The sequence below is a fragment of the Pseudomonas sp. S1(2024) genome (genome assembly GCF_046557535.1).
Genome location: NZ_JBKGFP010000001.1, coordinates 554,590 through 600,704, shown reverse-complemented (window position 1 = coordinate 600,704; position 46,115 = coordinate 554,590). Strand labels below are relative to the sequence as shown.

The 46,115-nt window shown below is 55.9% G+C and carries 37 protein-coding genes and 2 pseudogenes (1 of these 39 running past the window's edge); 25 read left to right on the top strand and 14 right to left on the bottom strand.

The window, feature by feature from the left end:
* The 9 genes and pseudogenes from ACLCGK_RS03195 to ACLCGK_RS03155 all read left to right on the top strand — a co-directional run.
* A pseudogene (locus ACLCGK_RS03195) lies at positions 1 to 240 on the top strand (hypothetical protein); the annotation flags it as partial.
* A 197-nt stretch (positions 241 to 437) separates the two neighbouring features.
* Positions 438 to 932, top strand: coding sequence for a hypothetical protein (locus tag ACLCGK_RS03190; RefSeq protein WP_082476951.1), 495 nt, complete (start codon positions 438 to 440; stop codon positions 930 to 932).
* Positions 933 to 1,073: 141 nt separating this feature from the next.
* Positions 1,074 to 1,307, top strand: coding sequence for a hypothetical protein (locus tag ACLCGK_RS03185; RefSeq protein WP_056800060.1), 234 nt, complete (start codon positions 1,074 to 1,076; stop codon positions 1,305 to 1,307).
* A complete protein-coding gene (locus ACLCGK_RS03180; RefSeq protein ID WP_056800057.1) occupies positions 1,307 to 1,771 on the top strand; it encodes a hypothetical protein in 465 nt (154 codons plus the stop codon). Before ACLCGK_RS03185 ends, ACLCGK_RS03180 begins: the two co-directional genes overlap by 1 nt.
* Positions 1,772 to 1,783: 12 nt before the next feature.
* Positions 1,784 to 3,418 (top strand): hypothetical protein, encoded by a 1,635-nt coding sequence (locus ACLCGK_RS03175; protein WP_410951273.1) that lies wholly within the window; start codon positions 1,784 to 1,786, stop codon positions 3,416 to 3,418.
* Positions 3,415 to 4,959 (top strand): GspE/PulE family protein, encoded by a 1,545-nt coding sequence (locus tag ACLCGK_RS03170; RefSeq protein WP_410951272.1) that lies wholly within the window; start codon positions 3,415 to 3,417, stop codon positions 4,957 to 4,959. Before ACLCGK_RS03175 ends, ACLCGK_RS03170 begins: the two co-directional genes overlap by 4 nt.
* Complete coding sequence (locus ACLCGK_RS03165; protein ID WP_056800052.1) at positions 4,956 to 6,137, top strand: type II secretion system F family protein; 1,182 nt, start codon at positions 4,956 to 4,958, stop codon at positions 6,135 to 6,137. The genes ACLCGK_RS03170 and ACLCGK_RS03165 overlap by 4 nt, the downstream gene beginning before the upstream one ends.
* 20 nt (positions 6,138 to 6,157) lie before the next feature.
* Positions 6,158 to 6,922: a hypothetical protein gene (locus ACLCGK_RS03160; protein ID WP_410951271.1), complete on the top strand. Its 765-nt coding sequence runs from the start codon at positions 6,158 to 6,160 to the stop codon at positions 6,920 to 6,922.
* Positions 6,922 to 7,308, top strand: coding sequence for a hypothetical protein (locus ACLCGK_RS03155; RefSeq protein WP_056800046.1), 387 nt, complete (start codon positions 6,922 to 6,924; stop codon positions 7,306 to 7,308). The genes ACLCGK_RS03160 and ACLCGK_RS03155 overlap by 1 nt, the downstream gene beginning before the upstream one ends.
* Before the next feature lie 24 nt (positions 7,309 to 7,332).
* On the opposite strand, the gene ACLCGK_RS03150 is transcribed toward ACLCGK_RS03155, so the two are convergent.
* On the bottom strand, positions 7,333 to 9,381 hold the full coding sequence (locus tag ACLCGK_RS03150; protein WP_410951270.1) for a RecQ family ATP-dependent DNA helicase: 2,049 nt from the start codon (positions 9,379 to 9,381) through the stop codon (positions 7,333 to 7,335).
* A gap of 83 nt (positions 9,382 to 9,464) precedes the next feature.
* Between ACLCGK_RS03150 and ACLCGK_RS03145 the strand changes: the two genes are divergently transcribed.
* Complete coding sequence (locus ACLCGK_RS03145) at positions 9,465 to 10,865, top strand: hypothetical protein (protein ID WP_410951269.1); 1,401 nt, start codon at positions 9,465 to 9,467, stop codon at positions 10,863 to 10,865.
* A gap of 54 nt (positions 10,866 to 10,919) precedes the next feature.
* Positions 10,920 to 11,255: a hypothetical protein gene (locus ACLCGK_RS03140; RefSeq protein WP_410951268.1), complete on the top strand. Its 336-nt coding sequence runs from the start codon at positions 10,920 to 10,922 to the stop codon at positions 11,253 to 11,255.
* Here the strand turns inward: ACLCGK_RS03140 and ACLCGK_RS03135 are convergent.
* Together ACLCGK_RS03135 and ACLCGK_RS03130 are read right to left on the bottom strand one after the other, a co-directional pair.
* The gene (locus ACLCGK_RS03135) at positions 11,248 to 11,718 is read right to left on the bottom strand and encodes a restriction endonuclease (RefSeq protein ID WP_410951267.1); all 471 of its coding nucleotides are present in this window, start codon (positions 11,716 to 11,718) and stop codon (positions 11,248 to 11,250) included. The genes ACLCGK_RS03140 and ACLCGK_RS03135 overlap by 8 nt on opposite strands.
* An 18-nt stretch (positions 11,719 to 11,736) precedes the next feature.
* Positions 11,737 to 14,097, bottom strand: coding sequence for an ATP-dependent RecD-like DNA helicase (locus ACLCGK_RS03130; RefSeq protein WP_410951266.1), 2,361 nt, complete (start codon positions 14,095 to 14,097; stop codon positions 11,737 to 11,739).
* An 87-nt stretch (positions 14,098 to 14,184) separates the two neighbouring features.
* Between ACLCGK_RS03130 and ACLCGK_RS03125 the strand changes: the two genes are divergently transcribed.
* The 4 genes and pseudogenes from ACLCGK_RS03125 to ACLCGK_RS03110 all read left to right on the top strand — a co-directional run bounded on the left by ACLCGK_RS03125 (position 14,185) and on the right by ACLCGK_RS03110 (position 20,567).
* A complete protein-coding gene (locus tag ACLCGK_RS03125; RefSeq protein WP_410951265.1) occupies positions 14,185 to 14,787 on the top strand; it encodes a thermonuclease family protein in 603 nt (200 codons plus the stop codon).
* Between the two features lie 142 nt (positions 14,788 to 14,929).
* Positions 14,930 to 17,578: pseudogene (locus ACLCGK_RS03120) on the top strand (ribonucleoside-diphosphate reductase subunit alpha); the annotation flags it as partial.
* A gap of 93 nt (positions 17,579 to 17,671) precedes the next feature.
* The gene (locus tag ACLCGK_RS03115; protein ID WP_410951264.1) at positions 17,672 to 19,759 is read left to right on the top strand and encodes a single-stranded-DNA-specific exonuclease RecJ; all 2,088 of its coding nucleotides are present in this window, start codon (positions 17,672 to 17,674) and stop codon (positions 19,757 to 19,759) included.
* Positions 19,760 to 19,781: 22 nt separating this feature from the next.
* A complete protein-coding gene (locus tag ACLCGK_RS03110; protein WP_410951263.1) occupies positions 19,782 to 20,567 on the top strand; it encodes a guanylate kinase in 786 nt (261 codons plus the stop codon).
* A gap of 28 nt (positions 20,568 to 20,595) precedes the next feature.
* Here ACLCGK_RS03110 and ACLCGK_RS03105 read toward each other — a convergent pair whose 3' ends face one another.
* Positions 20,596 to 22,809, bottom strand: a complete 2,214-nt coding sequence (locus tag ACLCGK_RS03105) for an ankyrin repeat domain-containing protein (RefSeq protein ID WP_410951262.1) — start codon at positions 22,807 to 22,809, stop codon at positions 20,596 to 20,598.
* A 1-nt stretch (position 22,810) separates the two neighbouring features.
* Entirely contained in the window at positions 22,811 to 24,313 is a 1,503-nt protein-coding gene (locus tag ACLCGK_RS03100; protein WP_410951261.1) for a DNA primase, read from the bottom strand.
* A gap of 143 nt (positions 24,314 to 24,456) precedes the next feature.
* Between ACLCGK_RS03100 and ACLCGK_RS03095 the strand changes: the two genes are divergently transcribed.
* The 3 genes from ACLCGK_RS03095 (at position 24,457) to ACLCGK_RS03085 (ending at position 26,721) form a co-directional block, all read left to right on the top strand.
* Positions 24,457 to 25,068 (top strand): 5' nucleotidase, NT5C type, encoded by a 612-nt coding sequence (locus tag ACLCGK_RS03095; RefSeq protein WP_410951260.1) that lies wholly within the window; start codon positions 24,457 to 24,459, stop codon positions 25,066 to 25,068.
* 78 nt (positions 25,069 to 25,146) lie between these two features.
* Positions 25,147 to 26,133 (top strand): DsbC family protein, encoded by a 987-nt coding sequence (locus ACLCGK_RS03090; RefSeq protein WP_410951259.1) that lies wholly within the window; start codon positions 25,147 to 25,149, stop codon positions 26,131 to 26,133.
* 114 nt (positions 26,134 to 26,247) lie between these two features.
* Positions 26,248 to 26,721, top strand: coding sequence for a hypothetical protein (locus tag ACLCGK_RS03085; protein WP_410951258.1), 474 nt, complete (start codon positions 26,248 to 26,250; stop codon positions 26,719 to 26,721).
* 61 nt (positions 26,722 to 26,782) lie between these two features.
* On the opposite strand, the gene dnaQ is transcribed toward ACLCGK_RS03085, so the two are convergent.
* Positions 26,783 to 27,535, bottom strand: a complete 753-nt coding sequence (gene dnaQ / locus ACLCGK_RS03080) for a DNA polymerase III subunit epsilon (RefSeq protein ID WP_410951257.1) — start codon at positions 27,533 to 27,535, stop codon at positions 26,783 to 26,785.
* A 60-nt stretch (positions 27,536 to 27,595) separates the two neighbouring features.
* Positions 27,596 to 29,116 carry a replicative DNA helicase gene (gene dnaB, locus ACLCGK_RS03075; RefSeq protein WP_410951256.1) on the bottom strand — a complete coding sequence of 507 codons (1,521 nt, stop codon included), beginning with the start codon at positions 29,114 to 29,116 and terminating at the stop codon, positions 27,596 to 27,598.
* A 132-nt stretch (positions 29,117 to 29,248) separates the two neighbouring features.
* Between dnaB and dnaE the strand changes: the two genes are divergently transcribed.
* From dnaE to ACLCGK_RS03060, 3 genes are all read left to right on the top strand, one after another.
* A complete protein-coding gene (gene dnaE, locus ACLCGK_RS03070; RefSeq protein WP_410951255.1) occupies positions 29,249 to 32,863 on the top strand; it encodes a DNA polymerase III subunit alpha in 3,615 nt (1,204 codons plus the stop codon).
* Positions 32,863 to 33,468 (top strand): hypothetical protein, encoded by a 606-nt coding sequence (locus ACLCGK_RS03065; protein WP_056799993.1) that lies wholly within the window; start codon positions 32,863 to 32,865, stop codon positions 33,466 to 33,468. The genes dnaE and ACLCGK_RS03065 overlap by 1 nt, the downstream gene beginning before the upstream one ends.
* A 107-nt stretch (positions 33,469 to 33,575) precedes the next feature.
* A complete protein-coding gene (locus ACLCGK_RS03060) occupies positions 33,576 to 34,655 on the top strand; it encodes a hypothetical protein (RefSeq protein ID WP_410951254.1) in 1,080 nt (359 codons plus the stop codon).
* A 32-nt stretch (positions 34,656 to 34,687) separates the two neighbouring features.
* Here ACLCGK_RS03060 and ACLCGK_RS03055 read toward each other — a convergent pair whose 3' ends face one another.
* Positions 34,688 to 35,236: a hypothetical protein gene (locus ACLCGK_RS03055; protein WP_410951253.1), complete on the bottom strand. Its 549-nt coding sequence runs from the start codon at positions 35,234 to 35,236 to the stop codon at positions 34,688 to 34,690.
* Positions 35,237 to 35,417: 181 nt separating this feature from the next.
* Here ACLCGK_RS03055 and dnaG point away from each other — a divergent pair, with 181 nt between their 5' ends.
* The 3 genes from dnaG to ACLCGK_RS03040 all read left to right on the top strand — a co-directional run bounded on the left by dnaG (position 35,418) and on the right by ACLCGK_RS03040 (position 41,155).
* Positions 35,418 to 37,280, top strand: a complete 1,863-nt coding sequence (gene dnaG / locus ACLCGK_RS03050; RefSeq protein WP_410951252.1) for a DNA primase — start codon at positions 35,418 to 35,420, stop codon at positions 37,278 to 37,280.
* 56 nt (positions 37,281 to 37,336) lie between these two features.
* The gene (locus ACLCGK_RS03045; RefSeq protein ID WP_056799985.1) at positions 37,337 to 39,652 is read left to right on the top strand and encodes a DEAD/DEAH box helicase; all 2,316 of its coding nucleotides are present in this window, start codon (positions 37,337 to 37,339) and stop codon (positions 39,650 to 39,652) included.
* Positions 39,653 to 39,949: 297 nt separating this feature from the next.
* Positions 39,950 to 41,155, top strand: a complete 1,206-nt coding sequence (locus ACLCGK_RS03040; protein ID WP_410951251.1) for a hypothetical protein — start codon at positions 39,950 to 39,952, stop codon at positions 41,153 to 41,155.
* 52 nt (positions 41,156 to 41,207) lie between these two features.
* On the opposite strand, the gene ACLCGK_RS03035 is transcribed toward ACLCGK_RS03040, so the two are convergent.
* Positions 41,208 to 41,591 (bottom strand): hypothetical protein, encoded by a 384-nt coding sequence (locus tag ACLCGK_RS03035; RefSeq protein WP_410951250.1) that lies wholly within the window; start codon positions 41,589 to 41,591, stop codon positions 41,208 to 41,210.
* Between the two features lie 20 nt (positions 41,592 to 41,611).
* The gene (locus ACLCGK_RS03030; RefSeq protein WP_410951249.1) at positions 41,612 to 42,421 is read right to left on the bottom strand and encodes a serine/threonine protein phosphatase; all 810 of its coding nucleotides are present in this window, start codon (positions 42,419 to 42,421) and stop codon (positions 41,612 to 41,614) included.
* 122 nt (positions 42,422 to 42,543) lie between these two features.
* On the opposite strand from ACLCGK_RS03030, the gene ACLCGK_RS03025 reads away from it, so the two are divergent.
* Entirely contained in the window at positions 42,544 to 43,350 is an 807-nt protein-coding gene (locus tag ACLCGK_RS03025) for an EAL domain-containing protein (protein WP_056799968.1), read from the top strand.
* A 55-nt stretch (positions 43,351 to 43,405) separates the two neighbouring features.
* Here ACLCGK_RS03025 and ACLCGK_RS03020 read toward each other — a convergent pair whose 3' ends face one another.
* From ACLCGK_RS03020 to ACLCGK_RS03005, 4 genes are all read right to left on the bottom strand, one after another.
* Complete coding sequence (locus tag ACLCGK_RS03020) at positions 43,406 to 43,669, bottom strand: hypothetical protein (RefSeq protein WP_410951248.1); 264 nt, start codon at positions 43,667 to 43,669, stop codon at positions 43,406 to 43,408.
* A gap of 278 nt (positions 43,670 to 43,947) precedes the next feature.
* The gene (locus ACLCGK_RS03015; protein ID WP_410951247.1) at positions 43,948 to 44,253 is read right to left on the bottom strand and encodes a hypothetical protein; all 306 of its coding nucleotides are present in this window, start codon (positions 44,251 to 44,253) and stop codon (positions 43,948 to 43,950) included.
* Positions 44,254 to 44,316: 63 nt separating this feature from the next.
* Positions 44,317 to 44,736 (bottom strand): hypothetical protein, encoded by a 420-nt coding sequence (locus tag ACLCGK_RS03010; protein WP_410951246.1) that lies wholly within the window; start codon positions 44,734 to 44,736, stop codon positions 44,317 to 44,319.
* Positions 44,737 to 44,739: 3 nt separating this feature from the next.
* Positions 44,740 to 46,115, bottom strand: the 3' portion of a protein-coding gene (locus tag ACLCGK_RS03005; protein WP_410951245.1) for a DNA topoisomerase. It continues 1,261 nt past the right edge of the window; only the last 1,376 of its 2,637 coding nucleotides appear in the window; its start codon lies beyond the right edge, outside the window; it ends in the stop codon at positions 44,740 to 44,742.

The following is a 46,115-nucleotide window of genomic DNA, read 5'->3' as shown; positions in this document are numbered from 1 at the left end:
ACCCAGAAGTACCTGTCCAGCGTGCCGACCCCGCCAAAAGGCAACGCCTACCGCATCTCCGACAACCTGTCGGCCACTGTTCCTGAGGCCACTGGCGTGACCGCGAAGGTGATCTACGACACCAGCGACGCCATTCCGGAAGAAGTCTGCACCATCATCGCCGACCAGGCCGCCAACAGCACCGGCACCTTCGGCTGCGTGACCGGCGCCGACGCCAACACCGTCTGGTACCGCCTGTAACACCAAGCAAAGAGGAACCCGCTCAGGCGGGTTTTTCTTCGTCCTGAATATTTCTCAATAATAGGAATTGACGATATAAAAATCCAAAAACCCAATGCAAACAAGTTTGATGTCAATATTTACATAACGCGACTTCGTGTTACTATACGATTGTCGCCGCAAACGACCTAATAACAATAACAATAAAGGGCCTCCCCATGTTTGCACTGATTATCGCCATCATCGCCATCGCACTGACCGTCTACCTCGCCGTATCCACCCTGTTCTACGGCGGTGATGGCCTGTCCAACGGCTCGGCGCGTGCCATCGCTTCGACCTTCATCAACCAGGGTCAGCAGATCAACGGCGCCCACGTGCTGTACAAGAACGACAACGCTGGCGCTTCGCTGAGCGCAGCCGATGAAACCGCCTCGGGCGCCACCGCTGTCAGCACCGAGCTGACCAAGCTGGTCACCCAGAAGTACCTGTCCAGCGTGCCGACCCCGCCAAAAGGCAACGCCTACCGCATCTCCGACAACCTGTCGGCCACTGTTCCTGAGGCCACTGGCGTGACCGCGAAGGTGATCTACGACACCAGCGACGCTATTCCGGAAGAAGTCTGCACCATCATCGCCGACCAGGCCGCCAACAGCACCGGCACCTTCGGCTGCGTGACCGGCGCCGACGCCAACACCGTCTGGTACCGTCTGTAATTCACCCGGCTTTGCAAAGAACCCGCTACGGCGGGTTTTTTGCTTAGGGTTTCCATGGACGGGTGATAAAGGTATTTCGATTTCATGATATATTGACGCATCCAGCCCGTTACCTGGGCATACAACAGAAAGGCATTGCTCATGCACCCAGCACAGCTCATCAAACTCACAAAGCACCCCGTGATCGTCTGGTTTGACCGCATCGCGCCCGTCATCTGCCTGGCCCTTGCCCTTTATTACGGCGTGCAGGGCAGTTACACCTCGGCTGCCATTTGGGGGGCTACGGCAGTGCTGGCACTGGTACTGTCCGTCTGCAACCTCACCAAGATCATGCAGAAGGTACTGACCAAGGTCGTCGCCCGCAGGGGGTTCTGATGGTACACCTGATCGTTGTCATCATGGCTATTGTGCTCATGAGCTACATGCTGGTGAGTGGTATTTCCTACACCAATCCAGAAGTCCATGATGCCCGTGAGAAGGTTGAGCATTGGTCAGTGCAAAATATGGCCCTGTCCGCCGCCTGGAGCAAGTACCGCCTACTGTATGGCCGAAACCCCAGTACCCCTGAACAATTGTCATCTGAACTGGCACTGCCACTCGTGGTGCCTGATGGCTTGACACTCAGCCGGCTGACCTCCGCGTTCAGCGGATGGTGCTTTGCAGGCGAAGTCTCAGGCAGTGGGTTGGCGGCGCTCAAAAGCATTAGTACTCGCTTTCCCACGCAGTACGGACTTTCTGATCAATGTGGGTACGAGGGCGGCATTTCTCCTTCCTGGGCCCCAGCCCTTGATGGGCCTGAACCGGTGCCCGTTGTCCTGACTTTCAAGTTTTCTCGATAAAGGGTTATTACCATGCTCGTGATGTTTATTCTGGGCTTGATCTTGATTGCGATGCTAGCCGTTGCCGCGCAATCGCTTTCCGGGATGTATTCCGTGCTCAATGACCTTGAGGTGGCTCGCCAGGAGCGCCAAGTAGAGATGCTTTGGGAGGCCAGTCTTTCGAGTCTGCTGGTGCAGGCGGGCCCCAACGGCGAGTTTGTTGCACCACTAGGAGCGGCGCTGACCGACGTCAATGGTGTGGTGATTGGCCAGGGTCTCCCAAGCGCCGTAACCGGGCCCAAGGTAAACGCACGGGGCTACAATCCTTTGTATTGCGCACTGGGGCGTGCGGATCTTGACGGAATTGGCGACACCCAGGACATCACCCTTGAACCAGGTCTGAGCTATACCGTGCAGACCGTTACGGTTGGCACGCAAGCCTATGTGACCAGATCTTCAGCCATTTCGGCTATGGAGCGAGGATCTACCAGCATTGCCGCCTTCATCATCTCGCCATTTGAAGCGGTCGATCGGCTTTCCTGCGCTGATATTCGTTATGACCAAGTCACTGGACAGCATACTGTTGCCGGCATCAGAGCCAAAGTCATTCCGATTTTTGGTGCCAATGGCGGTACATTGAGCAGTGCAGAGGCGGTCAATCGTTCGAGCAATCAGTTCATTGACGCCAGCGCCTATGACAGCATCAACGATGCCCTCGCCCCCTACCTCTCGAATCCCCCTGCGCGGCTGACCCTCAATCTTCCAGCCCGAACAGGTGGCTATCAGTTGACCCAAAGCATTGTTTTGGGGACAAAAACCGGGGGTGTACAAAGCCACCTGGTTATTGCAGGCCCTGCTGAAGGCGTCATCATAAATGGCGCGCAGACCCTTGCGGTGAAAAACGCCAGCCTCACGCTGCAAAATGTCACCCTGGATGGCAATCTCCACCTCGACAATGCCAGCGCGGCGTTCTCTGGATCGACCATTACGGGCATCACAGCGATTTCCAGTCGTCTTTCGTTTGTTGATGTCAATGCCGTGGACGGGCCGATCTCCCTTGACGCCAGTGAGGTGTACCAGTCAGGCGCACTTTCGCTCAACTATGGCACTTCAAGCCAAGGCCCGCTTACACTGACCACTTCCCAGTGGAAGACCAGTGCCGGCACCTTGAGCCTGACCTCGGGCAATTCGCTGTACGGCATTTGGATCGACCAGGCCAGTCGGTTTGTTGCAGCGGGATCGGCACTGACCTTTGGTTCGGGTTATTCGCAAGCGATCAGGGTGGCCTCCGACTCGATTTTCACGAGTATTGGTTCGAACTTGGTATTGCAGGGCCAGGCCACAACCTTCCTGGATGTCAAGGGCAGGGCAGACATCCAGTCCGGTACCGCCAGTGCAGCAGGGGCCGTTACCTACGGGGCGGTTTTACGTGACGGCGGTGAACTGATCATGGATAATGGCCAGCAATGGTTTAATGGCGGCACAGCTCCAGCAGTCGGTGTTTCCGACAAAGGCGGACTTGGCGTTGCAGGTTCAGTGGCGCAGATTGGCGGCCAGGTATGCTGGGACGGCTACCTGTTTGAGGATTCAACCGCTGGCCAGGTAACCATCAATGATAATAAGAACTTGAGTGGGAGGACGACGGCCTCCTGGAGCTGCAGCCCATGAGTTTGCTAAAAGCCCGTGCGATCGAGATGACGCCTAAAGAGCGTCTGCTGGAGAAGGTTCTTCTTGAGCGAAATCTCGCCAACGTTCAGAAGATCACTGCCGCCAAGATGCAAAGTGCGGTCACCAATGAATCCATTGGCACCATTCTGGTCAACGATGGGTTTTTGCGTCAAAGCGACCTGACCAGCGCCCTGTTGTCGATCAACCCGGATTCCCTGGTTGATGAAGAGTTGATCTTGCCGCATGTCCCCCTAGATCTGCTGATAAACAACAAGATCATGCTGGCGGCGGAGACCATTGAGTGCATTTACGTAGCGTGCCTTTGCCCCACGCCGCAAGCTAAAAACCTGCTGGTCAAGTATTTTCCCAACCAAAAAATCGTCTTCATCCCCGCCTCGGTTGACCGGGTGCGTGGTTATGTTGAAAAGCTGCGCATCATTCACGACAGCGATTCTTCGATTCTTGAACTGCTGCTCAGGGAAGCCATCCTGAACGGGGCTTCCGACATCCATATCGAACCTCAGCGCAATACCTACAGCGTCCTGATGCGCTACCTCGGGGTGCGAACACTTGTCCACGTCAGTGATCTGGATGAGTACCTGGTGCTTGCTGCAAAAATTAAAGACCGCTCCAAGATGGACTTGGCCGAACGAAGAATTCCGCAGGGCGGTGGATTCTCCATCGAGTACAACGGTCGAATGATCGATCTGCGGGTTGAGTCTGTGCCAGGGGTTTTTGGTGAAAAGATCGTTATCCGAATTCTTGACCAGGAGCGTGTTCAGTTCAATCTTGATACGCTGGGCATTTCAGCGATTGAGCAGTGGAAAAAGGGGATCAGTCGATCGGATGGACTATGCCTGATTTGCGGCCCTACCGGTTCGGGAAAAACCACCACGCTCAACGCAACCAATCGCCACTTGGATCGATTCGGGCAAGCTATCTACACCGTTGAGGATCCGGTTGAATACAACACTCCCTACACCACCCAGGTCAATATCAACGAAGCGGTCGGACTGAACTTCCCCCGTGCGCTGCGCAGCTTCATGCGCGCCGACCCGGACGTCATCATTGTCGGGGAGGTGCGCGACGAGGATACGGCGCGCATTGCGATCAAGGCTGCAGAAACAGGGCACCTGGTGTTTGCCACGCTGCACACAGGCTCCATCCAGGCCTCTATTCAGCGTTTGAAAGACCTGGGCATTGATCCACACGAACTCAAGTACATCTTGCGCGCAATCATGGTTCAGCGCCTGGTACGCACCCTGTGTCCGGTGTGTCATGGCCAAGACCTGAAGCCGCGCATCTGTGCCCACTGTGGTGGACGCCGCTACGCGGGCCGCAGCATTGTCTCTGAGTGCAGTTATTTCCCAGGCATGAAAGACGTCAATGAATTGCTGACCAGCAATGATGTGAGATGGAAAACCATGCTGGAAGATGCCTACGACAAGTACAAGGCAGGCATGACCGACGAAACCGAGTTTGTTCGCGTCTTCGGTGCCGAGGCGCAGGACATGATCAATCAGCATCGGGGTGGGAAATGAACGCTTGGGCCGTGGTGTACGAAGATCCGGTAAAACGCAAGGTGGTGGAGACCGAGGTCTATGCTGAAAATGCCAAAGAGGCAGAAAACAAGGTTCGACGGCGTGGCCGTGTGCTATCCGTCAAGAAAAAGCGCTCGTTTTCGCTAATCAAGGTTGGGCTCACTCAGGATGAAAGGCAGATACTCCTTCAGCGGTTGGGCACCATGTTGGAATGCCGCATGGGGGCCTCGGCGGCGCTGAACCTGATTGAGCGCACCTTCAAAGGCGCCATCAAGTCAATCGCCGGACGCATGCTGAAATATGTCGAGCAAGGCGATGATATTCCAACTGCCATGGAGCATATTGGCGAGCCCAATTTCCCCCGGCAAATGATTGCCCTGGTGAAAGCCGGGTCGAAAGCTGGCAATACTGGCAAAGCCCTGCTTCACGCGGCTGCCTTTGAAATGGAAATTGATCAGGTCAAGCGTAACAACGTCTGGGCCATGTGGTTTTCCATTATTGGCTTTCTCTTCGCAGCCCTGGTCATCTTTACCACCAAATACTACTTTGCGCCCAAGATCCTGGAGTCCGAGCTGATCAAAATGGCCGGCGACGCCGTAGATACCTCGGGAGCCTTGAGGCTCATGGATTTTTCAGTGGTGCTTATGGGGGTCTTTGGCCTGGGCTTTGTGCTGCTGCTGATTCTCGGAACCTTTGGGCGGCTGGTGCTGCCCTCCGAGTCTGACAAGATTGTAGTCAAAATTCCCTTTTACAAAGACCTGGTGCTGTCGCGCAATAACTACATCACCCTGTACGGCCTGAGCCTGCTGGTGTCCAGTGGCGTGCCAATGGAGCAAAGCCTGAGCCTTTCGGCTGAAGGTACGCCCAAGGGTTTGATGAGGGATGACCTCAACAGCGCCGTTGAGGCAGTCAGGCGAGGTCGGAACTGGGCAGAAGCCATGCGCTACCTGCACCCCACCGACCGTGCATCGCTTGCCTCGGTGCAAGACCGCGAACAGGCAGGGAAATCCTTGAAGGCGCTGTCAGACCAATACAGGACTATTTACGGACAACGGGTGAAAGCCACCACGCCCATTTTGATGTTGCTTGCGGCAGGTTTTCTCACCCTGTCTGGCCTGATTTTGTATAAACTGGGCGTTGAGCCAATTCTTCAGGTGGCGGCCAAGGGCGCCATATAAAAAAAATGATTGGAGTTCCCATGAAAAAAACCATCCTCCTGGCTTCATTGCTGGCAGCCTCCTCATCGGCTTTTGCGGATATTGAATCGCTGCAGATGCCTGAGCTGCAAGTGCCGCAGTTTCTGGTCAATCCCTTTGTCCGTTCTGACGTGCATGCCTTGGCTGCAGACCCTGGTAACGAGCAGGCGGCCCTGAGTGTGCAGGAGCGGGTGATTGAGTCGCCGGAATCAGCACGTACGGCGTTTCGCGTGTGGTCGGAAGATGAAAAGCAGGATCAGTATGCCACCTGGCCCGAAGTCGGCATGAACATGCTTCGTTGGCTGGAACCGGCCCGTGGTTTTGACTGGAAGCATGGCACACGAGCACCAGGTGCCAGCCAGGTCATCTATCAACAAGATTCCTTGGTCGACCTGGAAAGGGCCATGGCTGTTAACGTCACAAGTCCCATCAGTGTTGATGAGGGCTATGGCTATCAGGTGTATGACCCACTCAAGGGCAAGGCAAGAATCCCTGGCATTAGCCGCACCCTGCTGGCTCAAGGCTACGCCCCCATTGGCCCTGATAACATCCCCGTGCAGGTGTGCAGGATTGGCATGGGCAGCCAAGCGCCCTTCGTGGAGCTGAGTCAAACCCAGCGCCTGCGGTTTCAAGTGGCTACCGGGCTCAAGTTCAATGTATGCCTGAACGGTGGCCAGGCGCAAACGTACTGGAAATCGCGCTACGCCGACTTCATGGACAGTTACCATGACATCACCGATCGTCATCAGCCGGCAGGATCCTACTGATGAGCAAGGATCGGCGCAATCAAAACAGGCTGGGGCTGTTCTACGAAGAGGCTCAGCAGGCGCTCTGCGAGCTTGCTGAGCGTCACGGGGTTGAAATCCCCAGGGGGATGGCCACAATTGAGGGCCAGTGCCTACATTGGCGCCTCAGTGTGTACGCTGACTCAGGGAAACAATACTGGGATGAGCTGTGGAGGAGCAAAGTCGAATTGCTTGGCCTGCCCACCCATATCCTTCCCGGCGACGATGTCATCGATCCTGATGGCGAGTCCTGGTTGTTGCTGGGGCTTGATCCGATGTCCGAGCAAATGCCGGTTCGGCTGAAGAGCCCTGTGGGCGTGGATCACTTTTGCTCGATTGGCCAAGCGCAGTTGTTGCAGAAGGTTTAGGGGGAGGGGGCAACCCCTCCTCGCTCAAATCGACGGCTCGCTGACCTCTTTGGCTTTCGCTAGCTGAACGAACAGATCTTCCACGCCCCTGCCGAATTTCTTGATCCACAGTGTCGTAAAACCAGCCTCTACCAACGAAGCTGTGCTGTGATCTGTCAAACGTGCGAGCTTCAGAAGCTTGGCCTCGGTGGCGATTTCTGATTCAGAAATGTCCTCCTGGTAGGCCGTGTGCTTGCGCCAGCGCTTGAGCGCTGTCAGCACACTGGCTGACACTTCCTGTTTCACAGCCTCCGGAGTTTGGTCAGAGTCATGAAGCGACAGGGTCACTTTGCCACTGATCCAAGCTTCACCCCGACTGGTGATGCCATGACTCGCATCAATGAGCGATTCCTTGATCAGTAAATCGCGCCACCGCTCAAGATCGCCTACAGCGTAGTTGGTAAATCGCCCTGCAACCTCCACCTCAAGATTGCTCAGTGCAGCCGTAGGCGTCATGCCAAGCAGCACCTGCTTCCAGTGCACTGTGCCCGCCTTCGCAAGTCGATCAAGGGACTGGGCCAGGTTGATCAGGGTGATGGGGCGAATGTAGCGATGCGCGCCTTTAACCTGGTCTTTGGAAAAGGCTTCTGCCATACAGGTGTCGCATTTTCCACACCGGACATGAGCCTCACGGCGGCCAAAGTATTTAAGCACTGACCAGCGCCGGCACAAGCTGGTCTCGCACCAGGCCTGCATGGCATTAACCTTTTGCCAGTTATTGCGCCGGATTTCATCCACCCACAGGTAATCCTCACCCGGCTTCCATTCGCCCAGGGAGTAAACGGTTTCACGCCGCGTCAGTTCCCCTTGGCCGACCAGCAGATTCAGCACAGCTGAGACTTGTGCCGGGGTAATTGCTTCGCGGCAAATGGTTGCCAGCCACCCCACGTTAAGCTCCTCAGGGCCAGAGCTCAGCGTGCGATAAATGATGTCCTTGATTGCCCGAATGGCCTTGGGTTCGGGCGAGGCCATGCCAATGAAGAATTGGTGGATGCCACGATCACTCGCGTTGTAGAACAGAATAGCCCTGGCTGGCAGACCGTCACGTCCAGCGCGCCCAGCCTCCTGAACAAAAGCTTCGAGTGATCCAGGCATTTGAGCGTGGATAACCAGGCGCACATTGGGCTTGTCTACACCCATACCAAACGCAGAGGTCGCCACCATCACCTGAATATCATCTGCCAGGAAGGCCTCCTGGACACGATTCTTTTCCTCGCTCTCCAGCTTCCCGTGGTAGCGCCCCACTTTCAACCCTGCGGTCAGCAGGTGGTGATAGATGCGCTCAACCTCCTTGACCGTCACACAGTAAACGATGACGCAGACACCAGGATTTTCCCGAAGGGTATTTTCAATGTCCTGGCTGCGATCCTTGTTGGCATTCACCACGGCATAGACCAGATTGTCCCGGTCAAAATCCTGCAAATGCACCTGGGCATTGCGCAAACCAAGCAGGTTGACAATGTCCGTCTGAACTTTTTCGGTTGCCGTGGCCGTAACGGCGATCCGCTGGATCGGGCGGCCAATTCTCAGCTCAACCGCGTCGATCGCGTGGCCAAGGCGCGAATAATCCGGCCTGAAGGCATGCCCCCATTGAGACGCACAGTGCGCCTCATCCACGGTGACCATTTGAAGGTTGGTTGCGCACAATGCGGCCAAGAAGTTTTCATCCTGGAAGCGCTCAGGGGACACATAGAACAACTTGTATCCGCCTGTCGAGAGGCGATTGTAACGCTGGCGAATTTCGTCCCCTGAAAGATCAGAGTTGACGAACGCTGCGCTGATACCCAGGCGCTCCAGGGCATCAACCTGATCTTTCATTAGGGAGATCAGCGGACTGACAACCAACGTGGTGCCTGCTCGGTGCAGGGTCGGAAGCTGGAAGCATAAGCTTTTGCCACCGGAGGTCTTCAGGATGGAGAGGCTGTCCTCACCTCGCATGATCGAATCAACGATCGGCACCTGGCCTGGGCGCAGGCCATCAAATCCAAAATAGCGCTTAAGGGTGTCCTGCAGCCGGGGTTGATCGCCACTCATTCGAGTATTACCTATATTGACAGTTTCGCCAATTCATTATATACCTATTGCAGTATTTATCACAGTGTCACCGGAGCACAGTAATGGATAACTCTAATAATACGGCAGTCGTTCACAGCTTCACTGAAAAGCGAAAAACCACTCAGGCTCACGTTGATCTGGATGGTGCCCGCCGCCTGTTGTCCATGCCTACCTTCAGCTGGAGCATGGCTGTACAGCAAATCCTGATGGTCGCAGGCCTGGATGTTTCCGAGGCGCTGCTGGTCGATGAGCCTCCGACCACCCTGACCAGCTCAGCCTATCAGCTCGGTCACAAAAACCTCAAATCGCTGATCACCACCGCAGAGGCCGAAGATGGCCTGGGCATGTCCTGGGACGAATTCCGCGAGAAATTGACCGCTGCGGTCTACAAGAAAAAATACCAGATTTCCGAAAACGATTTCCGTGAAATCAATGCGCTGGTCAGCGATGCCACCGATATTTTGGGGCGCGCTCCGATCGACATTGGCGAATTCCATGCCGCCAAAGAAAAAGCGCTGACCGATCGCATCAGCGCCATGTCCCGCGAGCATGATGCACGGGTGCGAGATCTGACCGAACGCCAGCAGGGCTTGGTGCGCGACCTGACCAAACGCCAACAAGAGCTCGACGGTGTCCGCAGCGACAATGAGCGACTTTCCCAGGAAGTCGTTCAGCGCATCAACGAAATGCGCCGCGAAACGGCTGAAAGCCAAGATCGCATCGAGCGGCAGGCTGATCTGCGCGTTGCCCAAGAAGTGGAGCGCATTGGCCGCGAACGTGACGTTGCTCTGCAGCAGCAGCGTGAAGCAATCAGTGCCGAGGTGCACCAGATCACCGAGCTTCGTAACGTCGCGGAAAACGCCCTGAGCGATATCAAAGCGCAGATTGCCAGCGGCATGTATGTCGAAGCGAGCGTGGTTCGTGGTCTGGAAGACCGCCTGCAGAAGGTCAACCTGGCAGAAGTGGAGCTGAACAACCAGCTGCTGTCCCTGAATGAGCAATTGATCCGGGAGCAGCAGGAAGGCCTGGCCCTGCGCAACCAGCTGGAAGCACTGACGCTGTCGACCGCAGGCGACAAGGAGCAGATTCGGGCGCTGGAGCAACGCTTGCGTGACGTGGTCGAAGAACGTCTGGACGGTTCGACCGAGTTCATGATTCTCCAGGAACGCCTGACCATCAGCCGCAACGAACGAACCGCGCTGGAAGAGAGCAATGTGCAGCTACAGGACGCCAACCTGGTGCTTGAGCGCAAGCTGAGTGAAGTCAGGGGGGCGCATGAGAACCTGAAAGTGCAAGGTCGTGAGTACTGCAATCACCTGCGCTCCATCAACGCCGAAGCGACCGAAACCAACAAGTCGTTGGTCAAACAGCTCGGCCAGGCCAAGCTCACGCTCGGTGTGGTGCTGGTCTCCGGGGTGGGGGCAGCCATTGCGCTGACCTTGTCGATGACCGGAGTTATCTGAGCGGGTTGATTGAAAAAAGGCCGAACCCAGTTCGGCTTTTTTAATGGGGGAGCAATGAATAAAAAAATAATGCCACACTGCCTTGCAATAGTCCTCATGTGCAACGCGATGATTTTCCTAGGTTTATTTCTCGGTAGGTCGATTCAGGCGGGCGTGCTGGATTGGCAGCGCATGCTGCCCTGCCTGTTATTCGCGGTAGCGGCTGCAGTCTGGAGCACCTGGCTTTACCTCGACGTCAACGACACCAATCAAGCGCTGAGGCGTGAACTGTTTGATACCAAAGACGAACTGATGAAGGCCTTGAGGAAAACCGTGAAACCTTCAACTGTTGTCTCGGCCAGCGCCAGTGCAAAGGATCGACCGCGCAAGGCAAGCTGGAGAGCTAACTGACCAAAGATCGACCATCCATCAGCCTAATGGGCTTGCCCTTAGTCCAGTTCCAGGCCTCTTTGGTAAAACCCGAGAGGCCCACTACGAACACGCCATGAAAGTGCTCGGCGTGCATCACGCCATACATCTCCCTGACCACGCCCACGCCCACGCGGCCTTTCCAGTGCTTGCATTGCACAAGGTATTTCTTTCCTTGGCGACGAAGCACCAAATCCATCCCACCATCTGCTCCACCCAGGCCCTTAAGCTCCACGTGATAGCCCTGTCTGGAAAAGTACCCGGCACACACGTGCTCGAAATCCTGCCAGCTTAGCGATTCAAGGTATTCGATACCCCGATGGCGAGTGCGTTTATACAATCGTTGCCCGCGCTTTCTGCCCAACAAAAACTCGATACCCGGCTCAATCAGCAGGAGCAGGGGCGCTAGGCCGATAAAGTAGGGGAGACTCGCACCGCCAATCATCAATTTATTCCTTAACCGCTAGAACGGTACGTCAATATCGGCAGCACTGACCCGGCTGGATGCTTGAGGCCTGAGGCGTGGCTTCTGAGTTACCAGTTCTTTGAAGCGTTCACTGGACAGACCGTGGGTGTGTTGCTCGGCCATGAAGAACGAGAGATGGGTCTGCCGTTCCATTTCCCAGGTGCTTTCCAGTGCTTTCTGCAGGGTTTTCGGGTTGCCCACAAAAAACACATGCTCCTTGCCACGGGTCATCGCCGTGAAGATCAGTCGCTTGGTCAGCATGTTCAAATGGTCATCCGGCAGCACGAAAATCACGCAAGGGTATTCTGAGCCCTGGCTCTTATGCACAGTGGATGCCCATGAGTGGGTCATGTCCAGATAGTTGCTAAACGGCAGGCACACCTCGCGATCATCCAATGACAGCACAATCTCCTGTTTGCGCTCGTTGAAATCCACGATGGTGCCGGTTTCCCCATTCTGGATGTCCTTGTCATAGCGGTTTCTCAACTGCATGACACGATCGCCCACATGGTAAAAATTGTTGCCCAGTCGCCGCCCTCTGGCCTTTTGCGTAGCAGCCATGGGGTTGAACACCGGCTTGAGCAGCCTGTTCAGCTCATTGATGCCTGCCTGACCTTTGCGCATGGAAGCCAGAATCTGGATATCTTCCCGCTGAATACCATAAGCCTTGGGAATCAGGGATTCGACGAGTTCACGAACTTTCTGCGCAATTTCTGCCGGGGAGTTGGCATTCACCAGATGCAGATCGCCGCCCTTGTCGCGAAACTCCGGCATCCGCCCCTCCAGAACAGCATAAGCCCCGGAAACAATCAGGCTGGCTTGCCCCTGGCGACGAACTTCGGTCAGTTCCGAAACCGGGTAGTGACGCGACTGGATAATGTCGCGAAACACGGCGCCGGCATCCACTGATTCCAGCTGATCCTTGTCGCCCATGAGAATCAATCGGCCACGGTTCTTCATGTGCCGGCACGCGTTGGCCAACAGGGTTTGGTCGCACATGGTGGACTCATCAACAATCAGCGTGTCATGTTCGCCAAAACCGGTCAGCATGGACGCCGTGTTCGGCGCCATTCCCAGCAAGCGGTGCATTGTCTGGCAGGGCAGGCGAGTAAGCTCCGCGAGCCTTTTAGCGGCTTTGCCAGTTGGCGCGCCCAACAAAATGCGCCCATGCGGATGAATGTGCCTCAGCTGCATGACGAGGGCATTGGCCGTGGTACTTTTACCCGTGCCAGGCCCCCCAGTGATGACAGACGTTCTATGGATCAGTGCACTGTAGATCGCCGTATTCTGTTCCCAGCTGAGCTCAATTGGCCTGCCGTCTGGACGAATACCACCGTTATAGTGCTCATGAACAATACCAGGACTGTGAAACCCAGAGCGAATGGATAACTCGCGTGCCAGCGACTGATCATTGCGCAGCAGCTTCCCCAGCGAGATCGAGTCTTCCCCACCAATGTGCTTGAAATCCGCCCGCCCGCCTTTGATCATCTCCAGAAACTTCGTCTCCACCAGTGCCCGCTTGACCTTGAGTGCCGAGGATGTCTCCGCGATGGCTTTGTGGAAATTGATAGCGGTATGACCGTTCTTGCCGACAATCGCATCCAGGTAGTCCGCAATCACGTTTTCCATGTCGATATGCACGCGATCAAGTACACCGGTTGCGCGGAAGTAATTGGTCTCCACATCGCTGCTCAGCGTGATGTTTCGCAACACCCGAAACGGATGCCGATCCATGGTTGAATCCTTGTTTTCGCGATAGGCGTCCACAAGCAGGTCAACGTACTTCATCTCGATGTTGTGGCGCAGCAGCATCCGGATTTCATGCCAGGTGTCGCGCAGATTGCCCCATTCGTTTTTGAGGCGCATGAACGCATGGTCACTCAGCGCCAGCAATGATTGCACCGCCGCTTCGTCATGATCGAGCTTCATGAAAGCATATTCGCCGAAGGTGTCATACCACAGCTGGCGTTTTTCCTTGAGAAAGCCGAAGCGCCACGATTGCATGGTTTTCTCAACTATCCGGGTCACCCCAAAATCCCTAGAGGGGATCATCGAGTCAATCATCAGCCAGGGATTGCTGGGATCGAATCGATCAGTCACCCGGAACAGGCAGATATAGGCCTGATGGGTATTGACCTCACCCTTGAAGTTCAAGTGCCCCATCACCATGCCACGCGTCAGGCTTTCCCTGATCGTCGAAGGAAATGCCTCGTCGACAGGGCCAGGCATCATCATGAGCTGGCTGTCGCCGATCCGCGTCTGGGGAACAAACACGTGCTCAAAATGCGCGCTCGTGTAGCGGGCAAGGTTGCCAAGATCAAGCGGGGCTGTGAATACACCTGGCGGTTTCTGAGACATACGCGTAAAACCTTCAATAAACACTTTAACCGTTAAGGTTGTGTTTTTGTTATTATCAATATACCCATAATAGCCTGAGGAGACATCATGCTGAAAGTACTCAGTTTTCTCATGGCGGCAATGCTACCAACCATCGTTTGCGCTAATATGGCTACGAGTGACAGAGGAGCATGGCGGCCATTCGCAGACGAATTCATATTCGAAGGCACCGTGATTGAGGCGGACAAGGATCTGACCTTCTGGGTTGAGCCAGACCCTAGGTTCACCGATCTTGTGCGCAAGAAAGCCGATGAGATGTCAACCGCCTACGTCGTGAGAAGGCCGTTGCTCCTGCGCATAAAGCTTGCCGGCATCGAGTCGGGCGAGGAGGGTGGGATCGCATTGTCCCACGACGAATTCGACGAAAGTGCGCGGGCTGATATCCGTCAAACCCTGCTCAATGGCAATTACCAGCTCAGGTGCTATGGCAATTACGCCAATTACGTAATCCCATTTTGTTCCGCCATCGACCTGCAGGGCCACTCCATGGCTGTAGAACTCATTGAAAAAGGGTTGGTCAGGCGCGAGGAGAGCTTCCTTGGCATCACCGAACTGGAGCACCAGATGATGAAGGACGCCCAGAAGGCTGCCCAGGATCAAGGAGTCGGCATCTGGAAGCCCTTCCGAGTTATGTTCAGAGGGCTCAAATAAGCTACCCGCCACCTCGGTTTTGATGTAAATTGACAACCCTCCCAAGGCACGTGTTAGCGTGAAGCATGGGGTAAGCAGAAACCCCACCACATTCGAAACCGCCCCGGCAAAGCCGGGGCTCAGCATCTAAGCAGGTAAGATCATGACAGCTGTAATCAAGCGCACTGGTATCAAAATGCCTTTTGATGGCGAGCGCATTCGCAACGCCGTGGCCGCCACCTTCGAAGCCACGTTGGGCACTGACTTCAAAAAATCCTCACGCCTGCAGGACATCGCCACCCGTATTGTCGAGGGTGTGCAAAAGGCCGCTGAAAACCGCCCGACCATTGGCGTTGAAGAAATTCAGGATCTGGTTGAGAAGGGGTTGATGGCCCTGGGCGAACACGAAACTTGCCGCGCTTATATCCTGTACCGAGAAGAGCGCAGTCGTCGTCGCCAGCTGTCGCCGGTTCTGACCATCAATTATGTTGATGCCAAGGGCAATCCGGGTACCCTGACCACCGATATTCTGGAAGCCTATCTGGCCGGCGCCTGCCAAAACCTGCCGGGTGTGTCCGCGCAGTACCTGGCCAAGGAAGCCATCAAGAACCTGTTCGAAAATGCCGAGTGGGGTGATGTGCTCAAGGCACTGGTCATGACGACCCGCACCATGATCGAGCGTGAGCCCGAGTACTCCTATGTCGCGGCGCGCCTGCTGGGGATGGAGCTTGAGGTTGAAAGCCGCCAGTGTATGGGCATCCCGGAGGGTAGCAGCTACGCTGATGATCTCGCCGCCGCGCTGGAGTTTGGTGTCAAAGTCGAACGCCTTGATCCACGGTTGATTGACGGTCGTTTCAACATCGAATTCCTGGGTAACCTGATCCGCCCCGAAGGCGACCTGCAGTTCACCTACCTGGGCTTCCAAACCCTGTACGACCGCTACTTCCTGCACCATGAGAACCAGCGCTTCGAACGCGCCCAGGTGTTCTTCATGCGTGTGGCCATGGGCCTGGCGCTGGAGGAAGACAGCCCAACCGTGCGTGCCGCTGAGTTCTACGAACTGCTGTCTTCGTTCGACTACATGGCCTCGACGCCAACCCTGTTCAATGCCGGCACCTTGCGCCCTCAGCTGTCCTCCTGCTACCTGACCACCGTCCCGGATGACCTGTCAGGGATCTACCACGCGATCCACGACAACGCCATGCTTTCAAAATTCGCGGGCGGCCTGGGGAACGACTGGACGCCTGTCAGATCCCTGGGTTCGTACATCAAGGGTACCAACGGCAAGTCGCAAGGGGTGGTGCCGTTCCTCAAGGTCGTCAACGACACAGCGGTGGCGGTTAACCAGGGTGGCAAGCGCAAAGGTGCTGTCTGCGCCTACCTGGAAACCTGGCACCTGGACATTGAGGAATTTCTGGAGCTGCGCAAAAACACGGGTGACGATCGCCGTCGCACCCATGACATGAACAGTGCGAACTGGATTCCAGACCTGTTCATGAAACGGGTTATTGAAGACGGTTTCTGGACATTGTTCAGTCCTTCGGATGTGCCTGATCTGCATGACCTGACCGGCAAGGCATTCGAGGCACGGTATCAGGAGTATGAGCAGCAGACCGGTGAGCACGGCACGATCACACACTACCGCACGATCAAAGCCAATGATCTGTGGCGCAAAATGCTGTCGATGCTGTTTGAAACTGGTCACCCGTGGCTGACCTTCAAGGATCCGTGCAACATCCGATCGCCGCAGCAACACGTGGGCGTGGTACACAGTTCGAACCTGTGCACCGAGATCACTCTGAACACCAACAAGGACGAAATCGCGGTCTGCAACCTGGGCTCGATCAACCTGCCGAACCACATCGTTGATGGCAAGCTGGACACCGCCAAGCTGCAACGCACCATCAATACCGCCGTGCGCATGCTCGACAACGTGATCGACATCAACTACTACTCGGTGCCGCAAGCAAGTAACTCTAACCTCAAGCACCGCCCTGTCGGCCTGGGCATCATGGGCTTCCAGGATGCCCTGTACAAGCTCAAGCGTCCTTATGCCTCTGAGGCTGCCGTGCAATTTGCTGATGAGTCGATGGAGGCCATCAGCTACTTTGCCATCATCGCCTCTCACAACCTGGCACTGGAACGCGGCTCCTACCCAACATTCGAAGGCTCGCTGTGGTCGCAAGGCATTCTCCCGATCGACTCGATTGCCATGCTCCGTGAGGAGCGCGGGGCCCGGTACCTCGACCAGGATGAAAGCTTCACCCTCGACTGGGCGCCCGTGCGCGAGATGGTCAAGAAGGGCATTCGCAACTCCAATATCATGGCCATCGCACCGACCGCGACCATCGCCAACATCACCGGCGTATCGCAGTCCATCGAACCGACGTACCAGAACCTCTATGTGAAATCCAACCTCTCCGGCGAATTCACCCTCATCAACGCCTACCTGGTGAACGACCTCAAGGCGCGGGGGCTGTGGGACGATGCCATGATCCACGATCTGAAGTTCTACGACGGGTCGCTGCAAAACATCGACCGTGTTCCGGACGATCTGAAAGAGCTTTACCGCACCGCCTTTGAAGTCGAACCGCGTTGGCTGGTCGACTCGGCAAGCCGCCGTCAGAAGTGGATTGATCAGGCGCAGTCGCTCAACCTCTACATTGCCGGCGCTTCCGGCAAGAAACTGAACCTCACCTACCGGATGGCGTGGCTCAAAGGCTTGAAGACCACCTACTACCTCCGCGCCCTGGCCGCCACCAGCACGGAGAAGTCCACCATCACGACCGGTGCGCTGAACGCCGTGTCGGCATGATCGAGGCCTGAGGCAAATGTCGCCCCGCCCTTGTGGTGGGGCGTCTTTATATTGAATAATGATTATATTGAGAACAGGAAATTATCGTCCATGAGCCTTGGTATCAAGCCGATTTTGGAGCGTCCGCCGCAAACGGATGCTCAAATCCATCCGAACCCTCTAATTAACCGGATATTGCAGAACCGGGGCATTCAGAGCATGGATGAAATGAAATACCCGCTAAAAGGACTCATCAATCCAAGCGAAATGCACAACATGCAGCAGGCGGTGGAGCTGCTGGAAGAGCATATTCGCCGTGGCAGTCGCATCGTGGTTGTGGGCGACTTCGATTGTGATGGCGCAACTAGCACCTCGATTGCCGTAGAAGGCCTGCAGCTGCTGGGCGCCAAGGATGTGAAGTACATCATTCCAGATCGAATGGTGCATGGTTATGGGCTTTCCCCACCCGTGGCCAAGCTGGCAGGCGAGCTGGCGCCGGATTTGATAGTCACGGTCGACAACGGCATTGCCAGCCACGAGGGTGCCGAAGCGGTACGCCGTCTGGGCGAAGATACCGTATGCCCGGATGGTACCGTCATCCCAGGACATCCTTGCGACCTGCTGATCACCGACCATCACCTGCCCAGCGACAAGGGCCTGCCTGAACACGCCAACGTGATCATCAACCCAAGCCAGCCACTCTGCAACTTCCCAAGTCCAAGCATTGCCGGCTGCGGGGTGATGTTCTACGTCATCATGGCCCTGCGCGCACACCTGCGGGACAAGGGGTTTTTCGCCGAACAGGGCAAAGAGGTGCCAAACATCGCCCCCCTGCTTGACCTGGTGGCGCTGGGCACCGTCGCGGATGTCGTGGCGCTGGATCGCAACAACCGCATACTGATCAGCGCAGGCTTGCGCCGAATCAGGGAGGGCCTGGCGCGACCGGGCATCAAGGCACTGCTGCAGATCGGTAAGCGCGATGCGTCCAAGATTGTAGCTTCTGACATGGGGTTTGCCGTAGGCCCACGGATTAATGCCGCAGGTCGCCTGGATGACATGACCGTGGGCATTCAGTGCCTGCTGGAAAAGGACGAAGCCAAGGCTCATGAAATCGCCTCTCGCCTGAATGACCTGAACCTTCAGCGACGCGACATCGAACAGCACCATGTTTTCGATGCCGGTGTACTGATTGATGAGCACAAGCTCCTCGATCGCATGGGGGTGGTCTTGCACAATCCGACCTGGCATGCCGGCGTGGTGGGCATCGTAGCCTCCCGCATCAAAGAGAAAATCAACCGCCCCATCATCTGCATGACCGACAGTGCGGCGGCGGCAGAGGAGCGGGAAGCACTGAATCAGCTCATTCTCGCAAATGCCCCTGCTGAAACAATCGCAGCTCAGGAAGAAATCCTGATGAGCAAGGACGCCAAGGGGAGCTGCCGTTCGGTTCCTGGCGTGCACCTTAAGCACATCCTCGACAAGATCAACAAGATGCACCCGGAGATCCTTGGTAAGTTTGGGGGCCATGCAATGGCTGCCGGCGTATCGGTGCCACTGAAGCACCTGGCCCAGTTCACACAAATCTTTGATGCCGAAGTAGCCAAGGAGCTTACCCAGGAGCAGATCATCGGCAGCCTGCATGTCGATATCAAAGACGTCAGTCCCCAACACATGACCATGGATTTTTGTCGGCAAATCGAAGAGCTGGGGCCTTGGGGGCAGCATTTCCCTGAGCCTGAATTCCATGCCAAATTCAGGTTGATCCGCGATGAACGCCGTAAATCACCCTGGCCGCTGCAGGAAAAGCACCTGAAGATGCTGGTTGAGTTCGAAGATCATCCCGGTGTGGAGTTCCCGGCCATTTGCTTTAACTGCATCGAAGATGGCCAGATCCCTGTGGGCGATCGTTTCGAAGGCACTTTTGCGCTGTCGATCAACGAGTTTCCTGCTGGTCGCTTTACCCTGCAAATTCAATTCAAAGCCCTGCAGGATCCTGATCTGACGCTACGCCTGGATCAAGCGGCAGAGGCCGCGAAACAACTGGCCATGAAGTCCGCTCGCACCCAAGGCCTCCCCAAACAGGATCTGAGTAGTCCCATTGGGCGGTTCAGGGCTGAATTTGGAAGCACTCTGGCCATGCTGGATGAAACCGTCACCACCCCCAAAAACCACCCTTCAACAGACCCCGCTCCATTCTGAGCCCAAGCAGAGGAAACCCACAATGAGCATGATCGTCACACTCAGCGGAATGAGCACCAGTGGCAAAACCACCTTTGCCAAGGCCATGGGGGATCACCCACAATTTCGAAAGCCGGTGAGTGTAACAACACGAGCCATGCGTGAAGGCGAGGTGGATGGTGTCGACTATCACTTTGTCACCCCGGAAACCTTCAACGCCATGATTGCCAATGATGAGCTGCTGGAGTATGAAGCCTCGCATACCGCGATGTATGGCACCTCTGCCGCCGAAGTCGAACGCATCCTGAGCCAGGGAATGTCTGTCCTGCCGATTCTGGAGCCAGAAGGGGTCATCTCGATGCAGGCGATCGCGGCCAAGCGCAACCTGCCGTTTCTCTCGGTCTACATTGATGCCGACATGCCGGTGATCATGTCGCGTTTCTTTGGTCGGCTCGATGAAGAGAAGGCCAAGAAAGGCGAGGTGAACTACCTGCCTCATGCCAATCGGCTGAAAGTGATGCTGGAGCAGGAAATGCTTTGGCCTGAGCGCACTACCTGGGGCTTGGTGCTGTCCAATCTTCAGGCGCCTGGTCGCCTGGAGCAAGCCATTCGCACCCTTGAGTCCATCAGCGCCACAGGGGTGATACCACCCACCGAACAACCCGTGAAACGTACCGCCATCACCCAATGGTCTGCTCAAGACCTGGCAAGCCTGCTCGAACAGCACTACGTGAATGCTTCCTCAGGGGCCAAGTTCTGGGCGCTCTTGAGTGCATCCACGCAGTTGGCCAAGGATCCAGAGCCCGACAGTCCTGTCATCCACATCTAAAAAATTGGGGCCCGCAGGCCCCATTTTATTAACGTCCCGATCCAGGTGAATCGTAGTCCTGCTGACCCTGGCGGGCATTGAGTCTGGCCTGGCCGCGAAACTTCTGAAAATCCTGGTGCGTCATAGATCCCACGGCATTGAGCACCTCCTGATCAAGGCAGTTGACGATCTCGGCGGGACTAGCCCCCTTCAGATCCTTGCGCTTGAGCACTTGCACAAATGCCTTGCAGGCCATCGAAACCCTCTTGCAGCTGTCGCGCATCCCTTTGAAATAGCGGTAGACATGGCTCAAGGGGCCATGGTCACCCGTGCAGCGGACAATGGCATTGGCCACCGGCTTGAGGATATTCCGGGTAATTTTGCCTGCCAGCGCGTCGGCAGCAAACCCGATGTTCTTGAATTTCTGCATGTCACCACGAAACTCCGTGGCCCTGGCCAAGGCCAGCACAAAGCCCGCCGCACCCAAGGTAGGAATCTGATAGTGTTCAGGAACCAGCTCAAAGAGATTCTTGATCGTGGGGTTCACCTCCACGTCAGCCAGGCTCAGCAGAACACCGGAGTAGCTGAGGGTATCCACCAGGATGCCAATCAAGTCCGAACGAGCCTGTTTGGCCTTGCCCTGTTTCTCCTCCGTCAGGTTTTCCTCTTGAGCCGCGAGCCATTTTTCAGCCTTCTTGACCAACGGATGCGTTTCTCTGAGCACACCTTGGCTGGCATGCGACAGGGCTTCGCTTTGATCCAGGAACTGCTCAGTTTTCTCGCGATCACCCTTGAACACCCACTCGCTGAGCAGGCTAATGTTCATGGAGTAGAACAGTTCCTCGCTGGAATCGATGTCCGAGCGCTGAATGATGATGTCCAGTGGGGTGTTGCCGTTATTGTCCGGAATGGCCAGCGACCCACCCTCAGCCAGCAGGTCGAACAAAATCCGTTGAGGCGCATCACCGAGCACCCCCGTGAACTGATGCGCGGCATAATGCACGGCGCTGTACCCATGGCCGTTGGTGATGTTGATGTCCGCACCAGCCTTGATCAAGGCGGTGACCGCCGCGTGATCCACGGCTTTGACCGCCAGAATCAGCGGTGTATGGGCGTCACTGGTTGCTTCATGCTGATTGACGCCTTCGCTGCTGTAGGCCAGGTACTGAGCCAATGCACCCCAGTGATGTTTACCTGCTGCTACGAGCGGCACGCGGTACCTGGGGCCATCGGCAACACCTTGTTTAAGCCCTGGGTCGATGTTTGCCGCCTTGATGTCGTACTCCAGGTAGGCTTTCACCAGTTCGGTATGGCCATGGTAGGCTGCGATGTTCAGCGGGGTTCGACCATTGTGGGTCACCCATTCGAGCAAGGCGCCCATCTTGATCAACGCCTGGTTGACCTCAACGCGGTTGAACTGCGACGCCACGTGAAGGGCTGTTTCATCATTGGTGTTGTCGGGGGTGTTGATGTCGATTCGGTCATTGAACCAGGAGAAAATGTCGACGAACGTTTCATCTTTCAGTCGCTCTTCCCGCATTCTCATGGCAAGGATATGAAGCGCCGTTTTGCCATATGGATCCGAGGCCGAGAGGTAGCGCTGGTACAAACTGGCGGATTCGTCGCCAAGGTTTTTACTTTCAATCAGGCATTGAGAAAACGCCTGAATGACGGCCAGACTTGGCTCAGGCGCCTTTTTCAGGTAGCTGAAGAGGTAGTTGTAGCCTTGCTTGTTGAAATAGAAAGGGTCAATAAGTGGTACATCGTTCGCCCGACAGGTAAGGCTGTTCATCAGCCCCACCTCGCCCTGGATCATGGCCTGAACAAACAACGTCACCTGCTGGCTATCACGCATGCCTTTGTGCAACTCCGGACTGGCCTTGGCGGCGTCCAGCGCCCCTTGAACGTTCCCTGCCACCAAAGCCATCTTGCCGATCGAGCCGTCTGGGAATACATCCATCCTGCGCTGCGAAACCGCCTTCTCGAACACTTTGGCAACAAAGGCCATGCGCTCCCCAGTGCTGGATTTGACTGCACGTTCGAGGGGAGTGGTCGAGTCATCAAGCACTGGTTTGGTCAGCGATTCCACCAGAATGTCGAAGGACGCCGAAGCAGTTTCGCTGTTGAAAACATTGCTGAACACCAGGCCCCAGGCTTCCTGCGCAGAAAGGCCGGCGGTCAAGCGTGACTGCACCTCATTTGAGGGCAGGGTTTCAGTGTCCAAGGCGCTGTCTGCAACCTGCAGGGTGTTTGTCTGTGGCATCTCACAATCCCGGTTCGTTATTGTTATCGTGGCTAGGCCTTGCGGCAGGTTTGTTCTTGGCTATTTCAACGAGCAGGGCGCTGCGAGCGAAGGCGAATTTCTTGTCATCAATGCCCAGTTCGCGGGGCTGAATGCTCTGCAAGACGCCCTTGATGTGGCCACTCAGATTTTCGTGAGCCTCGTCTTTCGGCTGTTTGATCACTGCTGTCAGATAGCCGAGCTGGTAGCGGTACAGCGCACTCGCGATGTTTGAATAATCGGGAGAATCGCTGGCCAGTTCGTGGCGCAACACCTGCTCGACCAGGCGCTGCAAAGAACCTTCGGCGAGGAATTCGCGCAGCAGGCTCTTGTGTCGCTCGCGCATCACCAGATACATATCTGAAGGCGGCTCGACCTCGGCCTTTTTGGTCTCCTCGAAACCGACAAACTCATAGCTCTTAAGCGATTTATCGATCGTTTCAGCCATCCACACAGCAAAGTTGTCGCCATGGTCTGCCTGGGCTTTATCCAGCGCTTCCGGTGCATATTTCTGCATGGCAGTGACGATCATGCCTGGAATTTCCTGGAGGGTGTTGTTTCCAGACTCCAGTGGGGTGCCATGTCGCGAAGCACAATAGAACATCAGGTCAAGCAGTCGCCGCATGTCAGTGCGCGGCCCCATGACCGAATACTCCCGGCTGGTGATCGACAAGGCGAAATTGTGACGTGAGTGTGGCGACAACTCGAAATCAACGATGGATTTGGCATGGCGCTCCATGAAGCTGTCCATGCGCTGGTTGACGGTTTGTGGAAGGGCGTCGTAGTGCGCCACCATGTTCCCTGAAAAATGGCGTTTGGCCCTGGACTGAGCCAGGGGCAGCGTGCCCAGGGTGCGCGAGGTGAGCGGGGAGATGCGCACCTTTTTGGCCACGTCCCTGCCCAGGGCCAGAATGTCCTGCTCGGTAATGGCCTTGCCCTTCTGGTGAAAGGATTTTGGCGCAATATTGGAGGCCGACGAGTGGCTGGGGTAGTAGTAAAAGCGCGAAGGGTTGCAGCACGAAGGATCCAGGTCGATCCTGGATTTCAACGCCTCAAAGCAGGCAGGCCAGTTTGCGACCTCAATTGGCTGCGCCAAGCGCACGATCATGCGGTATTTCCACGGCGTTTCCGGGGTGAAGTTGTGCGTGGAGTGCACGATGTACTCGTAGCCCTCGAAGATTTGTTCACCGGTTTCCAGTGCGCCAGGCTCGTCAATGTCGATCACCAGCACCGTCAGCGCTTCGGTGTTGATATCGGCACGGTAGTGCTTGGTGCCTTTTTGCGACACCTGCAGCACCCAATCTTCCTTGAGCTTCATCATGACAGGAATGTAGCCAGGGCCATCCTTGCGATCCCGGATCCGGTGGCGCATCACTTCGGCCTTGAATTCCTCCCATGAGGGCTCGTTGATGCCCATCTCGACATCAACGTCACGGGAACTTCCCAGGTCGACCAGGTAGAGGGATTCACTGACATCTTGCTGCATGGCATTCACGTTCAAAAGAGGCTATGTCACCATCATAGGCGCTGAGCAGCTGGTGACTCAATATTATCAATATGGCCAGACAAGCCCAGATTGAAGCTCGACTAGCATTATGCTATATATTGATTCCTTTTGGAGGAGCTCTGATGAAAAAGCCTTTTGCCATCGATGTCGACGACGTGCTGGGAAACCTCTCTGAAGTCATGAACCCTGTATTGAACAGGCGATTCAACAAGCAAATCCCGGTCGCGGCCTGGTCGACCTTCAACATCTCCGGGCTCTATGGCATCACCGTGGAGCAATTCCTTGAGGTTATCATCGAAGAGAAGCTCCTGGAGCAAATGCGCCCTTACCCAGGTGTGAAAGAGGCGCTCAGGCGCATAAAAACCTCAGGTCGAGATGTTGTGCTGGTCACGTCTCGCGGTTATCACCCATCTGGCCAGAAACTCACGGAGACATGGCTAAATCAGCACGACCTGTATTCCGATGGCCTCATTATCGTGCCTGAAGGGCTTTCCAAGGCGCAGGCCGTGGTGGGGCGCTACCCGGAAGGCTTTGAAATCATGGTGGACGATTATCCGCCCAACCTGGACAAGATGAAAGCCGCACGCCTGGTCGATGAAGTTTACCTGATCGACAAGCCTTGGAACCAGGATCGCCCAGAGTTTGTCATGGGGCGCAATCGCTTTCTCTCGCTGGTCGACGTGCTGCGCCACCACTTCCAACTCGAAAAAGGTCATGACTTCGCCGTCGCCTAAACAGCCGCGAAGCCAGTATCAAATATAGCGCTTTAGCTGTATATTGACTGTTATCAACACTACGCAGGGTTTTGCCTCATGCAACCGAAATCTCTGGATAAAGAGCCGGACAATACCGCACAAAAAGCACCTCGCGGCCAGCTGATGAATGACCTCGCCAAAGGCGCGTTCATTGTCTTGTGCCTGGCGGCCACCTACAAATTTATGTTCGCGGATGCAAGCAACGTGGCGCCAGCTGGAGCCCAACTGCAAACCACCCCGCTGCCAGTGACCCCAGCCAAAGCCGAGCAGGCGGTAGCACCACAATCGCCTGGGCAGATCGACGAGGCACGCCTCGGGCAATTAATCAAAGAACGACAAGCCGTGGTTGCAGCCCAGGGTAAAGTCGTATTCGCTGCGAGTAAGCCCACGACTCCTGCAACAACCCCATCTGCCCCGACATCCGTGCCGCCCACGCCGACAGTTGCCCCTGCTGCGCCCGCTGCGCCTATGGCAGGGCGGCTTGCACCGCCAGGCTACATGGCCAAAGTGGGCTTCAACAATGACGGAACAGCCATGCCAGCAGCCCAGAAGCGTGAGCAAATCGCCAACGCCCTGTCGAAAATCCCGGACAGCTTTACCGTCAACTGGAAGGCGCCCCAGGAAAAAACCGCCATCTACGTGTTTACCGACCCGACCTGCCCGTACTGCCAAAAACTGCATGCGGCGATCCCTCAGCTTAACGCTGCAGGCATCACCGTCCATTACCTGCTCTACCCTCGGGACATGGCAAGGCTCAATGGCAATGGTGGCAAAAGTGTGACGCAGCAAAACCTCGATAACGTGTGGTGTTCACCTGATCAACAAGCGGCGATGAATGATGCCTATGCAGGCTTCAGGGTGCCTGTGGCCGACTGCGCTGCCTTGCCAGCTGACCTCAAACGCATGGACTCACCGGTCGCTACGCATTACGAGTTGGGCAATGTCTTCAATGTGCAAGGCACTCCGAACGTCTTCACCAAGGATGGCAAAGACCTGCCTGGCTTCCAATCGGCAGAAAAACTGATCTCGGAAGTTTTTAATTAATAACTAAAAGTTGTAAGAGCTTGGTAACAAAAAACTCAAATTGTAGGGTTTTGACATTGCCAAGCGTGTGTGAAAAAATCGATTTATAAAAAAACAATAAGAAGGGTAAAACCCATGCTCCAGATTATCATCATACTGATTGCAATTGTGCTGACCGTTCTGATCACCTTCGGCACCATCCATTATATGGGGGAAAGCGGTGATAGTGCGGCAAAGTCCCAGGCCACCAAATACATTCAGGAGGCTGCCCAAATTCGCGGCGCCATCCTGATTGCCCGTAATGATGGCCTGTACATGGACACCGAGACCAACCTCGAAGTCCTCGTGCCCAAGTACCTGGCCACGATTCCCCAGGATGGTGCGAACTGGTCGACCCGTGAGAACGAAGTGTTCAAGACCGGAGTCGGGGATAATGTCTGCGTGGCAGCCAACAAGTCCCTGGGTATTTCCTTTGTCGCGGGCGATTCGAACGTACGGGAAAGTGCGGATAATCCGGGCGAGTACATCCCATACTGCGCCAAGGATGACATGAACCCTAACACGCCTTGCTGCGACAATTCCGACGCGGGTGACGTTGAAATCAACTGACCAGCAATTACCGGCATCAAAAAACCGCACCAATGTGCGGTTTTTTTGTTGACCCTTATAATCAAAAGCCAAATTCGATGCAGCTACCACCCGAGCTCTTTCTGATCCGCGCCTGCATGGCGGCATGAGCCTCACGATCAACGTCGGAAGGTTGGGCGATTACCAGTTCACCCGCAGGGATTTGCAGACGGGCAGGGGTCAGTTTTGGCCCAGATTTGGTCAACGAACGCTCGTTAAATTCCAGGCCTTTCTGATCGACAGTCATGATCAGGTAGACTTGCGAAAGCAGCTGGGCGTCCAGCAATGCGCCGTGGAGTTCACGCTCGTAGTTGTCTTTGCCCACCAGGCGATTGAGCAGGGCATCCAGGGTGTTGCGCTGACCGGGGTACAAGCGCTGAGCAATTGCCAGGCTGTCGATGATGCCTTCGCAATAGGTTGACAAGGGATTAAGGCCTGCTGCCTTAAATTCCATGTCAAAGAAGCGGGTATCGAATTTGGCGTTGTGCGCAACCAGCTTGGCGCCTCGAATGAAGTCGATGATCTCCTGAGCCCGATCCGCAAAGATGCGCTTGCCGGACAGCCGCACCAAGTCATCGCGGGAGTGACCATGCACCTCCTTGGCTTCATCGGGCACGTCGCGTTTTGGGTCAAAATACAGGTGCAGGAACCTGCCGGTGGGCTTGCGGTTGATTATCTCATAAAAACCAGCCTCCACCATTTTGTCGCCCTCATCTGGATGCAGGCCTGTTGTCTCGGCGTCGAACGTTAACACCCTTTCCACATTCATGTCAAGGGCATTTTCATCAAGATTCATGGCAGGTCTCTGTTTTTTTCCATTGTCTCATCTATGCCAATATACGGTCAAACTGATCATTTAGAATGGAATGTCCGGATAAGGCTGCTGTGGATCAAGCGGCAGTTCCTGGCCTGAAGAGTCCACGGTTGGAGTACTCTCAGCGGCTTGCTGACCATGATGGGAGGCCAGGCTGATGGACTCCTTATCATGCTTCACCCGTTCGGTGCGTGACACCTTCGGCAGGGTAGTTGGCTGACCACCTCCCTGGTCGATGGTTTCAAAACGCGACTGGCCATTGGCAAAGCCCAGGCGAACTGTCCCCAGTGGGCCATTGCGCTGCTTGCCAATGATGATTTCCGCGACACCCTTGTCCTCGGTTTCCGGGTTGTACACCTCATCCCGGTACACAAAGAGGATCAGGTCGGCATCCTGCTCGATCGAACCGGAACTGCGCAAGTCGGAGTTCATCGGGCGCTTGTCAGGGCGTCGCTCCAGCTCACGCGACAGCTGGGACAGTACGACGATAGGGATTTTGAGATCACGGGCCAATTGTTTCAGGCCACGGCTGATCTCGCCGATCCCTTCGTTGAGGTTGGCCAGGAAATGCTTGGAAACCGTCATCAATTGCAGGTAGTCGATCAGGATAATCCCGATATTGTGGTCGCGCTTGGCCTTCGTGGCGCGAGCCACTACCTGGTTGAGGCTCAGCGCCGGCTGGTCGTCGATGTACAGTGGGGCGGCGTCCAGTTTTTCCGTGGCGATGCGCAGCTTTTCCGTGTCGCCAGCCTTGAGTCGACCCAGGCGCAGGTTTTCGAAGTCAATACCACCGATGCTGGCAATGGTGCGTTCATACAAGTCTTCCTTCGGCATTTCCATGGAAAACACCAGCGCGGGAATACCTTGGTTGACGGCGATGTCTTCGATCGAGTTCATCGAGAAGGTGGTTTTGCCCATCGATGGGCGACCACCCACAATGATCAGGTTTTCCTTGTGGTACCCTGTAGTTTTCTGGTCGAGATCCCGGAAGCCGGTAGAAATACCTGGAATGCCACCCTTTTCCGCACGCTCCGCCAAGCGCGCCCGCCATGCCTTACCCACTTCCTTGTAGCTCTGGTTGGATTCGCCGCCCGCATTCAGACGCACATTGGTCTGATTCAGGCTTTTGCTTAACACGGCGATTTCTTGATCCACCGGCAATTGCCCGTGCAGCAGCTTCTGACTCGACTCCCGCAACATCTCGATCATGCTGAAACGCATGCTGAGGTCGCGCAGTTCTTCGGCATGACGCCGGATTGAATCCTGGCTTGGGAAGACCGTTCCCACCTCTATCAGATAGCTCGACAGCCGTGGCGTCTGGGAGAAATGACTCATGGCCAACGAAATGTCGATGCTCCGGCCCTGCTTGCTCTCATACACGATCCAGGCAAAGATTTGCCGCGCCGAATCGTTGATGAAGTCCTCAGGCTCGATGATCTCGGCAATGCCTTTGTACAGCTCGGGGCTGTCCAGCAGGGTGGAGAGCAATGCCTTTTCGAGCGGCTCTGCGCTGCCATTGAAATTGATGGCGGGTGCGGATTGGTAATCAGGGGTAGCTTGCACGGGCGAGGAACTCCAAATACGTCGTATCGGTTTCGGAGTATATTGGTTGCCTCAAGAAAGTCAATTAATGCTAAAATCGATTATTGCCGGGTCGAAGCAAGCCGCCCAAATGACAGCGCCAGGAGTTGCCACGTGAGTTTTGTCCACCTTTCCGTTCATTCAGAATATGCCCTGCATGACTCCCTGGTGCGGGTCAAACCATTGATGGCAAGGGTCAAAGAGCTTGGGCAGCCTGCCATCGCCGTCACTGACCCGAGCAACCTGTTTGCCACCGTCAAGGCCTACTTGCTCTCGATGGAAAAAGGGGTCAAACCCATCGTTGCCGCCGAGATCAAGGTTTCCACGCCGCGCTACCCGTCCTCAACGCTGAGCCTGTACTGCCGCAACGGCGAAGGATACCGCGCCCTGTGTGAAATCATTTCCCGTGGCTATACCGAAGCACCCCGTGACAAGGACAACCATCCAGTCATACCGCTGGAGTGGCTCGATGGCAAAACCGACCATCTGATTGCCCTCTCTGGAGGCAGAGAAGGCGAAGTTGGCCGTCTGCTGATGAGTCAGCGCATGCCTGCCGTGAAAGAGGCCCTGGCGGACTATCATCTGCTGTTCCAGAACAACTTCTTCATCGAGTTGCAGCGGATCGGTCACGTCGCTGACGATCGCTATGTGCGTGAGGCCGTCAACCTCGCCATTGAACACGCCTTGCCGGTGGTCGCGACCAACCCGACCCGATTCCTCGACACCGCCGATTTCGGTACCCATGAGGTGCGTCTGGCGATTGCCCAGGGTCGTACGGTGCGGGCACTGCGGGATGACTTGAATGCCCCTTGTACGCCACACCAGTACCTCAAGTCATCTGAAGACATGATTGAGTTGTTTTCCGACATTCCAGAGGCGATCACCAACACGCTGAAAATTGCCGGGATGTGCAACGTGGACTTGACCCTGGGCAAGAGCTTCCTGCCGGCGTTTCCGGCGCCGAACAAGATGACCGAGGCGGACTACCTGCGAAAGTCCTCCATCGAAGGCCTTGAAGTGCGACTGCGGTACAACTTCAAGACCCCCGAGGCGATCGCCGAGAAACGACAAACCTATGAGGATCGCCTGAATTTCGAACTCAAGGTCATCAACGACATGGGCTTCCCCGGCTACTTCCTGATTGTGGCCGACTTCATTCGCTGGGCGAAGGAAAACGACATTCCAGTGGGCCCAGGTCGCGGATCGGGTGCTGGTAGCCTGGTCGCCTACGCTCTGGGCATCACCGACCTTGATCCTTTGCCTTACGACCTGCTGTTCGAGCGCTTCCTGAACCCCGAGCGGGTTTCGATGCCCGATTTCGACGTCGACTTCTGCATGGACAAACGCGACCAGGTTATCAAATATGTTTCCAACGCCTATGGCCATGATTCGGTGTCGCAGATCGTGACCTTCGGCAGCATGGCGGCCAAAATGGTGGTGCGAGACGTTGCCAGGGCCCTCGGCTACCCCTATCGGGTTGGCAACACCTTGGCCAACCTTATTCCAAAGGAACCTGACATCACCCTCGAAAAGGCCCTCGCTCGCGACATGACGCTCAAGGTGCTGCTGGAGACCGACCAGGAGTCGCAAAACGTCTGGTTCCATGCCACCAAGCTCGAAGGTGTTACTCGGCAAACCGGCAAGCACGCAGGCGGCGTGGTCATTGCCCCGACGAAGCTGTCCGACTACACCCCAGTGCTCTGCGAACCGGACGGATCAGGCCTGGTCTCCCAGTATGACAAGGATGATGTCGAGAAGGTGGGCATGGTGAAGTTCGACTTTCTGGGCCTTCGCAACCTGACCATCATTGACCATGCGATGAAGAGCATCAATGCCCGACGCCGCCAAGAAGGGATTGATGCACTTGACATCAATGCCATCGACCTTGCCGACAAAGCCACCTATGAAATGATCCAGCGCTGCGAAACCACGGCGGTCTTCCAGCTGGAATCCAGTGGCATGAAGAACCTGATCAAGCGCATTCAGCCCGACTGCTTTGAAGACCTAATCGCCCTGGTGGCGCTGTTCCGCCCTGGCCCGCTGCAATCGGGCATGGTCGATGACTTCATTGACCGCAAGCACGGGCGTGCCGAACTCTGCTATCCGCACCCGAACTTCCAGTACCAGGGGCTCAAGCCTGTGCTCGAACCCACCTATGGCATTATCCTGTACCAGGAGCAGGTTATGCAGATCGCCCAGGTAATGGCTGGCTATACCCTGGGTGGCGCGGACATGCTGCGTCGAGCCATGGGCAAGAAAAAGCCCGAGGAAATGGCCAAGCAACGCGGTGGGTTCATTGAAGGCTCCGTCAAGAACGGAATCAGCGAATACCTGGCTGGCAACATCTTTGACCTGGTGGAAAAGTTCGCAGGCTACGGCTTCAACAAATCGCACTCTGCTGCTTATGCCTTGATCGCTTACCAGACCGCCTATTTAAAAACCCACTATCCAGCGGAATTCATGGCCGCCGTACTGTCTTCAGACATGGACAACACGGACAAGGTCGTGCGCTTTCTCCATGAAGCGAAAAACATGGGGCTCACTATCCGCACCCCGGACATCAACAAGTCCGAGTGGAGCTTCACCACCCATGACGGTGAAATCGTCTATGGCATGGGGGCGATCAAGGGATTTGGTGATTCGGCTGCCAAAATCATCCTGGATGATCGAAAGAAGAACGGCCCGTTCCACAACCTCGTTGACTTCAACCAGCGTAACAAAGTGGGTTCTGCCGCCGTGAACGCCTGCATCCATGCTGGCATGTTTGACTACACCGGCATAGTGCGTCAGGAACTGTTGCAGATCGCCCCGCTGGCGATGGCTGCCGGCAAGCAGGTGCGCAAAAACACCAATCAGGGGATGTTGTTCGACATGGAAATCCCTGTCATGCCACGGGCGGAGTTCACTCCGGTGGATGACGAAGTGCGCTTGGCAGGGGAGCGCAAAGTACTTGGGCTATACCTCACCGGACATCCCTACGATAGGTACCGCGAGAGCCTCAAGAACTCGCTCACGGCACAACTCATCGAGATCGCCGAAAGCGCTGAGCAGGACACCGTTGAAAATCCCCAGGCTCGCAACAAGTACAAACACGTGAGCGTGGCAGGCTTGATCAGCGACATAGACCCGCGCAGCAATTCCAAGGGCACCTATGCGTTCTTCAAACTCGATGATGGTACGGCCCAGCTGGACTGCATGATCTTCAACAAGCCTTACCACGAATACCAGGCCTTCATGACCCCGGACAACCTGGTGGTCATGCATGGTGTGGTGCGCATCAACCCGAAAACCAACGGTGCGTCGCTGATCATTGACCGCGTACAGCCGCTGGAATCGTTCGTGGACACTCAGCCTGGCACCATCATCGTTGAGCAAACCAGCATCGCCTCCGTGCTCGGCCTGATGTCTGCGCACGACTCCAATGGCGAGGAGGGTAACCTGCAGGTAGCCGTGCGCAATGCCGAGGGTGACCTGATCGATGTGCCAGCACTGCCGATCAGCCGCAAATCCAAAACCTTGGCCATGATCCAGAAGCGTTTTGGGGATAAAGTCAGCATCTCCTACAGCAAATCCATGGGCCGCGCCATGCCGCGCAAGGACGCAGTCGACATCGAGGCCGAAACCGAAATCGAAGATCTCTCCAGCCATCTCTCTGAGCTTCGTGAGAAGCTGGAGCGCAGCCTCAGTGCCGCGAAGGCGGCAATGACCGATTCGATGGAAATGTCCTGATGGATGCCCTGCGAAACTACCGGGTGCACGATCCGCAGGACAAGGCGCGCTACTGCAAGGAAGGTGAGCTTCGGGAACAACGGTTTATCAAGATGATGAACGAGCAAAGCCACCTGACCCTGTGGGCCAACCCGGAAAAGACGGCGACGCCCAAAGGCAAATACGCCGCTGACTTGTGGGTGCCTGGTTATGGTTATTGCGACCTCAAAACCCAAGAAACCCCCTTTTTCAGATCGAAATCAAAATCCGGCATCCCGCCCGAAAAAGCCGTCACCTTCAATTCCAAGGATCTCGCCCGGTACCAAGAAATCTACGAAAATATCGGGATCTTCTTTTGGGTCAATTGGGTCAATAACGTGCATGACAGGTTTGGCACCTGCCCGTACCGATGGGGCGTGTATTTTATCCGGCTCCATGAGATCTACGAAATCATCAATTCCAATGCCACGGCAAGCCATGCTTATCTAGGCAGGCAGGAAACCGACAGCGATCACTTCCTGGCAACCAAGGGCATGAACCGTGAGGGCAATGCCCTGGACAGCTGGTTGTTGAATGTCGACTGGATGGAACCGATCCTGGTCAGTCAGCATAACCCTTGGAATTAACAGCGTTATTTATACCGTATATTGACATAAGTGCGCAGTGCTTGTAGATTTTATGCAATGACTGGCAAAAGCCGGCATCCATAATAATAAGAAAAAACGAGCCCGCCATGACCTCCTTTCGCGCCGAGATGCACAATCTTTTCCTGGCTGCCATTCCTGCAGACGAGCTGAATAATCGCAATATCAACATCACATTCCAGCATTACGGCTGGGATGGGAAAGGTGGGCGCAGCATGCAGGATGTGGGTGAAGAATATTTCCTGACCCGTGAGCGTGTCAGACAGGTCGCCACAAAATGCTCCAGGCAAATGGCCGAACAGGCTGATAAGCACCTTTCCACGTTACCCGGAATGCTGTCCATCATCAACCAAATGGCGCCGGCTAAAGCCGAACGCATTGAAGCGCATTTGCGCGCACATGGCCTGGGCGATGATGCGCTGGAGGGTGTGCTCAACGCGGCGAAACAGTTCAATCGGGTTGGCAAACACTTGCGGGTAGCCACCGAGTTCAACCAGCGCTTTGTGATTCTGCCTGACATGGAGGGCTCCGCAGCCAAGGTGCTGGCCAAGGCCAGAAAGCTGACCAGCAACGTCGGCATGACCGCTGTTCGTGACCTACTTCCCTATGTTCCGGGCATACCTGAGCGCCAGGCACTGGACTACATCCGCGATGTCATCGCCATTCGCGAAGATGCCGTCTGGCTGGATGAGGGCAAGAACTGGGTATGGTTCAGTGAAACGCCAAGAAATCGTCTGATTACCTGCCTGCACCGTATGCTCAGCACCTTCTCCAGCGTAACCCTGGAAGGCATACGCCAAGGTGCCAATCGCTACTACCGCAAAGGTGCAAAGACGCCTGCCGAGCTGTTGGCGCCACCGGCAGTGATCAAGAGCTTCCTGCTCTCCTGGGGTCAGGCCACCTGCTCCGATGCCGGCATCGTTCGCAAAAGTCCGAACTTCAACCCAAGCAAGGAGGTTCTGGATTTCGAGCGCCTGATTGTCGACTACATCATCAGCCGACCAGGCAAGGTGGCCAGGGAGAAGGAGTTGGAAAACATGCTGGTACCCGAAGCCGAAGACAAGACTCCCCACCCCAAAAAGCGCAATTTCTCCAATGCGCTAAACTACTCCCCCCTGATCAGCAAAGGCCGAAATCGTGGCGAGTACATCGCCAACGGCGCCATCTAGTCCCCCAAGGGCAAGCCCTGCTGGCCTTTGGCTCAGCAGGAAGCGTCGATTCTCTCTGGAGCAGCACGCGCCCAGGCGATACGCGCATTTTTACAGGTCGTGGAGAACTCGTAAAAGGAGCCCTCCAGCCGAAGCTCCACGATCTGCTTAAGCTCGGTCGCCAGCAGGCGAAGTTCGAGCAACGGCTCCTTCTGTTCATGTGCACCACTTGCCTGGAAGGCGTCTTCAGCTTGAGCAAAGGCTTGGCGGACGGCGAAGGGATTGGGGTGACCACTGATAACATCATCGAGCACATTCAAAACTGAACAGAATCGCCCATCATTGACGTGAATGAAGATCTCCATGGCTTTCACCAGCTGTCGAAGCTCCTTGCCACTCAGCGACACGAGATGGCCCGACAGCCGCCTCACCGGGGCCTGTGCTGGACTCAATTGCCCCCAGAGCGCCTGGATGGCGGTTGTTTGATCCACATGAGGGCAGCGCAGCCAGATCTGCGGATGACCGGACTGCAGGTCAGAGAGCCTGTCCAGGCAGTGTTGCAATGTCGGCACGATCGACGGATTGAATTCGATTTTGAACATAACGCCCGCCAGAAATTCAGCAATGGATGGCTGAATGAGGTTGAAGAATACAGCCGGCCAGGCCGGCAGCGGGCCGGCCTTGTCGATTTGTCAATAAATTGGTTGTGCGGATGATAGGAGGCTGGACAGCGCAGTGTCAATATATTATAAAAACGATCTTGAAAATCCAGGTTCACATGCCATGACGACTCCCAATGGTGGGGCCAAGCGGCCTCTCGATCGCATTCCTCAGACTGTCCTCGATGACATCGTCGATCAGAACGACTTGCTCGAAATCATCGGAAGACACATTCCCCTGAAGAAGCAGGGCAAGGACTACGTGTCCCTTTGCCCCTTCCATAAGGAGCATTCGCCGTCATTTTCGGTGTCCCCAGGTCGCCAGTTCTATTACTGCTTCGGCTGTGGCGCCAGTGGCAATGCCCTGGATTTCATGATGGCCTTTACCGGTCGATCGTTTATCGCGGTCGCCCAGGACTTGGCTGAAGACGTTGGAATTGACCTCAAGCCGTACCTTCGCTCAGCCAAGAAAGAGCAGCTGGACTTCCAGATGCTGCCGGCCATGAAGGCTGCCAATGATTATTTCGTTCAAGAGCTGTCTCGACCCGGTGACCATGCCCGCACCGCCCTGGAGTACCTGGCGTCACGGAGCATACCCCTTGAAATGATCGAGCGCTTTTCCCTTGGGTTTGCCGGATATGGCAAACACACCGTGGACAATCTGGTCGAGCACCAGGCGGCGCTGATTGAGGGCGGCGTGCTGGAGCAGAGCGAACGAGGCGTGTTCTCATTGTTCCGCGATCGACTGGTGATGCCGGTGCGGGACATGAAAGGCAAGCCCATCGGACTCTCCGGGCGCACCCTGCGGGCGGATGCGAAGCCCAAGTACCGCAACTCAAAGGAAAGCGCGCTGTTCTCCCGCAATAGCGTACTGTACGGGCTGTACGAGTCACTCAAGGCCTTTGGCAATCAGAATCGCCTTGAGCGCCTATTCATCGTGGAGGGGCAGTTCGATGTAATCGCCCATCACCTGATCAACCTGGCTGCCGCTGCCGCCATGGGCTCGTCGATGTCAGTCCATCAGCTGCGCTTGCTCTTGCGTTACACCAAGCATGTGACCTTCATTTTTGATGGTGATGCTGCAGGCATCAAAGCCTTGGTGCAGGTCGGCTCCTTGCTGCTGGAGAACATCACCGATCACGAAGTGGTCTTCGATGTGATCCTGCTGCCCGAGGGGGAGGATCCGCACAGCCTGGTCATCAAGGATCCCGAGGCGTACCAGGGTATCCTGGCACAGCCATTGGACTGGCTGGATGCCATGCTGCACAACTTGCCTGAAGCCAAGGATCTGGTCAGCGACCGAGGCCGCGCCGAATTCGCCAGCAAGGCCATTGAGCTGATCCATGAGACGCGAGACCCACTCCTCCGGCACCAGGCTCTGGAGCGCGCTGCTTCGATCTGTGGGATGCCTGTTGAAGCCCTGAGGGAGCGTCTGGTGTCGATGCCAACGGCCCGCAGCGCCTACGTCAAGCCGGAGAATGCCCTCAACGACAATGCCCTTCGACTGACACGAATCCTCTGGGATGAGCCGTTGTGGGCAGAAGACATGATCCATGATGAGCTGTGGAAAGCCGAAGGCGACGAGCTGATCCAGACACTGGTGGACTGGAAGGTGGAAATGCTCAAGGGTGAGCTGGATCTGTTGCCCAGCCATGAAGACCATTTGAAATTGGAAGAGAATCCCTACTACGCTCCGAAACTGGAAGTGCAGTGCCGCCAGCGCGGCGCGGCGGCCTCATTGGGTCGACGCTTGGGTGGACTGCAAAATCCGGCGATGATGGCCGCGCTGATGCGTGATGAGCCGGAGACCAGTCGCAGCACTGCTCAACATCTGATCCAGCACATTACGGGTGTGTTTGCCGCCCAGGCGATGCAAAAGCTGTCAAATAAGGCTGCACTGACGGGCCTGACCAGTGATGATCAGATGGTATTTGCCAATTTACACAAAATCCGAAGAGAATCTGTGATTCGGACGAAAAATGCATAACCAGTTTTAAGCAATATGTGTCTAAAATAGGGGATGGAAAAGGGTAGGTTACGATAATGACTGATGCATTTAAGAAGATGATGTGGCGCCTCAACACCCTCGACATCGAGGAGCCTTGGGAGCTGCTGATCAATTTGCCTCAATATTATGATGACTTCACCGTTCCCCTGAAAAGCATTCCAGCGGTAATGCGCCTGGATCTTGGGGCGACCTTCTACGCCGCCCTGAAGCTGGTGGGCGTCAAGCATTCGGACACCATCCGCGCTGAAAAACTCGCGAAGGGAATGCTGGCGCCGGAGCCCAAGCGTGAATACATGCGCATCGATTTGAGCGATGGCATGCGCTCCATTTCGGTGTTTACCTTCAGCAAGCTCAAGGAATGGGAGTATGCCCAAACGGGCTCGATCGGCCAGATCATCCATGTGTCCGGAAAGGTAACGCTGGATAAGCGCGATGAAAGCAAAACCCTGGGCAACCTTGAGCTTGTCCCGGTAGGCGATCGAAACCGCATCGTGGCACGGTACCGAGGCAAGCCAGGCGTCATTCAGCCCTCCAAGGTTGCAGAGCTGACGAAAATTGCCGCCCTGAATTACCCGCAGGAGGCTGTCGAGCACATGCTCGATGAGCTGGGGGTGGATGAGATGACCGTCCTGACCCATTGCCGCATTCCCTTCAACAGCCTCAAGCACCTGTTGATGACCTTGCACAATCCGCGACTGCCAGATGACCTGGAGAAGGCCATGCAGGCTGCGCGGCGACTCAATGCCTACTATGGCATTCGCAAGGCGATGGCAGCCACCAAGCGCGCTCCCAATCCGGATGCAGCCCTACCTGTCGATCGGGCGCTGATCAAGGCGCTGGTCGAGCAGCACCCCTACACACCAACACCTGATCAGCGCCGGGCAATCTGGGACGTCATCCAGGACTTTTCCCAAGAAACGCCAATGGATCGACTGCTCTCGGCGGACGTGGGCAACGGCAAAACACTCGCTTACGGCATTCCCTCTGCCTACGCGTGCTCGCTGGGCAAGAACGTGGTGATCATGTTGCCGACAGAGCCGTTGGCTGACCAGGTGGCCAAGAACATCCGCAAATGGTACCCCTCCCTCAACATTCACCTGGTTACGGCAGGTTTCAACGCGGAGGTTGCCGAGGGGTCGATGTTGATCGGTACAACAGCGATCCTCTCCTGGTTGAAGAAAAATCCGCACTGGAAGGTGTTCTTTGCAGTGACTGACGAGCAGCAGAAAATGGGTACTGTGCAGCGTGAGTCGATCAGCAGTCTGGGCACGCACGTGCTGGAAGCCACGGCAACCCCGATTCCGCGCACCATGGCGCAAACGATGTTTGGCAACAAAAAGATTACCGTGATCAAGGATTGTCCCGTCAAGAAGTCAATTCAGACGCAATTGATCGGCAACACGATTCCGGAAAAGCGGATTGTCATGGATCTGCTGTACAAGCGCGTGGCGGCAGGTGACCGGGTGGCCCTGATCTACCCCCTAGTGGCCGAGCAGAAAGCCTTCTTCTACCACGTGAAAAGCGATGACCTGAAGGAGGCGGAAAAGATCTGCGCGGTGTTGAAGAAGAAATCTGGATTCTCGGTGAAAAACCTGACAGTCCACACAGAATCCTCGGAAATGTTGGCTGGCATCGACCGGACAATTTCGGAAGGCTATGTGGTGGAGCTGCACGGTGAGGACGATGCCCACAATCGACTGACCAAGCGCTTCATGCAAAAACTGGGCGAAGTGGCAGTTTCCCTCGAATACCTGGGATCGCAAGTCGATGAAGACCTGACCTTGCGCAACCAGAAAACCATCCTTCAGGGTGCTGCCAAGTGGGAAAAACTCAAGCCCAACCGTGTCGCCGTGATTCACGGTCGATCCAAGCGCGATGAAAAAACCACCATTATTGACCTAATGAACGCCGGGGAAGCAGATGTCCTGCTGGCCACGACCCTGATTGAGATCGGGGTGGATATCGCAGACCTCAGAGCATTAGGGGTTATTGATGCCGATCACCTAGGGGCATTTACCCTGCACCAGCTGAGAGGGCGGGTGGCCCGTAATGGCGGCGAAGGCGATTTCTTCATGATCGCCAGTTCACCACTGGATGATTTGGATCCGGTGGCGTTGAACCGATTGAACTTATTGGTCAAATACACGTCTGGCGATGACATTGCCCTGTACGACATGGAGCAAAGAGGCTTTGGCAACCTGGCTTCGGGCGGCAAGTCGCAGAAAGGATTCGAGAACGGTCTGTTCCCGCAGCTCAAGCTTTCCCCATCCGAATTGGATCAATTCCTGCGGGAGATGGAGCGTGACCTGCGTCAAGCGAGGGCGCAGAAAGAGGGCGCTCTCGCCCCCTAAGGGGCGCAGTAGAGCGGCTAGCCTACTCCAATAGTGCCATTACTATGACGTCGTTCACTTGACTGTCAGATCCTTCGGGTTTCTATCAAATTGTGCTTGACGAACCCCTCACTTAACGGTATAAATTGATCCAAGTGAAGGCGAATTGCCAAAACGGCAAGGGTTACGCGAAGTGACTCACGCATTTTAAAAGGTCTTACCCCAATCGATTAAGAGTCTGTCATCCATCTGTTGAGACCCCGTTGATGACAGGGGTCTGGAAGACAAAGGCTCGATGGATTGTAAATCGGAGGCATCATGAACACTCGCACTGATAGCAAATCGAATACCCTGGAATCCCGTGAGGCCTTGATCGCCCAGCTGGACGCCCTGGAGCCCGTTTGCGCGGATCTTTTGGCGGTCATGCCAGCCAGCGGCAAAGAACTCGCGGCCAAAGACATCCAATTTGTGCGTCGTGACCTCCTGAAGGCTCACAACAAAGTTGTGGAGCTGGAGACCCTGTATGTCGAGACCCTGGGTCTGGACTTTGTTTCTGAGGATGAAGCCCCGTTCATCACCCAGGTTGCCGATGATCGCAAGGTCGCCACCGACGACTACTTCCGTGCCTTGCAACTGGAGTCCAAGCTGCAGAGCGCCTACCGCGAGTTCTCGTCGCAGATGACGCCCGCCTCGCTGGCGCCGCTGAGCAGCAAGCTGGAGGACATCAAGGTGATTCGCCAAGGGCTGTTCGCCCTGTACTGGGCGCTCCCGGATCTGGGCATGACCTATGACGAGTGGAATTCTCTGAGCCCACTTGCCCGTCGCGGCTTGCGCCCAATGGGGCGTCCAGCGCTGCCCCTGGAGTGCAAGATCACCCAGGCTCACTTGGAGCGTGACGCCCTGCTGGCGGAAGTGGATCGCCAGTCCTGTGGTGAGCTGAACACATTGGAAAAGGCTGTGGAGGGTGTCGTACTGTCGGCAGCAGGACGCCCGTCCATCAGTCCGATTGGCAAGGACGAGCGTGCCATTGGCAAGCTCAAGCGTGACCTCGCCGCACTGAAGCCAGAAGACTTCCCAAGCCCCGAGGAAGTGGCAAAACAGCCCCGGTTGGGTGACACCTATGATATGCGTGTTACCCGCATTAAGGGCAAGATTGCCGATCTGGAGGCGCGTGTTCGGGCAGCCGAAGACGAACTGACCGGTGTTGATAAGCTTCGTCGGCAATTCGAAAAGCTGCGTGCTCGTCACCGTGATCTGGTTCTGGCCGAGGCAAACACTAGCGGCAAAGAGCAGGCCAGCTTGCTGCTGGAAACATTGCAGAACGAATACAGCCAGCAGGTGGTGTTCGAGCAGATCCATCAGCTGGATCCGAATGCGAAGGAAACCTTGACCCACAAGGTCAACCCTCGCGAAACCAAGAGCCGCATTGCTCGACTGAAGATGAATGGCCAGCTTGATCGCGCTGAGCAGCTCATTCTTCAGCAGATCGCCGAGAAGATCGTCGGCAATCGCCGCAGCGCTTAAGGGGTGAGTCAGGCCTGCCTTGCAAGAGGCAGGTCTTTTTTATGCGTATTGATCAGCTTTTGGTCTGGAGTGGGCGACGACTGGTGACGCGCAGGTTGTGGTCAGGCTGTTTCCACAGGTAGACCTGGCACCAGAAGGTTTTGGAAAAGATCACTGCCCACGGGGATGTCGCATCCTTGAGTCGGATGAGGGTGGCCCCCAGCCAGGCTGAAAGGCAGCTTAGCGCGCCGGCAGCGATGCTGATCCATAGCGGGAAGACCTCGATGCGGCCTTTGGCCAGCAGGTTGATGCCGATGGTCTGCAGTTCCTTGTTCCAGCCACCTGCGTTCGCTTCCTGCAGCCAGAGCAGGGGTAGGGTGGACTTCAAAACGATGGGGTAAGCGGCAAACGCCATGATCAGCAGCGCCAGGACAATCAGCCCCGAGCCGGTAATCACGCGCCACAGAGCCCTGCGCTTCAGTGCATATTCGTATTCAAGCTGCTCGCTGGATACAGCGCGTGCCGCACGTCCAGAGACATTTCCCATGTATTCACCTGTTCAATAGAAGACTGTAAATGATTGATTTCGATACTGCACAGCAGGCTTTGATGCTCATACTGAGCACCATGGGCCGTGCAGGAGGATCCGGTTACGATAATTCTGTTATGGCGTACATGATGGGTTGCTGCTGGTTTTTCCAGCGAAAATGCCGCGATGTTCTGGTGCACCCCTGGTGCAGGTCGCTGCGCACCCCCAGGAATCATGCCCAGGCACCTGAGCGTGTCAATGCGGCTCATAAACAGCTGCAAGCCCTGGGCGGAATTGGCGGTCTTCAAAAGCTCGCTGCGCGTATGTTCCCAAGGAATATCCTCGCGCATTGGTCTGTTACTAAAGACTACAAGGCCTTCCTCGGTCGACCACTCCAGGGCGACAGGCGCGCCCGCAAGGGCTCGCTGGAGCATTGCCTTTTCGTCACGACTCATGGCACCCAGCCATTGCCCGATCAGGGTGCCTTCGGCGGAATGGCTGCCCCGGTTCAGGCGATCCAGCACATGGGCTTCATTCGGCCCAAGCACCGCCTCCAGCCATGGTTGAGAAAGGTAGTAGTGAGCCTGACGCGACGACGCGGCATAGCCTAGGAAATTCCCGAGTAGAACGACCTTATCCAATTGTGGCTTAAAGGCAACCTGACGCATCCAGAAACCCAGCGCAGGGAAGTGGCCGAAAAGCTCGCCAATGACAAACAGCCGCCCGCCCGATTGCAGGATGAGGGTCTTGGTGTGCATATTGTTTTCCTTGTTATCCAATATTTTGCTAAAGATTGACCGACTTCGCAATCTATCTTTGTCAATATAAGCATTACTGTGTTTCAATGGCTGTATTAGAGACCTGCTACATGAGGGGCACCATGGGGAGCCTGAAAGCGATTTTCTCAAAGCGGTTTGGTATGCAGTTTCAGCCCATTGTGGACATGAAAACTCTGCAGCTCACGCGCTACGAGGCCCTCATGAGGCCACTGAGCTTTACCGGGGATACCGAAGCCCTGGTGAATCGCATGGAAAAATCCGGCGAGATCAGTGAGTTCGATCTCTGGGTGCTCGACACCGTGATCAACACCCTGAAGCAGATCCCGGACGGGCCGGAAGTCGCGGTCAATCTGTCGGCCAAAAGCCTGTGCGACCCACTGTTCCATGAAGAAGCCAGCTGGCTCCTGTCGCGCAAGCCTAAGGACGTCAAAATCGAATTTGAAATCACCGAGTCTGAGCCCATTCGCGATATGCGCTTGGCCAGGGCCTTCGTCGACCTGGTCAAAGCACAGGGCTGCAAAGTCGGTCAGGACGATTTCGGTACCGGATACGCGAAATTCAGCGTGGTTCAGGACTTGAACCTGGACTACCTCAAACTGTCGGCCAAACTGACGACCGCCATCCAGACCAGTGCCTCGGCCCAGCGCCTGATTACCACGGCGGTAAATGCCTGCCATGCGCGGGGCATGAAAGTGGTGGCCGAGCACATTGACAACCCCATGCAATACGCCTGGCTTCGCGATGCGGGCATTGACCATGGACAGGGGTGGTTGTTCTCGAAGGCGGGCAAGGAGTTGCGCCGCGAGATGTGCTACAAGGAAACCTTGCGGGCAGCGGTCGAAAAAGACCGCGAGGGCGCTGCACCCAGTGCAAAAGTCATCACCTTTGGCTCGCTCAATCCGCCTTGAGTCGAGCTGGCTCCCTCAAGATGGATTTCACCGAGAAAGGTGCCATGAGGCACCTTTAGCTTTTGGGGAGGGCAGGTAATTGGCACAAGCCATTCAGAATAGCCTGGCGGATGCGCTCCATGTTGCCGTCCTTGTTGCGCCATATCTGGCCATTCGTGATGGCCGAGGCTGCCGAATAGCTATAGATAGGCAGCGATAGTTCATAGCTTGTTCCTTGGTATTCCACAGTGATCCGACACTTGTGGGTTGTCTTTGCATTGTTGCTATTGGTGCGAATACCCTGGAACTTGGTAGTTTTCACATAGTTATGGATGGTCATACCAAATTTCTTAGGGCTATCCTCCATGAGATGGGGAGCGGGTTTCTGACTTACCGCTTACCGGGGGATTCCTTCGAAAAACATCTTCCAAGCGATCAAGCCCAGGGTGGTGGATGATATCAGTGTGAAACCCAAGCCCGGCCATGGTAGCAAAATACCTGTAAAGTGTCCGAAAAACATCATCTAGAAGCCCAATCCGGGCGTGAAAACACCTGGTGGATAGTGGGTTTGCCGCCGTCACAGCGCCTGGTGGCTGATGGGGCTGAAGCGACATGCAGCTAGAGCTCGGTCGTAGGCGCCGGCTCGGGGGGAGTCGCTTCTTCGCCGTGCCGGCTGCTGTTATTGCGTACAAACGGCTGTATCAGGCCCCTCCACAGCCCCAGCAGGTTGGTCAGGATGAAGCAGCTCTCCAGGAGCAGAAGACCCCACGCCTGGGTCATGACGGCAAACACCGACATGCAGCTGCTGCTGACCAGGAAGCTGATCCAGCCGTAAGGGGAGTACTTGGAGTGACTGGCGACCATGGCCGCGCCAGCGATGCCGGTGGCGGCGCCCACCCATTCAAAAACCGTGTGCAGAAGCATGCAATCACCCACGAAAAAGGCGCCAGTGGATCAGGCGCCATGGAAATTAAAGGGGGCGGGCACTTAGGGCTGCAATGACGGCTCTACCGCCCGCGACACCAGGCCATTGATCACGCCAAAGTGCTCCTCAAGGATTTGATTCATGCGCCGCCAGGCCTTGGGGCTGCGCTTTTCCATTTCGGCGAGGCCTGTGCCCAGGCCGCCAAGGGGAAACACAAGGGTGTATTTTCGACCTAATTTATACAAATCGCGAAGGGCCTGTTCCACCGCCTTGATTTCATCGTCCTGGTCGGAAAAATACGCGGCATCATACCGAGCCGGCTCGCGCTTTGTGGGAACGCCAAACGCATTGGGCATCGGTCGAATGATGGCCTGGCCGATTTTCTTGCCTTTGCGTCTCAGGTTGTCGCCGAAGACAAAGATCTCGTTCGGACGACTCTGAACCAATTTAATGGTAAAGCGTTCTTCAAAGCGCACTTTCATGTGTTACCGGCGTGTGCCGCCTCCTGTTTTGCCTTTTGTGGCGGGCTTGCCAGATGACTTACTGCCGGAGCCACCCGTGCTGCCCTTTGTCTGGGCGTCAAGAAACGCCTTGCAGGCGTCCATACGCGTAAAGACATCATCGCTCGGCTGCTGATCCGCTGGCAACTTGGCCGCGAGGCTTTTCGCGAACTTGATCATGTTTTCCGTGGGCGGAGCACTTTTGTACTGTGCGTCCAAGGCTGGTTTGTGTTTCTCGATGTACTCGCTGGCCAGCTTGCCACTGGCGCGGATCTCATCTGTCACGGCTACCCCGCAGGCTGCCTCGATCTTGGCAACCAACCCCAGTTGAGCGGCGCTTGGCGGGTAGACGCCACCGTTGCCCGCTTCGCCGCCTTCACGCTTGGGCATGTGCTCGTCCAGGAAGGCCTTGGCTTTAGCCGGGTCGCTCAGGGCCCCGCTTGGCGGTTTGATGTTCTTGCGCTCGGCGATTCTCTTGATCGCCTGTTTCATATTGTCGGTGACCGCCGAGGGCGCACGCTCAAGGGGTTTCTTTTCCACGGTGGCGTACTTGTCGTTCATCCAGGTGACGTACTCCTCCAGGCCCACCAGGTTGTCTTCGATGAACTGGTCGCGCATGGCAATGGCCTGTCGATCGTCTTCCAGCAATGCCAGCTCCCCCAGCTTGCCTTCCCACTGCGCCGTGGTTTCGATCCGGTGCATCCAGTCGTGGCCGCTGGTGCGCTGATAGTCGATCAGCTCCTTGCCTTTGGGGGCCAGGAACAGGGCACTTTTCTCGACCGTGATGTAGACCCTGGCCTTGAGGATCGGAATGATCGTGTCGCGGGTGGCCGGTGTGCCGATGCCCATGGGTTTGTCATCACCGCTGGCCACATACTTGCGTAGCACGGGATCGTCCACTTCGCGGGCCGCGTTCTTCAGGGCCTCTTCAAAGTTCTGTTCGGTGTAGCGCACAGGCGGCTTGGTCTTGCCTTCCTTGAGCAGTACCTGCTCCAGCAGGGCTGGGTCGCCATTCTTGAGCTTGGGCAGTTCGGCGTTTTTCTCCGCGCCGACGTTCATGATGCCACGCCAGCCGAAATCGACGGTGCGCGCTGCCTTGGCCACAAACAGCGACTGATCGTTGCCGAGCATGTCGATGACTGGCACGGCGAAGGTGATCTTCTGGGTGGCCAATTTGACTGGGGGTAGCAGGGCCTGGATGAACTGCTGGGCAATCAAGGTGTAGGCCACCCGCATGTGCTCACCATTGTGGCGGATGCTCTCGCCGGTTTTCTTCTGTGGCGACATGTTGGCCAGTACCTGGGCATTCACGGCGCGCAGGGTGGGGATTAAGCCATGGTGCTCCAGTTTCTTGGTGGTGA

Excerpts from the sequence above, each read along its gene's own strand:
- ACLCGK_RS03170 (WP_410951272.1), top strand. The coding sequence starts at position 3,415 with ATGAGTTTGCTAAAAGCCCGTGCGATCGAGATGACGCCTAAAGAGCGT.
- ACLCGK_RS03045 (WP_056799985.1), top strand. The coding sequence starts at position 37,337 with ATGACTGATGCATTTAAGAAGATGATGTGGCGCCTCAACACCCTCGAC.
- ACLCGK_RS03055 (WP_410951253.1), bottom strand. The coding sequence starts at position 35,236 with ATGTTCAAAATCGAATTCAATCCGTCGATCGTGCCGACATTGCAACAC.
- ACLCGK_RS03185 (WP_056800060.1), top strand. The coding sequence starts at position 1,074 with ATGCACCCAGCACAGCTCATCAAACTCACAAAGCACCCCGTGATCGTC.
- ACLCGK_RS03110 (WP_410951263.1), top strand. The coding sequence starts at position 19,782 with ATGAGCATGATCGTCACACTCAGCGGAATGAGCACCAGTGGCAAAACC.
- ACLCGK_RS03160 (WP_410951271.1), top strand. The coding sequence starts at position 6,158 with ATGAAAAAAACCATCCTCCTGGCTTCATTGCTGGCAGCCTCCTCATCG.
- ACLCGK_RS03140 (WP_410951268.1), top strand. The coding sequence starts at position 10,920 with ATGAATAAAAAAATAATGCCACACTGCCTTGCAATAGTCCTCATGTGC.
- ACLCGK_RS03030 (WP_410951249.1), bottom strand. The coding sequence starts at position 42,421 with ATGCACACCAAGACCCTCATCCTGCAATCGGGCGGGCGGCTGTTTGTC.
- ACLCGK_RS03105 (WP_410951262.1), bottom strand. The coding sequence starts at position 22,809 with ATGCCACAGACAAACACCCTGCAGGTTGCAGACAGCGCCTTGGACACT.
- ACLCGK_RS03165 (WP_056800052.1), top strand. The coding sequence starts at position 4,956 with ATGAACGCTTGGGCCGTGGTGTACGAAGATCCGGTAAAACGCAAGGTG.
- ACLCGK_RS03020 (WP_410951248.1), bottom strand. The coding sequence starts at position 43,669 with ATGACCATCCATAACTATGTGAAAACTACCAAGTTCCAGGGTATTCGC.
- ACLCGK_RS03085 (WP_410951258.1), top strand. The coding sequence starts at position 26,248 with ATGCTCCAGATTATCATCATACTGATTGCAATTGTGCTGACCGTTCTG.
- ACLCGK_RS03025 (WP_056799968.1), top strand. The coding sequence starts at position 42,544 with ATGGGGAGCCTGAAAGCGATTTTCTCAAAGCGGTTTGGTATGCAGTTT.
- ACLCGK_RS03135 (WP_410951267.1), bottom strand. The coding sequence starts at position 11,718 with ATGATTGGCGGTGCGAGTCTCCCCTACTTTATCGGCCTAGCGCCCCTG.
- ACLCGK_RS03015 (WP_410951247.1), bottom strand. The coding sequence starts at position 44,253 with ATGCTTCTGCACACGGTTTTTGAATGGGTGGGCGCCGCCACCGGCATC.
- dnaQ (WP_410951257.1), bottom strand. The coding sequence starts at position 27,535 with ATGAATCTTGATGAAAATGCCCTTGACATGAATGTGGAAAGGGTGTTA.
- ACLCGK_RS03100 (WP_410951261.1), bottom strand. The coding sequence starts at position 24,313 with ATGCAGCAAGATGTCAGTGAATCCCTCTACCTGGTCGACCTGGGAAGT.
- ACLCGK_RS03180 (WP_056800057.1), top strand. The coding sequence starts at position 1,307 with ATGGTACACCTGATCGTTGTCATCATGGCTATTGTGCTCATGAGCTAC.
- ACLCGK_RS03130 (WP_410951266.1), bottom strand. The coding sequence starts at position 14,097 with ATGTCTCAGAAACCGCCAGGTGTATTCACAGCCCCGCTTGATCTTGGC.
- ACLCGK_RS03175 (WP_410951273.1), top strand. The coding sequence starts at position 1,784 with ATGCTCGTGATGTTTATTCTGGGCTTGATCTTGATTGCGATGCTAGCC.
- ACLCGK_RS03040 (WP_410951251.1), top strand. The coding sequence starts at position 39,950 with ATGAACACTCGCACTGATAGCAAATCGAATACCCTGGAATCCCGTGAG.
- ACLCGK_RS03065 (WP_056799993.1), top strand. The coding sequence starts at position 32,863 with ATGGATGCCCTGCGAAACTACCGGGTGCACGATCCGCAGGACAAGGCG.
- ACLCGK_RS03125 (WP_410951265.1), top strand. The coding sequence starts at position 14,185 with ATGCTGAAAGTACTCAGTTTTCTCATGGCGGCAATGCTACCAACCATC.
- ACLCGK_RS03095 (WP_410951260.1), top strand. The coding sequence starts at position 24,457 with ATGAAAAAGCCTTTTGCCATCGATGTCGACGACGTGCTGGGAAACCTC.
- ACLCGK_RS03150 (WP_410951270.1), bottom strand. The coding sequence starts at position 9,381 with ATGAGTGGCGATCAACCCCGGCTGCAGGACACCCTTAAGCGCTATTTT.
- dnaG (WP_410951252.1), top strand. The coding sequence starts at position 35,418 with ATGACGACTCCCAATGGTGGGGCCAAGCGGCCTCTCGATCGCATTCCT.
- ACLCGK_RS03145 (WP_410951269.1), top strand. The coding sequence starts at position 9,465 with ATGGATAACTCTAATAATACGGCAGTCGTTCACAGCTTCACTGAAAAG.
- ACLCGK_RS03190 (WP_082476951.1), top strand. The coding sequence starts at position 438 with ATGTTTGCACTGATTATCGCCATCATCGCCATCGCACTGACCGTCTAC.
- ACLCGK_RS03115 (WP_410951264.1), top strand. The coding sequence starts at position 17,672 with ATGAGCCTTGGTATCAAGCCGATTTTGGAGCGTCCGCCGCAAACGGAT.
- ACLCGK_RS03010 (WP_410951246.1), bottom strand. The coding sequence starts at position 44,736 with ATGAAAGTGCGCTTTGAAGAACGCTTTACCATTAAATTGGTTCAGAGT.
- ACLCGK_RS03060 (WP_410951254.1), top strand. The coding sequence starts at position 33,576 with ATGACCTCCTTTCGCGCCGAGATGCACAATCTTTTCCTGGCTGCCATT.
- ACLCGK_RS03090 (WP_410951259.1), top strand. The coding sequence starts at position 25,147 with ATGCAACCGAAATCTCTGGATAAAGAGCCGGACAATACCGCACAAAAA.
- ACLCGK_RS03155 (WP_056800046.1), top strand. The coding sequence starts at position 6,922 with ATGAGCAAGGATCGGCGCAATCAAAACAGGCTGGGGCTGTTCTACGAA.